Origin of the sequence: Bifidobacterium biavatii DSM 23969 (genome assembly GCF_000741165.1) — a bacterium.
GTDB classification, from domain to species: domain Bacteria; phylum Actinomycetota; class Actinomycetes; order Actinomycetales; family Bifidobacteriaceae; genus Bifidobacterium; species Bifidobacterium biavatii.
Map to the genome: position 1 here is coordinate 1 of NZ_JGYN01000008.1, position 54589 is coordinate 54589.

62 protein-coding genes, 1 tRNA gene and 1 pseudogene (1 of these 64 cut by a window edge) are annotated in these 54589 nt (G+C 61.9%); 19 read left to right on the top strand and 45 right to left on the bottom strand.

The window, feature by feature from the left end; all coding sequences use genetic code 11:
- On the top strand, positions 1 to 237 hold a 237-nt coding region (locus BBIA_RS03670), incomplete at its 5' end, for an IS30 family transposase (protein WP_035138022.1).
- A 109-nt stretch (positions 238 to 346) separates the two neighbouring features.
- Here BBIA_RS03670 and BBIA_RS03675 read toward each other — a convergent pair.
- Positions 347 to 742 (bottom strand): hypothetical protein, encoded by a 396-nt coding sequence (locus BBIA_RS03675; RefSeq protein WP_033493755.1) that lies wholly within the window; start codon positions 740 to 742, stop codon positions 347 to 349.
- Between the two features lie 62 nt (positions 743 to 804).
- Here BBIA_RS03675 and BBIA_RS03680 point away from each other — a divergent pair, with 62 nt between their 5' ends.
- Complete coding sequence (locus tag BBIA_RS03680; protein ID WP_033493754.1) at positions 805 to 1017, top strand: hypothetical protein; 213 nt, start codon at positions 805 to 807, stop codon at positions 1015 to 1017.
- On the top strand, positions 1008 to 1391 hold the full coding sequence (locus BBIA_RS03685; protein ID WP_238548426.1) for a hypothetical protein: 384 nt from the start codon (positions 1008 to 1010) through the stop codon (positions 1389 to 1391). Before BBIA_RS03680 ends, BBIA_RS03685 begins: the two co-directional genes overlap by 10 nt.
- A 60-nt stretch (positions 1392 to 1451) precedes the next feature.
- Here BBIA_RS03685 and BBIA_RS03690 read toward each other — a convergent pair.
- The 23 genes from BBIA_RS03690 to BBIA_RS14120 all read right to left on the bottom strand — a co-directional run bounded on the left by BBIA_RS03690 (position 1452) and on the right by BBIA_RS14120 (position 12965).
- Positions 1452 to 1524 (bottom strand) — tRNA-OTHER (locus tag BBIA_RS03690).
- Positions 1525 to 1619: 95 nt separating this feature from the next.
- Positions 1620 to 2372, bottom strand: coding sequence for a hypothetical protein (locus tag BBIA_RS03695; protein ID WP_033493748.1), 753 nt, complete (start codon positions 2370 to 2372; stop codon positions 1620 to 1622).
- Between the two features lie 141 nt (positions 2373 to 2513).
- Positions 2514 to 2939, bottom strand: coding sequence for a hypothetical protein (locus BBIA_RS03700; RefSeq protein ID WP_238548427.1), 426 nt, complete (start codon positions 2937 to 2939; stop codon positions 2514 to 2516).
- A gap of 53 nt (positions 2940 to 2992) precedes the next feature.
- Complete coding sequence (locus BBIA_RS03705; RefSeq protein WP_033493747.1) at positions 2993 to 3247, bottom strand: hypothetical protein; 255 nt, start codon at positions 3245 to 3247, stop codon at positions 2993 to 2995.
- A complete protein-coding gene (locus BBIA_RS03710) occupies positions 3244 to 3477 on the bottom strand; it encodes a hypothetical protein (protein WP_033493746.1) in 234 nt (77 codons plus the stop codon). Before BBIA_RS03710 ends, BBIA_RS03705 begins: the two co-directional genes overlap by 4 nt.
- The gene (locus tag BBIA_RS14500) at positions 3467 to 3643 is read right to left on the bottom strand and encodes a hypothetical protein (RefSeq protein ID WP_162835001.1); all 177 of its coding nucleotides are present in this window, start codon (positions 3641 to 3643) and stop codon (positions 3467 to 3469) included. The genes BBIA_RS03710 and BBIA_RS14500 overlap by 11 nt, the downstream gene beginning before the upstream one ends.
- A gap of 4 nt (positions 3644 to 3647) precedes the next feature.
- Positions 3648 to 6101 carry a bifunctional DNA primase/polymerase gene (locus BBIA_RS03715; RefSeq protein WP_033493744.1) on the bottom strand — a complete coding sequence of 818 codons (2454 nt, stop codon included), beginning with the start codon at positions 6099 to 6101 and terminating at the stop codon, positions 3648 to 3650.
- Between the two features lie 344 nt (positions 6102 to 6445).
- Positions 6446 to 7324, bottom strand: coding sequence for a hypothetical protein (locus tag BBIA_RS13210; RefSeq protein WP_051923743.1), 879 nt, complete (start codon positions 7322 to 7324; stop codon positions 6446 to 6448).
- A 2-nt stretch (positions 7325 to 7326) separates the two neighbouring features.
- Positions 7327 to 8277 carry a hypothetical protein gene (locus tag BBIA_RS03725; protein WP_051923744.1) on the bottom strand — a complete coding sequence of 317 codons (951 nt, stop codon included), beginning with the start codon at positions 8275 to 8277 and terminating at the stop codon, positions 7327 to 7329.
- Complete coding sequence (locus BBIA_RS03730) at positions 8274 to 8465, bottom strand: hypothetical protein (protein WP_033493742.1); 192 nt, start codon at positions 8463 to 8465, stop codon at positions 8274 to 8276. The genes BBIA_RS03725 and BBIA_RS03730 overlap by 4 nt, the downstream gene beginning before the upstream one ends.
- Positions 8462 to 8872, bottom strand: a complete 411-nt coding sequence (locus BBIA_RS03735) for a hypothetical protein (protein ID WP_033493738.1) — start codon at positions 8870 to 8872, stop codon at positions 8462 to 8464. Before BBIA_RS03735 ends, BBIA_RS03730 begins: the two co-directional genes overlap by 4 nt.
- A gap of 174 nt (positions 8873 to 9046) precedes the next feature.
- Positions 9047 to 9436, bottom strand: coding sequence for a hypothetical protein (locus tag BBIA_RS03740; protein WP_051923745.1), 390 nt, complete (start codon positions 9434 to 9436; stop codon positions 9047 to 9049).
- A 3-nt stretch (positions 9437 to 9439) separates the two neighbouring features.
- Positions 9440 to 9916 (bottom strand): RusA family crossover junction endodeoxyribonuclease, encoded by a 477-nt coding sequence (locus tag BBIA_RS03745; RefSeq protein WP_033493735.1) that lies wholly within the window; start codon positions 9914 to 9916, stop codon positions 9440 to 9442.
- Positions 9894 to 10091, bottom strand: coding sequence for a hypothetical protein (locus BBIA_RS03750; protein ID WP_033493734.1), 198 nt, complete (start codon positions 10089 to 10091; stop codon positions 9894 to 9896). Before BBIA_RS03750 ends, BBIA_RS03745 begins: the two co-directional genes overlap by 23 nt.
- The gene (locus BBIA_RS03755; protein WP_033493732.1) at positions 10088 to 10336 is read right to left on the bottom strand and encodes a hypothetical protein; all 249 of its coding nucleotides are present in this window, start codon (positions 10334 to 10336) and stop codon (positions 10088 to 10090) included. The genes BBIA_RS03750 and BBIA_RS03755 overlap by 4 nt, the downstream gene beginning before the upstream one ends.
- Positions 10320 to 10697: a hypothetical protein gene (locus BBIA_RS03760; protein ID WP_033493730.1), complete on the bottom strand. Its 378-nt coding sequence runs from the start codon at positions 10695 to 10697 to the stop codon at positions 10320 to 10322. The genes BBIA_RS03755 and BBIA_RS03760 overlap by 17 nt, the downstream gene beginning before the upstream one ends.
- A gap of 47 nt (positions 10698 to 10744) precedes the next feature.
- Complete coding sequence (locus BBIA_RS03765) at positions 10745 to 10984, bottom strand: hypothetical protein (RefSeq protein ID WP_033493724.1); 240 nt, start codon at positions 10982 to 10984, stop codon at positions 10745 to 10747.
- Complete coding sequence (locus tag BBIA_RS03770) at positions 10968 to 11177, bottom strand: DivIVA domain-containing protein (protein WP_035138025.1); 210 nt, start codon at positions 11175 to 11177, stop codon at positions 10968 to 10970. The genes BBIA_RS03765 and BBIA_RS03770 overlap by 17 nt, the downstream gene beginning before the upstream one ends.
- A complete protein-coding gene (locus tag BBIA_RS14505; RefSeq protein WP_162835000.1) occupies positions 11174 to 11344 on the bottom strand; it encodes a hypothetical protein in 171 nt (56 codons plus the stop codon). Before BBIA_RS14505 ends, BBIA_RS03770 begins: the two co-directional genes overlap by 4 nt.
- Positions 11341 to 11676, bottom strand: coding sequence for a hypothetical protein (locus tag BBIA_RS03775; RefSeq protein WP_033493718.1), 336 nt, complete (start codon positions 11674 to 11676; stop codon positions 11341 to 11343). Before BBIA_RS03775 ends, BBIA_RS14505 begins: the two co-directional genes overlap by 4 nt.
- Complete coding sequence (locus BBIA_RS03780; RefSeq protein WP_033493716.1) at positions 11673 to 12449, bottom strand: phage antirepressor KilAC domain-containing protein; 777 nt, start codon at positions 12447 to 12449, stop codon at positions 11673 to 11675. The genes BBIA_RS03775 and BBIA_RS03780 overlap by 4 nt, the downstream gene beginning before the upstream one ends.
- The gene (locus BBIA_RS03785; RefSeq protein WP_051923746.1) at positions 12449 to 12739 is read right to left on the bottom strand and encodes a hypothetical protein; all 291 of its coding nucleotides are present in this window, start codon (positions 12737 to 12739) and stop codon (positions 12449 to 12451) included. The genes BBIA_RS03780 and BBIA_RS03785 overlap by 1 nt, the downstream gene beginning before the upstream one ends.
- Before the next feature lie 70 nt (positions 12740 to 12809).
- Positions 12810 to 12965 (bottom strand): hypothetical protein, encoded by a 156-nt coding sequence (locus BBIA_RS14120; protein ID WP_156103665.1) that lies wholly within the window; start codon positions 12963 to 12965, stop codon positions 12810 to 12812.
- A gap of 111 nt (positions 12966 to 13076) precedes the next feature.
- Here BBIA_RS14120 and BBIA_RS14125 point away from each other — a divergent pair, with 111 nt between their 5' ends.
- The 3 genes from BBIA_RS14125 (at position 13077) to BBIA_RS03800 (ending at position 14848) form a co-directional block, all read left to right on the top strand.
- The gene (locus tag BBIA_RS14125; protein ID WP_152600528.1) at positions 13077 to 13478 is read left to right on the top strand and encodes a hypothetical protein; all 402 of its coding nucleotides are present in this window, start codon (positions 13077 to 13079) and stop codon (positions 13476 to 13478) included.
- A 48-nt stretch (positions 13479 to 13526) separates the two neighbouring features.
- Positions 13527 to 14216, top strand: a complete 690-nt coding sequence (locus tag BBIA_RS13220) for a hypothetical protein (RefSeq protein ID WP_051923748.1) — start codon at positions 13527 to 13529, stop codon at positions 14214 to 14216.
- 101 nt (positions 14217 to 14317) lie between these two features.
- Entirely contained in the window at positions 14318 to 14848 is a 531-nt protein-coding gene (locus BBIA_RS03800; RefSeq protein WP_051923749.1) for an ImmA/IrrE family metallo-endopeptidase, read from the top strand.
- Between the two features lie 56 nt (positions 14849 to 14904).
- On the opposite strand, the gene BBIA_RS03805 is transcribed toward BBIA_RS03800, so the two are convergent.
- A complete protein-coding gene (locus BBIA_RS03805) occupies positions 14905 to 16101 on the bottom strand; it encodes a tyrosine-type recombinase/integrase (RefSeq protein WP_033493714.1) in 1197 nt (398 codons plus the stop codon).
- A 287-nt stretch (positions 16102 to 16388) separates the two neighbouring features.
- On the opposite strand from BBIA_RS03805, the gene metE reads away from it, so the two are divergent.
- The 4 genes and pseudogenes from metE (at position 16389) to BBIA_RS03825 (ending at position 23648) form a co-directional block, all read left to right on the top strand.
- Positions 16389 to 18692: a 5-methyltetrahydropteroyltriglutamate--homocysteine S-methyltransferase gene (gene metE, locus BBIA_RS03810; RefSeq protein WP_033493712.1), complete on the top strand. Its 2304-nt coding sequence runs from the start codon at positions 16389 to 16391 to the stop codon at positions 18690 to 18692.
- 160 nt (positions 18693 to 18852) lie between these two features.
- A pseudogene (metF, locus tag BBIA_RS03815) lies at positions 18853 to 19700 on the top strand (methylenetetrahydrofolate reductase [NAD(P)H]).
- A 307-nt stretch (positions 19701 to 20007) separates the two neighbouring features.
- Positions 20008 to 21615: a type 2 periplasmic-binding domain-containing protein gene (locus BBIA_RS03820; protein WP_051923750.1), complete on the top strand. Its 1608-nt coding sequence runs from the start codon at positions 20008 to 20010 to the stop codon at positions 21613 to 21615.
- A 149-nt stretch (positions 21616 to 21764) separates the two neighbouring features.
- A complete protein-coding gene (locus tag BBIA_RS03825; protein ID WP_033493709.1) occupies positions 21765 to 23648 on the top strand; it encodes a family 43 glycosylhydrolase in 1884 nt (627 codons plus the stop codon).
- A gap of 15 nt (positions 23649 to 23663) precedes the next feature.
- Here BBIA_RS03825 and BBIA_RS03830 read toward each other — a convergent pair whose 3' ends face one another.
- Positions 23664 to 24746, bottom strand: coding sequence for a LacI family DNA-binding transcriptional regulator (locus BBIA_RS03830; protein ID WP_033493708.1), 1083 nt, complete (start codon positions 24744 to 24746; stop codon positions 23664 to 23666).
- A gap of 73 nt (positions 24747 to 24819) precedes the next feature.
- On the opposite strand from BBIA_RS03830, the gene BBIA_RS03835 reads away from it, so the two are divergent.
- The 8 genes from BBIA_RS03835 to BBIA_RS03870 all read left to right on the top strand — a co-directional run bounded on the left by BBIA_RS03835 (position 24820) and on the right by BBIA_RS03870 (position 36499).
- Positions 24820 to 27939: a bifunctional [glutamine synthetase] adenylyltransferase/[glutamine synthetase]-adenylyl-L-tyrosine phosphorylase gene (locus BBIA_RS03835; protein ID WP_033493707.1), complete on the top strand. Its 3120-nt coding sequence runs from the start codon at positions 24820 to 24822 to the stop codon at positions 27937 to 27939.
- A 186-nt stretch (positions 27940 to 28125) separates the two neighbouring features.
- A complete protein-coding gene (locus BBIA_RS03840) occupies positions 28126 to 29553 on the top strand; it encodes a UTP--glucose-1-phosphate uridylyltransferase (RefSeq protein ID WP_033493705.1) in 1428 nt (475 codons plus the stop codon).
- A gap of 210 nt (positions 29554 to 29763) precedes the next feature.
- Entirely contained in the window at positions 29764 to 31692 is a 1929-nt protein-coding gene (locus BBIA_RS03845; protein ID WP_033493703.1) for a helix-turn-helix transcriptional regulator, read from the top strand.
- Positions 31693 to 31758: 66 nt separating this feature from the next.
- Positions 31759 to 32070 carry a hypothetical protein gene (locus BBIA_RS03850; RefSeq protein WP_033493701.1) on the top strand — a complete coding sequence of 104 codons (312 nt, stop codon included), beginning with the start codon at positions 31759 to 31761 and terminating at the stop codon, positions 32068 to 32070.
- Between the two features lie 63 nt (positions 32071 to 32133).
- Positions 32134 to 34728, top strand: a complete 2595-nt coding sequence (locus BBIA_RS03855; RefSeq protein ID WP_033493699.1) for a DEAD/DEAH box helicase — start codon at positions 32134 to 32136, stop codon at positions 34726 to 34728.
- Between the two features lie 131 nt (positions 34729 to 34859).
- Complete coding sequence (locus tag BBIA_RS03860) at positions 34860 to 35207, top strand: RNA polymerase-binding protein RbpA (RefSeq protein ID WP_033493697.1); 348 nt, start codon at positions 34860 to 34862, stop codon at positions 35205 to 35207.
- A gap of 143 nt (positions 35208 to 35350) precedes the next feature.
- Positions 35351 to 36064 (top strand): HAD hydrolase-like protein, encoded by a 714-nt coding sequence (locus BBIA_RS03865; RefSeq protein ID WP_033493695.1) that lies wholly within the window; start codon positions 35351 to 35353, stop codon positions 36062 to 36064.
- A gap of 180 nt (positions 36065 to 36244) precedes the next feature.
- Positions 36245 to 36499, top strand: a complete 255-nt coding sequence (locus tag BBIA_RS03870) for a hypothetical protein (protein WP_033493693.1) — start codon at positions 36245 to 36247, stop codon at positions 36497 to 36499.
- A 103-nt stretch (positions 36500 to 36602) separates the two neighbouring features.
- On the opposite strand, the gene BBIA_RS03875 is transcribed toward BBIA_RS03870, so the two are convergent.
- From BBIA_RS03875 to BBIA_RS03940, 14 genes are all read right to left on the bottom strand, one after another.
- Entirely contained in the window at positions 36603 to 37721 is a 1119-nt protein-coding gene (locus BBIA_RS03875) for a hypothetical protein (RefSeq protein WP_033493691.1), read from the bottom strand.
- A 280-nt stretch (positions 37722 to 38001) separates the two neighbouring features.
- A complete protein-coding gene (locus BBIA_RS03880) occupies positions 38002 to 38376 on the bottom strand; it encodes a hypothetical protein (protein ID WP_033493690.1) in 375 nt (124 codons plus the stop codon).
- Positions 38377 to 38505: 129 nt separating this feature from the next.
- Entirely contained in the window at positions 38506 to 39186 is a 681-nt protein-coding gene (locus BBIA_RS03885; protein ID WP_238548428.1) for a MerR family transcriptional regulator, read from the bottom strand.
- A 76-nt stretch (positions 39187 to 39262) separates the two neighbouring features.
- Positions 39263 to 39700 (bottom strand): FHA domain-containing protein, encoded by a 438-nt coding sequence (locus BBIA_RS03890; RefSeq protein ID WP_033493688.1) that lies wholly within the window; start codon positions 39698 to 39700, stop codon positions 39263 to 39265.
- A 138-nt stretch (positions 39701 to 39838) separates the two neighbouring features.
- Entirely contained in the window at positions 39839 to 40660 is an 822-nt protein-coding gene (locus tag BBIA_RS03895) for a DUF881 domain-containing protein (RefSeq protein WP_033493685.1), read from the bottom strand.
- Positions 40661 to 40664: 4 nt separating this feature from the next.
- Positions 40665 to 40997 carry a small basic family protein gene (locus BBIA_RS03900; RefSeq protein WP_033493680.1) on the bottom strand — a complete coding sequence of 111 codons (333 nt, stop codon included), beginning with the start codon at positions 40995 to 40997 and terminating at the stop codon, positions 40665 to 40667.
- 1 nt (position 40998) lies between these two features.
- Complete coding sequence (locus tag BBIA_RS03905; RefSeq protein ID WP_033493801.1) at positions 40999 to 41961, bottom strand: DUF881 domain-containing protein; 963 nt, start codon at positions 41959 to 41961, stop codon at positions 40999 to 41001.
- Positions 41962 to 42026: 65 nt separating this feature from the next.
- Positions 42027 to 42635, bottom strand: coding sequence for a CDP-alcohol phosphatidyltransferase family protein (locus BBIA_RS03910; RefSeq protein WP_033493678.1), 609 nt, complete (start codon positions 42633 to 42635; stop codon positions 42027 to 42029).
- 13 nt (positions 42636 to 42648) lie between these two features.
- Positions 42649 to 43500, bottom strand: a complete 852-nt coding sequence (gene hisG / locus BBIA_RS03915; protein ID WP_033493675.1) for an ATP phosphoribosyltransferase — start codon at positions 43498 to 43500, stop codon at positions 42649 to 42651.
- 74 nt (positions 43501 to 43574) lie between these two features.
- Complete coding sequence (locus tag BBIA_RS03920) at positions 43575 to 43838, bottom strand: phosphoribosyl-ATP diphosphatase (protein WP_033493673.1); 264 nt, start codon at positions 43836 to 43838, stop codon at positions 43575 to 43577.
- 33 nt (positions 43839 to 43871) lie between these two features.
- Positions 43872 to 44537 (bottom strand): ribulose-phosphate 3-epimerase, encoded by a 666-nt coding sequence (rpe, locus tag BBIA_RS03925; protein WP_033493671.1) that lies wholly within the window; start codon positions 44535 to 44537, stop codon positions 43872 to 43874.
- A gap of 63 nt (positions 44538 to 44600) precedes the next feature.
- Positions 44601 to 45539 (bottom strand): prolipoprotein diacylglyceryl transferase, encoded by a 939-nt coding sequence (gene lgt / locus BBIA_RS03930; RefSeq protein WP_033493670.1) that lies wholly within the window; start codon positions 45537 to 45539, stop codon positions 44601 to 44603.
- 118 nt (positions 45540 to 45657) lie between these two features.
- Positions 45658 to 46527, bottom strand: coding sequence for a tryptophan synthase subunit alpha (trpA, locus tag BBIA_RS03935; protein WP_033493669.1), 870 nt, complete (start codon positions 46525 to 46527; stop codon positions 45658 to 45660).
- Between the two features lie 21 nt (positions 46528 to 46548).
- Positions 46549 to 48636: a bifunctional indole-3-glycerol phosphate synthase/tryptophan synthase subunit beta gene (locus BBIA_RS03940; RefSeq protein WP_033493668.1), complete on the bottom strand. Its 2088-nt coding sequence runs from the start codon at positions 48634 to 48636 to the stop codon at positions 46549 to 46551.
- A 483-nt stretch (positions 48637 to 49119) separates the two neighbouring features.
- Here BBIA_RS03940 and BBIA_RS03945 point away from each other — a divergent pair, with 483 nt between their 5' ends.
- Positions 49120 to 49875: a hypothetical protein gene (locus BBIA_RS03945; RefSeq protein WP_051923751.1), complete on the top strand. Its 756-nt coding sequence runs from the start codon at positions 49120 to 49122 to the stop codon at positions 49873 to 49875.
- A 37-nt stretch (positions 49876 to 49912) separates the two neighbouring features.
- Here the strand turns inward: BBIA_RS03945 and BBIA_RS03950 are convergent, their stop codons facing one another.
- The 5 genes from BBIA_RS03950 to BBIA_RS03970 form a co-directional block, all read right to left on the bottom strand.
- A complete protein-coding gene (locus BBIA_RS03950) occupies positions 49913 to 50530 on the bottom strand; it encodes a DUF1287 domain-containing protein (RefSeq protein WP_156103667.1) in 618 nt (205 codons plus the stop codon).
- 382 nt (positions 50531 to 50912) lie between these two features.
- A complete protein-coding gene (locus BBIA_RS03955) occupies positions 50913 to 52469 on the bottom strand; it encodes an anthranilate synthase component I (protein ID WP_033493665.1) in 1557 nt (518 codons plus the stop codon).
- On the bottom strand, positions 52466 to 52903 hold the full coding sequence (hisI, locus tag BBIA_RS03960) for a phosphoribosyl-AMP cyclohydrolase (protein ID WP_051923752.1): 438 nt from the start codon (positions 52901 to 52903) through the stop codon (positions 52466 to 52468). The genes BBIA_RS03955 and hisI overlap by 4 nt, the downstream gene beginning before the upstream one ends.
- A gap of 87 nt (positions 52904 to 52990) precedes the next feature.
- A complete protein-coding gene (gene hisF / locus BBIA_RS03965; RefSeq protein ID WP_033493663.1) occupies positions 52991 to 53761 on the bottom strand; it encodes an imidazole glycerol phosphate synthase subunit HisF in 771 nt (256 codons plus the stop codon).
- Positions 53762 to 53915: 154 nt separating this feature from the next.
- Positions 53916 to 54589, bottom strand: partial view of an HAD family hydrolase gene (locus BBIA_RS03970; protein ID WP_081891966.1) — the 3' portion only. The gene runs 232 nt beyond the window's last position; the window shows 674 of its 906 coding nt (coding positions 233-906); its start codon lies beyond the right edge, outside the window; it ends in the stop codon at positions 53916 to 53918.

Below are 54589 nucleotides of genomic sequence, written 5' to 3' on the forward strand. Positions count from 1 at the left end.
TCCACGGCCCTTGACATGCAAGTGTACTTCTGCGACCCGCACTCACCATGGCAGCGCGGCACGAACGAGAACACGAACGGACTCCTGCGCCAGTACTTCCCAAAAGGCACCGACCTGAGCGAGTACCCCGAACAGTATCTCGACACAGTAGCCGCAGAACTCAACGACCGGCCAAGAAAAACCCTCGGATTCCAAAAACCATCCGAGAAAATCCTCGAACTCATCAACGCCGCATGATACGATCACACCATTCCAAGACCGCCATCAAGAGCGGCAAACACCCCAAGTGTTGCAACCACCACTAAAATCCGCCGTTTGAATCGGTTGAAAGCATTGGTTCGACCTCTCATTGAGATCGGAAGCCGGCCGGGCGGGTGCGGGCGGTCTTCGCGTTGTGGCATGCGGCGCACAGTCCGCGACCGTATTGCGGGTCGTCGGGGTCGAGGCTCATGTCGATCAGCTCGACGCGCTCGTAAGGGTAGTGGTCGGCGACGCTCGACCGTCGGCCGCACATGCCGTGGTGTTTGCCGCAGCCGCCGCTGCCGATGTCGCCGGGGCATACGCAGAACGGGTCGCGCGCCAGCACTTGGGCGCGGAAGCGGCGATGGCCCGCCGTGTTGTACGGGCTGGCGCCTCTGGTGCGTCGCCGGTCCTCCTGGCGTCGTCGGCATTCCTCGCATTTGGATGCGGGGGACTGGACGAGATGCGGGCATGAGGAAGTCGAGCACACGCGCCAGCCCACAAATGCACCACCTTTTGTCTAGTTGACTTGACATAGCTTGTCTAGTCTGATAGACTAAACATATGACGAAGCGCAAGGACATCATCAAACGAATCAAGGCCGAAGCCAAGCGTCACGGCCTGACGTTCGACATCATCGAAGGCGGCAACCACTCCAAGATGATCGTCGACGGCATGATCATCCCCCTGCCTCGCCACAACGAGATCAGAGAGAACACAACCAAAGCCATCTACGGGGAATGCGACCCCAAGTTCGGAAAGGACTGGTGGAAGTAATGCACATCTACAAGGTCAACGTCACGCGAGACGAAGACGCGTGGATGGTGGAAGTCCCCGCCATCCACCGCGTCACCCAAGCGCTCAACCTCAAGGAAGTCGACACCATGGCCAAGGACCTCATCAACATCATGACCGAGGAACCAGTCGACACCCTGCAACTCGACGTGCACGTGCAGCTGCCCGAAACGGTCGAAGCGCACATGGCCGAATCAAAAAGACAGCGGGAGCTCGCCGACGAATCATCTAGAAAGGCCGCGGCGGAAAGCCGACTGGCGGCAAAAACGCTGCACGGCATGGGCGTCACCCTGCGCGACATCGGCACCATGCTCGGCATCTCCTACCAGCGCGCGCACCAACTCGTCAACGCGTAACACCATCAACGTGAGCGGCGCCCGCGATAGTTTTTCGCGGGCGCCGCTTTCCTGTTGTCGAGCATCAGGCCGGATTCGAACCGGCGACCTTATGACCGTGGCCATACCCTCTAGCCGCTGAGCCTACCGATGCCCGGACCAGATACGGGAAAACCCGGAGCCAGTCCGTCGGTTCCGGGTTTTTCTACACTAATCCACTTGCAATCATGCGTGACAGTTGCGATTTTGTCAAGCCGCGCCGGCCACGACAAGCCGGTACACGTCGCAATATGCCACGCCCAACGGCGAACGCGCCAATCTGCCCCGCTCCAACCATTTACGCACCGTCGCGGCCCGTACCACAATCCCCGCATCCGTAAAGGCGCGCGCAACTTCGGCCGCGCTTCCACGCCGTGAATCGTCAAAACACAAGCGCTCCAACCTGCGCAGTTTGACCGTCTGCACGCGCTGCTCGCGCTCGCAGACCGGACACGTCACCCACTGGTCAGCAGGCCCGGCCGTGAGCATGGTCGCGCAGTTTTCGCATGGGCCGATTTCGCGCCGATGCTCCGGAGGATCCAGTGTCACGTCAGTCTGCCGAGCCAAGCGCGTGAATTGATAGAGGTACATGCCGGCGTCCGGCAGCAAGGCAAGCTGTGGTGAGCTGGCGCAGCGGCGCAGTGTGGACGCGAGATCCTCGTAAGGGCGCATACGCGTGCCGGGGTGCGCATCGGTGCCACCCAATCGGCGCAGTAGTTCGTAGGCGGTCGAGTCAAGCAGGTCGATCAGGTCGAGCACGTCCAATCGCAGGGGAGTGGGCGGCGTGGCTGTTTGGATGCGCGTCGGCGCATGCCCGCCCGGATGCAGCGTCGCGTCGAGCGAATCATGCAACGGCTGCACGTCCGCGGCGAGCTGGTAGAGCACATGGAAGAATCGCAGCTCGCAGTGCATGCAGAGCGTGTAGTCGTTTTCGCAAGATTGGCGGCAGTACTGGCATGACATGGCGAGCCCGGATCCTTTCGACTATGCTGGATGATTGCGTACCTGCCCTGTCGAAAGATGGGGCTTTCTTTTATTTGGCGAGTAACCGATAATCCCGACGCCGATTGTCCCAAAACGTTGATATTCCAACGATTTCTTATTTTACAAGAGCGTCGGCGGACGCGCCCGAACTTCCGCTCGCAGCGCCGCCAGCGGCATGTGCCACAGGCGCGCGAACTCGGCTACGTCCGCCTTCGACAATTTCGCGTCGAACATGGGCTTGCCCGGCGTGCGCTCGCGGCGCGGCGGCTTGAACGCCCTGTCGGTGATGCGCGCCAGCCGGCAATCATGCTCGGCAAGGTATTGACCGTCCGCCTTGAGCCCGGCCGTTCCGCTGACCGTGTAGAGAACCGGCTGACGAAACGTGTTGTCCCAGCGGATCCGCGCCAACGCGCGGCGCAGGATGATCGCCACAATCAGGTCATCATCCTGGATGATGCCCGGATCGTAGTAATCCCACACGCCGAGCTGCTGGCGAATCACGTACCGGCCGCACCCCTCGCACATGCACACGTCCAGCTTGCCCATATTCCCGTTGGGAATGAACTCGCGCAACCATGCGGGCTTATGTTCGACCGGTTTCACTGCGACCAGCCCTTGTCGGCGCCGTCGGCATGCGCCCAATCACAGGAGATCGCGCCGCTATTTCCTGTGATGCAGGGAACCAGTCGACCGTCGGGCAGTTTGACATACGACCACGAATAATCATCGGCCTGATCACCAACGACATAAGGATCCTCATACGTGCCTTCCGCACAACCAGCCAACAACGGCGATAATACGACCGCCAGCCACAACACTGCGAGCAGCAGCTTCATTCGACGATTCATCATCATGCTTCCTCCTTCCGCTGATCGACCTCGGTCAGCACGCTGTTCATCCAGTCGAACAACGCGTTGAACACGATCTCCCTCCAACGCTTATCCGACAGGAGCCGCCGCCAACAGGTCGCCGCCACACCAGCATCGGTATCGGAGAGCGTGCCAAACTCCACCGTCACGCCATCCGACATGAGCCCGCTGACGCGCAGCTTCACAAACCTGCGCGGACTGACCTCATTCGCCATCAAGATCCTCCTTGTCGAGCTTGCTTTCCAGATAACGCACGTATTCGAGACACTTATCCCATCCGGCCTGCCAGCCGATAATGAACGCCTCGGCCGGACTGTCGTTGCCGAGGCCCACGTCGGCGAGATCGTTCAACGCGAGCTGCACATGATCTATCGCACACATGCCCTTATGCCTTTCCCTGATGTCGTTTGATTGATTTCCATATCGTCGCCAACTCCGCATCCTGCAAACCGGAAGCGTGGCCACGCTCGTACAGATCACGTTCGATCTGACGCTCATTGTCGGGATGATGCAGCAACCGGCCGTACGCCCACGAATGCAACGTGTCATTCCGTGCTCCCTCCGGCACCGGCGACATATCCGGCCGACCACCAGACCGACGACCAACCGGCACCGATGCGGGCGCTCGCATAATCTCATCCAACCCCGGCAACACACGATTACCAGTCGCAGCGCTCGCCGGCAACTGTGTCGAATCCATGTACTCGCGTTCAAGGAACTGCAACAGTTGCGGGGTTGCTTCGGGCACGTGTTCGCCGTCGTCCGGCACGTCGACCAACTGGTAACGACCGCCGTTTGCCACGGAGCCCGGACCCAACACGTACCCCTTGCCGCTCACGCGCAAGTCGATCGGCAGGCCGTCGGGATGAACCGCGTTCTTCAACCGGCCGATATCCACATTGGCGGGCAGTTGATAGTACAGGTGCATGCCGTGCGGCGAACGCACCGCCAACGTTGACGGCAGTGCTGGTGAACCGTATTCGCCGACCTGCGCCTGCAACACCTGGAAACCATGCGGTTCGCCGGACTGTTTCGCATCATCGCAGTCGATCACGAACATGCGACCCAACAGGGGCACGCAATACCGTGTCTGATCGAGCCGCACCGTATCCGCGCTGCTGCGATGCTCCATATCACGGTTTAACCGCTTCCAGCTGAGCGATACTTTCTCGTCGAATTCGCCGGCCTTCTTCTCCCTGCCCTCGCAGGGCGCGAAACCGACCTGACCGCCACACAGGCTTTCGACGAGCTGAGCATTGTCCCGGCACGTGTCACCGCCGATCTCAATCGGCTGCAACGAATCCACACCGGGCATCGCGGCGGCCTGCACGGCAAGCGACTGGGTTTCGTCCGGCTCGTCCACATCCGACGCCAACGCGTTTGCGTACACGTCGAAACGAGCTTGGTCGGCGACGCGCACGACACGCTGCTGACCACCCGGGAACACTGTAGTGGTTGAATTCTTCAATCCGAGCAGATCCAGTAGGGACGCGGGAATCGACGTGTGGAACTGGTCGCGGTACCCGTTACGGCTGGCGATTGGCTGGCCGTACTGAGACTCGTTGTCCTGAATTTCGGTGATGAGCCAGTACATTTCGTCGCTGATCTGCCGGGCCGGCGACAGGTTCACCATGTCCGGCTCCTCAGACTCCGCCCACAAGCGAGCGGACGCCACATAGAACGCGGCCGGATGCTTCTTGCAAAACAGCTCGATCGCATGATATTCGTCATACGAACGACCCGCAGCCTGATGCATCTCGATCTTCACGAAACGACGCCGATCCGAATTCTCAGTCGAGTCGGCGAACGCCATGTTGGTCAATATGACCATCGTCGCCGTCGGCGTCACCGTCCGATACTTGCCGCCCGTCACACGAGCCTGCATCTCCGAACCAGTCGACAACGCACGCAACGACGGCAACATAGGCTCGCTAACCTCGCACGCTTCGTCGTCGTAGGCGAACGCCTTCCCGTCCATCGCATCATTCATCGACTCACGGTTCAACGTGTACCCACCGGACGCGCAATACTGCGCGACCGAGAAGCCGGGGAACACGCGCTCCGAACCCAATACGCCCATGACCGCCTGTCGCATGATCAGCGTCTTGCCGTCGCCGCCATGCCCGGACAACACGAACGTGAGCTGCTTGAACGCCTCCAACCACGGAGTAGCAAACAGTCGAATCAGGTTGCGCGCGGAATGCTCGTCAACGGTCAACCATCGGGCTATCTGCCATGCCTGGTCGACGACCGCGTTACCCATGCCCCTCGGGTCGAGGGTCTGGGTGACGGCAATGTCGTTCTCATTGCGCAGTTCCACGATCTTCCCGCTCTGGCGGATCCACACGCACGGGTCGCAGCGCAACCCGCGTTCGACCTGCGGAAACCAGCGGGACCGTTTCGCCTCCCGGAAGATCGCCGCGCTCATGTTCGGATTGCGGCGCCCGTCGTTGCTGCGCGACCCGATCCCGTACTCGTCCTCGATGCTCTTGACCGGATGCCACGAGTTGAGGATGCGCCGCGGGCCCGGATGGTCCTCGTCGTCGACGTCGCGCCGCCAGAGCCTGTCTTGTGACGGGCAGTAGCGAAGGTGGTGTTCGCGTAGTTCCCAGATGGCTTTCTGGTATCCGGCGTCGACCACGGGTTGTTTTTTGCGTTTGCCGTCGTCGTCGCCGTCGCAGACGAGTTCGAGGCTGTGTCCGTCGATGGTGCGGATGATCGTGTAATCGTTCGCCGGCGCGAACGTGAGGTCGAGCAGTTTGAAGCAGCCGAAGAATTTGGCTGGGAGCGTGTCCGTTTCGATCGGCTCGTAGTCCTTGTATCGGGCGTCGAAGCTCATGCGACCACGACCTTGCAGGTCTTACTACATACACGCCATATAAACACACCTCTACTAACACCACATTTATATATATAAGAAAAACATACGTAATAGTTGTTATATATAGTAAAAAACGTTGCAATTCCAACGAAAACCCGCTTACGTTGACTGCGTAAGTGTGCGTAAGTCACGTATGAGTTCATGGCATCGGATGTGATCGGCGCGCATTGGGAGAGGCTCGAACCGACTTGTCGTACGTTCTGCATTGTCATCTCCTTGGTAATCGCGTATGGCTAGTTTGGCTGGGTGAGCCACCCCGAATCCGAAGATTCGAAGCGGCTCACCCGATGGCGTTGGAATGGCTAGAATTCAGGCTCCTCAGTGCTGCCCGTCGTCGTGCCGGGCTGCTGCTGTTGGCTGGCTTGGTCGAGGATCCGGTTGATTTCCGCGACCGGCGCGCCCGTCAGCGTCTGGATTTCCGGCAGACTCTTGCCGACGGCACGCAGTTGCAGGATCTGCTGTGCGTCGACCTGCGGTAAGGGCTGCTGCGGCATGGCCGGCTGAGCGAATGAGCCTTGCAGCTGCTGCGCCGGCGCCGACTGCTGCGGAGCCGACTGGTACGGGTCCGCCTGTCCCATGACCGCGTCGAGGCCGGCCTTGTTCGGATCCGTGGGCTTGACCTGGTACGTGTAGTTCTTCGCGTCGTTGTAGCCGCGTTTCTTGGCGGGCGTGGTGCCGGAGAACGTGGCGGTCAGCGTATCGCCGACGCGCGGATAGTTGCCGACGCCGGCCATGCGCGCGGCCTGGGCGAGCGCCGTGCTCTGATGGCCCTGCTTGACGTAGATGCGGCGCTTGCCGTCGTCGAACTGGATCATGGGATCATGCAAGGCGGTTTGCAGGGTGATGACGATCATCATGCGGGGGTTGCCGTCGTCCCAGAAGAGCGGGGCTTTGCTGTCGAAGTCGCGCTGCTGGTCGGCGTGGATGTCGAGGATTTCGCCGGTGACGCTGATGCCGATGGGATCGTTTTTGCCGAATGCGCTGGGGATGCCGCCGCTCATCATCTGATCGAGCGACGGGAGTGCAACGGACTGGGCGGGCATGGGATGCTGGGGTACCATGCCCGGCTGGGGCGCGTATCCGGCCTGCTGTGGGCCGTTCTGCTGCGCAGGGTACTGGTTGTAGCCCTGCGGGTAGTTTGCCGGCTGATAGGGCTGCTGGTAGGTGTTTTGACCGTACATGGTTATTCTCCTTGACTGTTGTTGGTGAGGTTCGGATAGGCGGATGGGATCAGGTCGATGAACGGCTTGTACCGGTCGAGCCGGCCCGGATGGTTTGCGAGCCACATGTCGCCGTCCAGGTCTTTGGTCTGGTAGGTGTCGTCGTGGCAGTCGAAGCAGTCCTCGGCGTTTTTGGGCAGGCTGGTGATCCATGCGTCGCGTGCTTCGGTGCCGTCCTGTGTTTCGATCAGGTCGAGCAGTACGCACAGGGTGGAAGCTCTCGCTAACGCCCATTGGCCGGGCTTTGGGTCGAATGGTTGGTCCCAGATGAGCGCGTCGTCCAATCCGTTGCGTGTGATCTTCGGCAGGGCGACGATCGCATTCCGGTTGACGGGTAGGCCTGTGTTTTGCAGGCCGATGCCGTAGAGGCTGGCTTGGATGACGTACTGTTGGGGCATGCCGTGGCGTCGTTTGTGGTCGAGGCTCCATTTGCCGACGAGTTTCCAGTCGATCGTCCGCCCGTGGAGCCGGTCGTACAAGTCGATGCTGCCGTTGACTCGTGTGCTGCCGGCGAGTCCGTTGATTTGGCCGACGTGGACGCGCATTTCGGCGTGCCAGCGTCGCAGGTCGGATCCGACGATCACGCTTGTATCCTGGTCGAACAGGTGTTGCAAATGTTCGTGTAGGCAGGTGCCGAGGAATGGTGTCCAACCCTTGTCGCGACCGTTGCGTTTTGGCCAGCCTGCGAGTTTTGCGGCGAGGCAGTGCACGCAGTCGACGCCTAATTCGCTTGGTCCGATTTCGCGTTGTTGTTCGCGTGGCGCCGAGTGGATATCGTGTTCGATCCGATTGCGGATTTCACGCCACCAGTCCGGCGGCTCCAACGTGTCCGTGCGTACCATGGGTGGTGCCGGCGGCACGAACACGGGGAGCGTTGACTTTGCCGGCGTCTGGTAGTGGATGGCGTCGCTCATTCGATGGGCTCCTTGTTGTGACGTTCGAGGCGGAGGCTTTGGTCGACGATTTTCCGGGCGGCTTCGTCGGCCACGTGTTCCAAGTCGCTGGCTTTGAGGATGTACAGGTCGTCGCTCAGATCCGTGGCTTGGTCGTGGCGTTGAATGGTGCTGGCGATGATGGTGGCGATGCCGGTTTGCGCGATCATGCGACCATCACTTGCGGAGTGCCAATGGTCATGTAATCTGCGAGGGCCGTGGGCGCGAACTGGCTGCGAACCTGCTTCGTGCTGAGTTTCGACTCGTAGAGCTGCGGGTACTTGTCCGCGGGGAACGCGGCCGTGAGCTTCGCCGTGTTGAGCCGGTTGGCGCCGGCTTTGACCTTGACGCACAGGGGGCCGGCCTGATAGTCGCCGATCGGGTACGCGTCGAGGATCTGCGTTTTCAGCTGGTCGATTTCCTCTTCGCAGCGTTTGACGGTTTCCTGCAGGTCTTTGATGCGCATGGCCTGCCGTTCAAGCAGCAGCTGGCGCCGCTGCTCGTCCGACACTGCGGGAGCCTGTGAGGTGTTGAGTTGGTCGAGGGCCTGCATGGTGCTCGGCATGCTGGGTGTCATGATCTGGTTCCTTTCACTGGATGATCCGAATGGACCGGAATGGGTTGGGCTTTATGGCTGGCGGCGGGCATTTGGTCGACGTGGATGTGGTTGTCGCACTCCCGCCATGCCGCCTCATACGTGGTCGGTGGGGCGAGCGGCCCGCATACGGGGCAGCGGGGCATGTACAGGCGACTACTCATCGTGGCCGCTTCCGCCACTGGTGATTTCGTGGACGACTTCGGCGATGACTTCCTCATCGTCCACAGTGCCCTGAGTCGGTTGTGCCGGCTGGTCGACGCCCAACTGGACACGCGAGGCGATCGGATTGCGTAGCAGCTTCGAAATCGCGGCACCGTATTTCACGGCTTTCTGCGCGACTTCGACCGTCTTGCCGAGAATGAGCGCATCGTTGCCGTATACCTGGTTTTTGCCGCCGAACATTTTGTCCGCGGCGCTGATGAATTTACTGGCCGCGTCGGTGATGTCGTTGGCCTTGGGGATTAGATCGGCGAAGTCGGCGCGCAGGTCTTCATCGTCGACGAGCGTCTGCACAGTGTACTCGGGAGTGATTTTCACGGTCATGGTTTATTCGCTTTCTTTTTCGATTGGATTCCATTCGGGTATTTCGGTGACGCGCACGAACAGATGCGGTTCGTATTCGTGCCCGTAATGCATGTAGGGGTCTTCTTTTCGGCGTTTCCTCCAATCTCGTTTTCCGCGTACCAACTGGTCGGGAACGTATTTTTTTGCGGTGGTGTGGATGATTTGCGAGTCGTCCATGTAGGCGACCGCGTTCAACGCGTCCAACACGGTTTTCAGGAGATTATCGACGTCGGGTTTTCCCCGGTGGCTCATCCAGAATTCCGCATATACGGACACTGGCCCGGCGAAGGGTTTCATGTTGGGGTATTTGCGGCGGAATTCGGCGAAGATGCGTTCTTCCGCGCGCACGGTTTTTCGTGGCGTGATCGCATGACCGCCATAGACGCGGGGGCGTCCTTTGGCGACGGGATCGCCGGGCAGGGTGAGCGTGAACCGGTTACCTGGCATGTCGGCCTCCATTCCGAGTGGGTGGTTTGGTGATGAGGATGATCCCGATGGCCATCAGGCTGAATGTGATGCTGAGTCCTATGGCTTTGTGCATGGTGATGATGTCGGCGAATGCGAGCAGTAGCCATGCGCAGGCTTGTTCGATGGCGAGGATCAGGCATAGGAGCGTGATGGTTTTCCGGCTCATTCGATGGTTTTCCCGTCTCGCAGCGCGTGGTCGAATCGGAGTGGACTGTGTCCGCCGAGCTGGTAGGAGCGCATGTCGGTGACCCAGAGGAACGTGATTCCGTCAGACTTGCGCAGCATTTTGCGGATGCGGAATGCGACCATCATGTTGTGTGGTCCGGTGAGGAACGCGATGTCTCCGGGCGTGAGCTCGGTCAACTGGTCGATGCGCTGCGCGCTGGCGTAGAGGTTATTCCATGTCGTCATCGTCATCATCCTCGTCATCGTCGGATTCAATGGCATCGATTAAATAGGGGATATCTTTGATTTTTCGAAGAGCATCGAAGGCGTTTCTGACAATGAATTCTTCCTCATCGTTATCAATGCTCAACGAGATAATCTGCTTGAGACCCTTGATTGAAGAGCGACAGAATCTGCGATATATTTCGAAACGAATTGAATCGTCTGATTCAATGGCTTCTTTGAATTGTGAGTCGTTGTTTTCGACGATAGACATCGCGGAATCAGGATTTTCGAGCGTTTCGTTGTATAACATTTTTGCGATGATCTTGATCATTTCCTCCTTGTGGTTTTTGCCGCACTTCGGGCAAATATCCTTGTCGTTCATGGTGATAATTCCTTTCACTTGTTGGTTATTTTTTGGGGGAATTCGGGTTATTCTTCGATGCTTTTGATCCAGCGGATCATTTCGCTTTTGCGTACGCGGCGGCGGCCGGGATCACCGCGCTTGTTCGGCGGGCGGAATGTGTCGACGTCCCCGCGGTTCACGGCGTGCAGCAGGCCCTCGTAGTCGAGGTTGAACACCTGGGCGGCCTGCGGCAGGGTGAGGGTTTCCCGCTCCCACAGGGGAACGGGATTGCTGTCGACGCGGATTTCCTCACTGGTCAACGGCATGACTGTTCTCCTTTCTTATGGCTTGCAACTGGTGTTCGAGTTGGACGATTCGGTCTTGTTGGGCTTGCATGCTGACGGCGATCCGGTCGAGGAGGTCGTCGACTTGTTGGATGTCGTAGCCTTCCCAGATCCAATGCGTGTCGATCTCAGCGGTGCGAATGTCCTTTGCTGTCATCAGGAACGTGCTGGTCATGCGTGGGCCTCCAGGAGGAACAGGAGTCGGAACGGCACGTAACCAAACGCGACAAGACTGGCGATCAGATTGCCGATCGGATGCGCGCACGCCTCATGCGACAACAACCAGACCACGGCAAGCAGCAGAATGAGCAGGGTGAACGTGTACGGGTGATGGCGTTTCATCGGAGGCCTGCCTTCCCGGCCAGTTCCGCAAGGTTTTCGTGCGTCCAGTCGACGACGGTCGCGCAATCGTCCAACCATTCCTGCAATCGGTCGCAACGATCAGCCAGTTCGCTGAGCTCGTCCGCCGTGCGGATCTCGTCGAACGAGTAGGCGGCCGGCTGCAAGCAGATCGACACGTCCCGGTCGGGGAACACGTAAACGGCGAAGCTCAGATTGAATTCAGGCATGACGGTGTCGAACACGACCAGTACGCCTTCGTTCAACGGATTCTCGTCGACACGCAGCACGAATCCGGGATCATGATGGGCTTCCAATGCGGGCAGTGTGGTCATTGTTCCGTCTCCTCTACGTTCAGTGGTGTGCAGCCCAAATACTTTGAGATCAGGTACTGTTGGCCTTTGGGCGTGACTTTGGTGGTGAAGTTCACGGTCGTGTGTCCGTCGCTGTGTTGGATCGCGGTTTCCTTGACTTCGAACAGGCCGAGGTTCATGCTTTTCTGCGTCGGCATGTTCGGACTGCCGTTGCGTTTCATCAGATACCCGTCCTCGCGCAGCGTCTTGAAGAATCGTGTTTGTCCGGTGTCGTATCCGTTCTGTTTGAGGATCTTCGCCATTTCACCGATCAGGATGCTGCGCTTCGACGTGGCGACCGCATCCGCAAACAACACCTTCGGCGCCTGAGCTTCGAGCTGCTTCTGCTGCTGGTCGATGCGGGATTGCAGCCATTGCATGGACGCCTGCAGCATTTCCTCCGGACTCATCTTGTCCTGTCCGTTCATGTATCCGCCATGGCGGCGGATGCTGGGGAGGACTTCGTGCGTCACCCAACGTTGGAACGCCTTCGCCTCCGGCTTACGACTACGCATGATCAGCTTGTACAAGCCCGGCTCGGAAACGATTGTCTTATTTGGATTCCCCGAGGTTCCGTCGGAAATAGCGACGGAACTTTTCTCGTCGTCATCAAGCTGTCGGATGGCATCGCGATTGTTGCTGATGCCAAGGATGTCGCATGCGTCCTTGGCGACGAACCACGGTTCGCCATGCTCGTCGGTCAAAGTGCGCAGTTGGTTGCCGTTGAAATCAAATTGTCGGATATCAGCGTTCATCACGCAGCCTCCTCGCTAGTGTTGTTGTTGGTGTGGTGTTGGCCGATGCCGTAGGTGACGAGCGCGTCGGCGAGGGCTGCGATGGGGTCGCCGCCGGCGAGGTCTTGGGTGGCGATGAACACGTTGAGGGGCATGTCGCCGCCGCTGTGGTCGAGGTATTTGCTGATGGTGCCGCGGTTGAGGCCGACGGCTTCGGCGATGCTGCTGCGCGGGGTTTTGGTGGTGAGCTGCAGGTCGCGCGTGTTCTTGGCGAGCGTGTTGGCGACGTCGAGGTAGTCGTAATTGGTCATGGTGCTGGTTTTTCCTTTCGGGGAGCTGGGGCAGGCGGTTTCACGTGAAGGCCGCCAACCGGGGCGGTTGTTAGATGGCGAGGACGTCCGGCGGGATGACGGGCATGTTCCAGCGAGCCGCGAGCCGGCGCCGCGCCTGCTCGCCCTGGGCGACCGTGGCCTCCCACTTGTATTCGCGCCATTCCTGCTCGCTGACCGTGGCCGGCCTGTCTGGCATCTTGCTCATCTCGAGGTTCCTTTCTGTAAGCTCTCGCTGACAACACTCTTAAGGTAAGCACACGCTTACACACTGTCAAGCGTCGGCGTGTCTCCACACACTTACATGTAGCCTGTAGCTATGGCAAGTAGAGTTGAATGGACTGCGACCGACTACGCAGCAAAAGATGAATTAGCTGAAATAATCGATGACTCCGGGCTTTCTCTGCGGGCGATTGCGGACCGCATGGGAGGCGTTGTTAGCCATGTTCGCATCGGAGATATTCGCAATGGAGTGAAGGCCCCTGTTCGCCTGTTTGAGTTTCTCGCGATCTGCGATGTTTGCCACGCCGATCCGGTTGCAACGCTCCGTCGCATTACTGTTCGCGCCAAGCAGCTCGAGCAACAGGAAGGCCTAACCGGCGAGGCCGCCCGATCCGACGCGAACCTGCAAACCGCGATCAACGACCTACAGCGCAGCGACCTCGACATCGCCGCCAACCACGACCCCAACAAGCACGCCCACGAATTCGACGGCGAATAGTTTTCCCCTAACCAAAACCAATCATTCCGAGAGGAGAGAGAAACAACCATGACCGAACAGAATGATCAGCCCACGATCATCCAGCCCGCAGCCCCCGTCCAGACGCCAATCACACCGGACGGCGACGCGGCGAAAACGCCATGGAGCAAGCAAACATTCCACGGCATCCCCAAGCTGACACTGGCGGCCGGCACGGCAATCCTCGCAGCCTGCCTTATCCTCGTCGGCGGCATCGGATACGGCGTCGGACGCAATCAAGCCGCCGACGCGTCCATCGTCGCCAAAAAGCAAAAACTGGACCAGGAATATCAGGATCTGTCCAAAAAGGTCAGCGAGAAACAGTCAACCATCAACGACCTGAATATGGAATACACCGACGCGAAAAAGGTGATCTCCGACGCGGAATACCTGAAGAACGACATCAAGGATCTGCAGACCCAGAAGAGCGATCTGGAACAGCAGGTGCAAACCGCCAAGGACCAGCTCACATCGCTGCAAGGCCAAGTGGAGACCGCGAAGAAAAGCACCGTGGGCTCCGGAGTGTGGCAGGTTGGCTCCGACATTGAAGCCGGGACCTATCGGGCGAACAACTCAGTGCCCGAAGGCTGCTATTGGGAGATTTCGTCCGGTGGCAACATCGTCGACAATGATCTTCCCGGCGGCGGCTATCCGCAGGTGACCGTCAGCGACGGCCAGCAGTTGAAGCTAAGCCGCTGCGGCACTTGGTCCAAGCAGTAAACGAAAGCGGGGGAGTCGGCATGAGCGATGAAGCTCCGAATACGAGCGATGAAGCGGCGAGTCAATCGGAATCGCCTGCCGGCTCCCCACTTGGTCTTAACATGCTGTTTGATCCTACGGTCGGTGTTGTTGCCGCCGTGAAGCCCACGTATGGGCCGGCGCCGATCCTCGACCAGTATGGGATGCTCGCCGACCACGTGCCAACCGGCTGGTCGTACGGGATGATGCGCATGAACATCTACGAAACGCCGCATCATCCCGACATTCGCAGTTTTGACTTGCCCGGCGATCTTGCCGGCTTCTACCGGCTCGACCTCGACCTGATCGTTATCGACAAGAGCATGGACTACACGCGCAAGCGCTGCACGCTCGTCCATGAGCTCGTCCACAGGCAGCATCGGGACGACACCAGTCGCGGACGCTGCGGCGGGCAGGCCGAACGGCAATGCCAAGCGCAAACCGCGCGCATGCTCATCCGGCTCGACGACTACATCATCGCCGAACACGCGTACGACGGCGACATCACGCTCATGGCTGACGCGTTGAATGTCACCACCCAAATCGTCGAACATTATCGACGATACGTCATTCCCACCATCAACCGCAGCAGTCTTATTGACCTGGACTTCTAAACACAAAAAAGAGGGGAGTGCGACCGGCCTTATCGCCGATCACACGCCCCCGTTGTTCATGCTCCCAGATCGGGGACGGCGCTCATGGTGCGCGCCAACGCCTGCGGCGACCAATGCGTATACCGTGCCGTCGTCTCGATATCCGCATGACCCATGATCAGCATCCGTTCGTCATCCGACGCGCCCGACTCGCCGATCACCGTCGACAGCCAATGCCGCGCACTGTACACGTCCACAGAAGGCAAGCCCGCAGCCTCCAAACAACGCCGCCACCGCTTCCGCTCCGTTTCACCCATCAACGGCCGCCCATACGCGTTCGCGAACATCAACTGACGGTCACCAATACCCCAACAGGCGACATGCTCCCACAGGCGACGCCACAGGTCTTCGGAAATGGGAATGAACCGGTTGCCGCGTTCGCTTTTCGGCGTCGTCAACCACCGGCAGCCGTACAGGTGCGTCGCCGTCAGCCATGCGGGGATGACGGCCTGCTCGCCTCCCGTGTACCGTTGGATCTGCTGGCACACGTTGATGCCGGGCACGCCATGCCGGCGTTCCAACTGGAACGGCATGAGCGCGTACCGTTCACCCGGGCGCATGCCGGTCGAGAACGCGAGCTCGAACATGAGCCGCCACATGTCCCGTTCCTCCACCGTGTCCGTAGCGCTCTGGTACTCGTATACGGCGGCGAGCAGGCGTTTCGGATCGTCCGACGAGAGCACGGCGCGCGTCCGCTTGCGGTTCTTCCTGCGCTTCACGTGCCGCATGGGCGTGATGTCGATCAGCCCCTCGTATTCGGCGTCGTCGAGCATGGCGGACAGGACGCTCAGATAGCAGTTGATGGTCGACTGGGAACGGCCGCGCTGCAGGCCGCGGATCATGCGCTGGATGTCGTCGGCGCGCAGCGCGGCCAGGCGGATTCCTCCGATGTGCTCGCACATGGCGCGCATCCAACTGTTCTCGTTGCCCCACGTGTTGGGTTTGACGTCCTTGCGGTGGTCTTCCATCCACCGGTTGGCGTAGTCGCGCACGTAGGGGCTGGTGGTGGAGCGGATCATGCCGGTGCGCTCGTATTCGCTGACCTTTTCGTCGAAGCGTGCGCGTGCTTCGGACTTGACCTTGCCCGTCGCTTCGATGTATCGGCGTTTGCCGGTGGCGGGATCCGGGTCGATCTCGCGTCGGAAATGCCACGTGCCGTTCTTGTCCTTGAACGCGCCGCCGGCGCCTTTGGTGCGTCTCGCGTTGGCTGCCATGATACCCTCCCTGACTGGTTGGGAGTACACTCTAAAGTCCACTCTATGCGGGAGTACAGTGGGTGGAAAACGGCGGAAAATCAACGTTTCTCAAAATCGCCAAAACAACGGGTTTTGAGACGTTCAATGTCGTATTTTCCGCAGAATTCCAACGGTTTTCAAGCCTTCCAGCCGGTCCTAGAGTTATAGATCAGCTTTATAACGACACCCAAGTTGTCCTGATGCCTTATGGCAGGCCGATCTGTGATAGGTTTGCCGGGTTGCATTCGTAAGATTCGGGAGGAACCATGTCCGCACTGACTTCCGTTTCCGGTTTTCCGCGCATCGGCCAGAACCGCGAACTGAAGAAGATCATCGAAGCCTACTGGAAGGGCGCCGCCTCGCTCGACGATGTGCGCGCGACCGCCAAGGAGCTGCGTGCCAAGCACTGGAAGCTGCAGGCCGCCGCCGGCGTCGACCTGATCCCCAGCAATGACTTCAGCTACTACGACCAGCTGCTCGACACGGCGATCCTGCTCAACGTGATCCCGCAGCGCTACCAGCGCCTCGCCTTCGACAACCCGGAGGAGACCCTGTTCGCGATGGCCCGCGGCTATCAGGGCGACAAGGGCGACGTGACCGCTCTGCCGATGAAGAAGTGGTTCACCACCAACTACCACTATCTCGTGCCGGAAATCGAACCGTCCACCGAGATCAAGCTCAACGGCACCAAGCCGTTCGACGAGTTCAATGAGGCCAAGGCGCTCGGCATCGACACCAAGCCGGTGCTCATCGGCCCGTACACGTTCCTCAAGCTCGCCCGCAACGATCAGGCCGAGGAGATCGAGTACGACAAGGGCCTCGTCAACGCGGTCGCCGCCGTGTACGCCGAAGTGCTTGTCAAGTTCGCCGAACTCGGCGCCGCGTGGGTGCAGATCGACGAGCCGTACCTCGTGCTCGACAAGGAGCCGGGCGACGTCGAACTGTTCAAGAGCCTGTACACGAAGATCCTGCCCGCCCGCGGCGGCAAGGTCAAGGTGCTGCTCAACACCTACTTCGGCCACATCGCTGACGTGTACGAGACCGTCAACCTGCTCGGCTTCGACGGCATCGGCCTCGACCTCAACGAAGGCAAGGACGAGAACCTCGCCGCCGTCCAGCAGCACGGCGTTAACTCCGCGACGACGATCTTCGCCGGCGTGGTCAACGGCCGCAACATCTGGCGCAACAACTACGCCGTCAGCCTCGGCCTGATCGACGCGCTCAAGCAGGTCACGCCGAACGTGGCCGTGTCCACCGCGTCCTCCCTGCTGCATGTGCCGTTCAGCACCGAAGGCGAGACCGCACTCGACCCGGCCGTGCTCAAGCACTTCGCGTTCGCCGTCGAAAAGGTCGGCGAACTGGTCGAGATCGCCAAGCTGACCGATGCGAGCGACGACGAGAAGAAGGCGTCCGCCGAACTCGCCGCGAACCAGGCGCTGTTTGACGGCACGCGCGTCGCCGCCGATCCGGCCGTCGCCGATCGTCTGTCCAAGCTGACGGACGCCGACTTCGTCCGCCAGCCGGCCCGCGCCGAACGCCAGAAGGAGCAGCGCGAGGCGCTTGGCTTGCCGCTGCTGCCGACCACTACGATCGGCTCCTTCCCGCAGACCAAGGAGATCCGCGCCGAGCGCGCGCGCTTCCGCAAGGGCGAGATCACCAAGGAAGCGTACGACGCGTTCATCAAGGAGCAGATCGACGCCTGCATCAAGCATCAGGAGGAGATCGGCCTTGACGTGCTCGTCCACGGCGAGTTCGAACGCAACGATATGGTCGAGTACTTCGGCCAGAACCTCAACGGCTTCCTGTTCACCAAGAACGCGTGGGTGCAGTCCTACGGCACCCGCTGCGTTAAGCCCCCGATCGTGTGGGGCGACGTCTCGCGCGCCAAGCCGATCACTGTCGAATGGTCCGCATACGCGCAGAGCCGCACGAACCACGTCATGAAGGGCATGCTCACCGGACCGGTCACCATCCTCAACTGGTCTTGGCCACGCGAGGACATCACCCACGAGCAGCAGACCCAGCAGCTCGCCCTCGCCATCCGCGACGAGGTGCTCGACCTTGAGGCCGCCGGCATCAAGGTCATTCAGATCGACGAGGCTGCGCTGCGTGAGAAGCTGCCGCTGCGCAAGACCGACTGGCACAAGAAGTACCTCGACTGGGCTATTCCGGCGTTCCGTCTCGTGCACTCCGGCGTTAAGCCGACCACGCAGATCCACACGCACATGTGCTACTCGGAGTTCAATGACATCATCCGCGACATCGACGCGATGGACGCCGACGTGATCTCCTTCGAGGCGTCCCGCGGCGATCTGGTCGTGCTCGACGCGATCCACGACGCGCACTTCGAAACCGAGGCCGGCCCGGGCGTCTACGACATCCACTCGCCGCGCATCCCGTCCGAAGCGGAGATCGAGGAGCGCATCCACGAGATCCTCAAGAAGATGGACGTCGAGAAGGTGTGGATCAACCCCGACTGCGGTCTGAAGACCCGCGGCAACGCCGAAACCTGGCCGAGCCTCGAGCATCTGGTCGCCGCGGCCAAGGCCGTGCGCGCTCAGCTTGCGTGAGCCTGACAGCCGACACAGGTTGCAAACAGTAATCGCATGACGCAATTATGGCTCCTTCGGTTCGTGCCGGGGGAGCCGTAATCATATGCAGCCATCCATAAACCGTCACAGGACAACTCGACCGCCGCAACGTGCGACGGGCGTGCAAGGAGCAGAACCCATGCACAATCCGATCTTTTCCCTTGAAGTGTTCCCGCCGAAGCGCGACGCTCCGGTCGGTACCATTTACGACGCGCTCGACGGGCTCGAAGGCATCAAGCCGGACTTCATCTCGGTGACGTACGGCCACGGCACACACGCCGACCGCACCGCCACTGCGCGCATCGCCAACACGATCCGCAAGGGGAATACCAGATTCCAGCCGTGGCGCACCTGACCGCCCTGTATTCGGACAAGGAACGCATCGATGATGCGCTCAACCTGTTCGAGGAGGCCAAGGTCAGCGGCGTGCTCGCTCTGCGCGGCGATCATCTCGACGGGCTGGAGCCGGTCGGCGTGTTCGACCATGCCAGCGATCTGATCGCCTACATCCACGAACGCAAACCGTATCTCAAGATCTTCGCCGCCTGCTATCCGGAAGGTCACATCGAATCCAAGTCGCTCGACGAGGACATCGAGCACCTGAAGACCAAGGTCGATGCGGGTGCCACGCATCTGATCTCCCAGCTGTTCTACGACAACGAGAATTTCTACGAGTTCGTCGACAAGGCGCGTGCCGCCGGCATCCACGCGCCGATCGAGGCGGGCATCATGCCGATCACCTCCGCCAAGTCGGTGTACGCGATGGCGGCCAAGAACCGCACGGAAATCCCTAAGTACGTGGTCTCCCTGCTCGACAAGTGGGGCGACGACCTGCCGTCGCTGCGCGCGGCCGGCGTCAACTACGCCTCGCAGCAGATCACTGATCTGCTGGCCAACGACGTGAACGGCATCCATCTGTACACCATGAACCGCCCGGCCAACGCCCGGCGCATCTGGCACAACGTGGAGTCGCTGTTCGGCCGCTGACGGTCGCATCCGGAACCGGGGGAAACGCCGGAATCCTTCCCAAGAAGCCGCATTCGCGACGTCGTATCGACGTACATTAACGTACCTTGACGTTCGCGGATGCGGTTTTCGTGTTTTGGCACGTGTTTCACAATGCCGACTGCGCAGCGGGCGTCCGGGCATCGGCACATTCCCGGACGCCTGCTGCCGGTGTGTCGCGACTTGCGCTTTACTACAACGCTGAAGTATAGTGATGGCAACGCTTGGAACGGTGAAGTTCATTCCAGGTGATCGTAAGGCAACGAAGCTCGAGAAAGGAAGCAGGACGATGATTCGTCGCAACGCAGCAGGAGCCGGACTCAGGTCCGGAAAGCGCATCACCGCAATCACCGCCGGCACGCTGGCGATGGCCATGGCGCTGGCCGGATGCGGCGCCGGAAACTCCGGCGAAAAGGACGCCGACGGCAAGCCGGTGGTGAAGGTGCAGGTGATCATCGGTTCGGCCACCAAGCAGATGAAGACCATGAACTGGTGGAAGAAGCTCGAGGCCGCCTGCGACTGCACGATCAAATGGCAGACCACGCTCGACTCCCAGTGGAACCAGCAGAAAAGCGCCATCCTCGCCTCCGGCGACATCGCCGACCTGAGCATCGGCGCCTATTCGGCCGACGACTTCGCCAAGAACCAGATCTTCGAGGATCTGTCCGACGATCTGGACAAGATGCCCAACGCCAAGAAGTACCTTGAATCCGACGACTTCGCGCGCAGGTACGCCACCAATCTGGAAGGGAAGCTGCTGCAGATCCCGTCGGACGTGTCCGCGCGCAACACCAACCTCGTGGGCGGCCAGACCATGATGATCAACAAGACCTGGCTCGACAAGCTCGGTCTCAAGGTGCCGACCACGTGGGACGAATTCACCAATGTGCTCAAGGCGTTCAAGACGCAGGACCCGAACGGCAACGGCAAGGCCGACGAAATCCCGTTCGACATCCGCGCGCTCGGCACCGGCGGCTTCGGCTGGTGGGGACCGTACCTGCTCATGAACTCGACCGGCATCGAATACTCCGTCACCACCAGCGGCGGCACGGGCATTTACGTCAAGGACGGCAAGGTCGGCAACTACATCGTCTCCGACCAGTTCCGTCAGGTCACCGAATACCTGCATCAGCTCATGGCCGACGGCCTGGTGCCGTCCGACGCGATCACCAAGACCGACGACAAGTACTACGCCGAGCTCAAGGGCGACGGCAAGGCGCCCACCGTCGGCGTGGCCTTCGGCTGGAACACGCTGGACTCGTTCGGCACGGACTTCAACGACCAGTACGTGACCATGGCGGCCCCGGTCGCGCCGGGTGCCGACAAGGCGACGTGGACCACCGGCCAGCCGGACGTGTACGCGGGCGCCGCGGTCAAGGCCGACAGCCCCTACAAGGAGCAGGTGTACAAGATCATCGACAAGTGGCTGGAACCGGACATGGTCGTCCAGTCGTACTACGGCGACCTTGACACGTATGTGACCAAGAACGGCGACCTGGACTACACGATCAAGCCGGAGGGCCAGGCCGACCCGACCGTGCAGGTGTCCCTGTACAACCACGGCCTCGCCTACCTGCCCGAAGGCATCAAGATCGAGGGCGTCGACGACGTCGACCGCTCCAACCGCGACTGGATGGTCTACAAGGACCAGCAGGCCGCGACGGACAGCGACGACTACCTGCCCAACTACGTCGTGCCCAGCGACGAGGACATGACCACCATCTCCAACAACAACACGCAGATCTTCGACTACGCCACGCCGATCATTGCCTCGTGGATCGCCAAGGGCGGACTCGACGACGCGTCGTGGAAGAGCTACGTCGAGGGCGTGAAGAACCTCGGCGTCGAACAGAACGTCGAACTGTGGCAGAAGTGGTACGACAAGTACACGAAGTGACGTTGCCGGCGAGTTCCGGTAAGTCACGCCGTAACGGTTGACGCAGCCGCCAGTCCGAGCGAAGACCGGCCGCCCCTCGGGACGACCGGTCTTCGCATGAGCCAATCGTCGCGGGAATCGTCCGAACGACAAGGAGAAAGAGCACCATCATGACTACGACCGGCACTGTCGCCGTCTACACCAAGTCCGGCGACGGCACGTACACGAATTCCGCGTTCGCCGGGGCGGGCGAGCTGTGCGATCTCGAATGCGCCATGCATCTCGCCGTCCGACGCGGTGACGGTCCGTTCGTGCCCATGCGCAACGATACGGCCGTATTGTTTGCGGTTGCGGACGAGCCGACCGACGAGCGTCCGCGCGGCGTCACGAAAACGCTGGCCGATCCGTGGCTGGTCGCCCGCCCCGACGGAGGATGGATGGTCATGGCCGTGCGCCGGAACCGGCACGGCGCCGACGACCGGCACGCCGGCGACGCAATGCTGTTCCGTTCCGCCAATCTGGTCGACTATGAGCCGGACGGATACCTGCGTCTGTCCGATACGCCGATCCGCAACCCGCGATGCGTGTGGAACCGGCGTTCCGGGCGATATCTGATCGAATGGCGCGACGAACGCGGCGTTCGGCAGGCCGAATCGGCTGACCTGCGTTCGATCGGCGACGTGTGGACGATCAGCGACTTCACGCTGCAGCCGATTCCGGACGATGCGCTGGGCATCGACGGCGCGATCGCCGGCAATGCGATCGCCGTCGACGAACGCACGCTGGATACCGTGGAAGGCAGGTTGGGCGTCATCCGCAACGCCGCCGTCGACCAGCCGACGGTACGACTGCGTGCCTTGCACCTGGGCGCGCACGGCGGCGACGTGGACGCAACCGGCACGACGTCATTGGCCGTGCCGCACACCGTCGTCTGCCGCTATTCAGACGGGTCGACGCACGCCAAGCAGGTCGTGTGGAACGCCGACGACCTCGCCCGCATCGACATGACCGTGCCGGGATCGTATGCGGTGCGCGGCCGCATCATCATGCGCGAACGCCCGTTCCCGTTCATACCGGACCATCTCGGCGACCCGTGCATCTGCCGGTTCCGCGGACGCTACTACCTGACCGGCTCCCAGCTCGACGGCATCGTCGTCCGCTGCGCGGACACCATCGACGGACTGGCCGCCGCCGCGCCGCAACGAATCGTCACCGTGTCCTCCGACGGCAAGGACAACGTGTGGGCACAGGAAATGCACGTCATCGACGGCACCGCATACGTGTTCACCACGCTCGGGCCGGACGGCTGGAGCAGCGTGCAGGCCGTCGTCTTCCGATGCGACGGCGACCCGATGGATCCGAATGCGTGGGAGCCCGCACGCCACGTGGTGCGGCCGGACGGTTCGCTGCTCGCGCACGGCGGCATTTCGCTCGACATGACCTATTTCGAAGTGGGATCAGTCAGCTACGTGATGTGGTCCGGCAGGCGGTTCCGAGACCGCACCTCCGGCGCGGACGGCGTGTATCCGGCCAACGTGTACATTGCCACCGTCGACCGGTCCGAACCGTGGCGGCTGACCAGCGATCCGGTGTGCGTGATGCGGCCGCTGTACGGCTGGGACCGTTGCGAGACGGAAGTGGACGAAGGCCCGTACCTGCTGCGGCACGGAGACGACCTGTTCGTCACCGTGTCCGGTTCGAGCACCGGGCTGGCCGACCTGTACTGCGTGGGCCTGCTGCACGCCAAGGCCGGCAGCGATTTGCTCGACCCGGCGTCATGGCGCGAGCTCGGATACCCGATCCTCACCAAGGAAAGCGTGCCGGGGGAGTATGGCCCCGGGCACAACAGCTTCGTCACCGACCCCGATACGGGCGACGACCTGCTCGTCTACCATGCCGTGCCGCATGACGAGCGCAACGTGGCGCAGGAACGCCACACGGGCATCCGCCGCGTCCACTGGGCGGCCAGCGGCTACCCGTATCTCGAAATGACGCCGGAACGGGACTGCGATCCGCGGCTGCGCGACGTGACACTCACCGTCATCGTCGAATAGCCGAATGGCGCAGCGTCAGCCGTGCCTGCGCGTCGTGCCGCGTTCGATCAGATCCGCATCCAGCATGTACGTGCGCGGTTCGGAATCATCCCCGTCGATGCGCGCGAGCAGACGGTCGATCGCCTTGGACACGTACCGGTCGACGTGCTGGTCGATCGTGCTCAGCGGCGGCACGACGTACTGGCTGCCGGGCAGATTGTCGAAGCCGATGATCTCGACGTCGCCGGGAATGGACAGGCCGGCCTGCGACACGGCTGAAATCACGCCGTACGCGACCGCGTCGTTGGCGCACATGATCGCGCTCGGCACGGCGATGCGCGCGTCGCGGCAGCGTTCGAGCAGACGGTGTGCGGCGCGTTCGCCCGGAGGCGTGCTGATCGTCGAGCACGGCATCACGTACCGCCAGTCGACCGTGCGTCCGCGTGCGTGCAACGCCTGGATATAGCCCTTGAGATGCAGGATGGCGGACTCGTCGGTCGCGTCCAGCACCGCCTGCTCGCGTTCCCGTTCGTCGTCGATGTCGAACAGTGGCTTCGGCGCACCGATGAACGCGACGATGTCGTTGCCGCCGTCGATCAGCCATTGCGTGCCGAGACGTGAGCCCTGCGTGTTCGGCGTCGACATGAGATCGAGCAGTCCGTGGACGGACCGGTTGCCCGACACAACGATCGGAAAGCTCTGATGGAACAGGGACGCCGTGGGCGGCAGCGGCTGGTCGTTGAAGATGATCCATCCGTCGGCGCCCAGCTGCGGCGCCTTGCGCACAAACGTGTCCAGGCCGTTGTTGAGATGCTCGTAGACGCTCACGATGAGCTCCAGACCATGCTCCTGCGCGGCCACCGCCGCCTCGTCCGTCAGATAGCCGAAAAACGGCTGGGCGAAGCCCGGAACGGCCAGGCCGATCACGCCGGTGCGGCCCAGTTTGAGCGAACGCGCCGAATGATTCGTCTGATATCCAAGCTCATTGATGGCCTTGAGCACGCGCTCCCGCGTCTGCGCGGTCATTTGGTCGTCGCGATGGTTGACCACGTTGGACACGGTTTTGAACGAGACGCCGGCCAGCGCGGCCACGTCCTTGAGAGTCACGTTACGCTTCATACCAACCATCCATAGACTGCGAATCGGGGACACATAGCCATGCCATGCTACCCCAACGTAGTAGATTAGCTGTATGGACGAAACGCGAGAATTCACCGTCGGAGCGCGGGAGCTCATCCACGCGGGATTGCAGGATCTGGACGCTGCACGCGCCCAATTCAACAGGCTCGCCGCCGACGGCGTCGACGACGCGCGCCTGCGCATGTTGTTGGGGGCGCTCGACAAGGCGTGCGATCCGGATGTGGCGCTCGGCAATCTGGTCGACATCGTGAACGCCCTGCAAAGCCAGGGACGGGACCTTGCCGAAATCCTGCCGGACGAGCAGGCGTTCGGCCGTCTTGTGGCGGTGCTCGGCGTGTCCGACGCGATGGGCAAGTTCATGCGATTCCGCATGGACCTCGTAGAGGCGGCCGCCAGTGACGGCTGCAACTCGCACCTGTTCAACCACGATCAACGGCGCGCCCACGTGCTGGAGGCAGTCGGCGCGGATCCCGACGAGCAGGACGCGCCCGAAGCCGCACTGGACCTCGCCGAGGCGACCACTGCGCTGCGCCGCACGTACCGCAAGCAGCTCGCCGCGATCATCGCGCAGGACACCACCGCGGACGATCCGATCGCACTCCAGCCTCGCATCAGCGAGGAACTGTCCGACCTTGCCGACGCGGCGCTGGAAGGTGCGCTAGCCATCGCCCGGCACGAGATCGACGGCAGCGAGCACGTGCGCTTCACCATCATCGGCATGGGCAAGCTCGGCGCGCGTGAATTGAACTATGTGTCCGACGTCGACCTGATCTACGTGGTTGAACCGGCCGACCATGACGTCGACCGTCAGACACTCACCCGCATCGGGACCAAAATGGGCACGATGCTGCAGCGCGTTTGCCAGTCCGTCATCATGGGTGTCGCTGAGCCGACCCTGTGGCAGATCGACGGCGGCCTGCGCCCCGAAGGCAAAGACGGCCCGCTCGTGCGCACGCTCGATTCGCATCGCGGCTACTACGAGCAGTGGGCCGAAAACTGGGAGTTCCAGGCGCTGCTCAAGGCCCGTCCGGTCGCGGGCGACAAGCAGCTCGGCCAAGCATACATGGACATGACCCGACCGTTCGTATGGACCGCCTCCAAGCGCGACAACTTCGTCTATGACTGCCAGAAGATGCGCAAACGCGTCGAGGATCTTATCGCCGCGCCGCTCAAGGACCGCGAAATCAAACTCGGCAAGGGCGGCCTGCGCGACGTCGAATTCACCGTGCAGATGCTGCAGCTCGTGCATGGCCGCGCTGACGAATCGCTGCGCACGTCATCCACGCTCGAATCACTGCAACGACTGTCCGACGGCGGATACGTGTCTCGCAAGCAGGCCATCAAACTCTCCTGGGACTACCGCTTCGAACGCGTGATGGAGCATCGGCAGCAGATGTGGTCGCTCAAGCGCACACATCTGTTTCCCGACCTTGGGCAGGGAAGCGTGGGCGGGCTCGACCGCAAACGCAACGTGAGCGACGAGGCGCTCAACCAGAACTCCGAACTGCGCAGGCTCGCTCGTGCGTTCGGCATGCATCCCGAAGAACTCGTCAACAAGTACGACGAGACGCGTCGCGAAGTACGCCGGTTGCACATGGACATCTACTATCGGCCGATGCTGCCCATCGCCGCCTCCGCCGACGGCGACGGCGTCGAATTGAGCGAGCAGGCAGCACATGAGCGCTTCGCGTCCATCGGCTTCGAGGATCCGCAGGCCGCCATCCGGCATGTCAGCGCACTCACCTCCGGCGTATCGCGAGCGGCGAAAATCAACCGCATCATGCTGCCCGCCGTGCTGCAATGGCTCGGTCAGGGGCAGAATCCGGACATGGGCCTGCTCAACTGGCGCAAACTCGAGGAGAATTTCGGATCGGGCAGCGAATACCTCGGGTTCCTGCGCGACTCGACGTCCGCGGCGCAACGCTTGTGCCATATCCTGTCCAACTCGCGGTTCCTCGGCGACGCGCTCAACAAGTCCGTCGTCTCCGTCACCTGGCTGGGCGACGACGAGCGTCTCAAGGCGCGCACGCGTGAAAGCCTCGACGTGCAATGCGCTTCGTCCCTGGCCCGCAACGCGGCGAACATCAACGACTTCGCCACGTCCATGCGCGCCATGCGCCGCCATGAGATCGAACGTATCGGCCTTGCCTGGATGAGCGGCGTGATGAACGACGCCGACTCGCTCAAGGGGATGACCGACGTGTACGACGCGATCATCGATGCGTCGTTGTCATGGGCCATGCGGCACCAGTGCGACGAGGAAGGACTTGCCTCGCCGCCCATCGACATGACGGTGATCGCGATGGGCCGCTACGGCGGGCGCGAGGTCAATTTCAGCTCGGACGCCGATGTCATCCTCATCTATCGGCCGGTCTCCGATCCGTCATCCTCGCAGTTCGGCGACGAACAGGCCGCCAACCTGTTCGCGCGCAAGGTCTGCGACTCGCTGCGTCAGATCCTGCAGGGTCCCACCACGCTCGAACCAAAAATCGAGCTTGATCTCGATCTGCGGCCGGAAGGCAAAAACGGCCCGCTCGTGCGCTCCTACGATTCGTGTCGCGAATACTACGCGTCGTGGGCCAGCACGTGGGAGCACCAGGCGCTGCTGCGCGCGCGCCATGCGGCCGGCGATAAGGTGCTCGCTGAGGATTTTCTGCGCGAGATTGCCGATCCGCTGCGTTATCCGGTCGCCGAGCTAAGCGAAGCGGAGATCGGCGAAATCCGTAAGCTCAAGGCGCGCATGGAGGCCGAGCGCCTACCGCGCGGTGTGCGTCGCGAACGCCATCTCAAGCTCGGCAAGGGCGGCTTGTCCGACGTGGAATGGACCGTGCAACTGCTGCAGTTGCAACACGCTGGGGATCATGCTGCGTTGCGACTGAATTCTACGATGGACGCGCTGGACGAGCTGGAACGCATGAAGTACGTGAGCGCGGCCGACGCGATCGTGCTGCGCAAGGCGTGGCGCATGTGCACGGCGGCACGCAACGGCAATTATCTGTGGAACGGACGCGTCTCGCAGGCCGATATCCTGCCCGACGACATGTACTCGCTCGGCGGCATCGCCGTGTATCTCGGCTACGACGCGCATCGCGGCCAGTATTTCGAGAACGATCTGCTGTCGGCCATGCGCAAGGCGCGCGACGTGACCGATCGACTGTTCTACGGGCGCTGACCGATGAGCCGATTCTGCTGATTGTCGTTGAGTTTACCGACTGTTCATGCCGATTATTCCCGGCACACGCCGACGAAGGGGGCATGAACAGTCGAAAGTCGGTTAGACTGGTTGTCTGCCCCGCCAACCAGCGGCTAGACAGGACCTGGAAAGACACATAGGGAAACATAAGGAAAGTTGGTTCCGATGAGTGACGTGTTCGAACTGTCCGCGAACAAAATGCACGACGCCGGCATGAGCGATGTCGCCATTGCCCAGTTCAGGCACCTGTATGACGTGTGGCGCAACGAGGAGGCCAGCAGCTGGATTCGTGAGTCGTCCGTGGAACCGCTCACCGACGTGCCTAGCTTCCACGACGTGTACAAGACCATCGACCACGACGAGGCTGTGGGCGCGTTCGCCAAGACCGCGTTCCTGAAACTCAACGGCGGTCTCGGCACGTCGATGGGCCTCGAATGCGCGAAGTCGCTGCTGCCCGTGCGCCGACACAAGGCCAAGCAGGTGCGATTCATCGACATCATCCTCGGCCAGGTCATTACCGCCCGCACGCGTCTCGGCGTGCGCCTGCCACTGACGCTCATGAACTCCTTCCGCACGTCCGAGGACACGATGAAGGTGCTCAAGCGCAATCGCAAATTCCACCAGACCGACGTGCCGATGGAAATCGTGCAGCATCAGGAGCCGAAGATCGTCGCCGCCACGGGCGAACCGGTCTCGTTCCCGGACAATCCGGAACTGGAATGGTGCCCGCCGGGGCACGGCGACCTGTACTCCACGATCTGGGAGTCCGGCCTGCTTGACACGCTGGAAAGCCAGGGATTCGAATACCTGTTCATCTCGAATTCTGATAATCTCGGCGCGCGCCCGTCGCGCACACTCGCCCAGCATTTCGAGAACACCGGCGCGCCGTTCATGATCGAGGTCGCCACCCGCACGTACGCGGACCGCAAGGGCGGCCATATCGTGCGCGACAAGGCCACCGGCCGTCTCATGCTGCGCGAAATGAGCCAGGTACACCCGGACGACAAGGCGGACGCGCAGAACATCGACAAGCATCCCTACTTCAACACGAACAGCATCTGGGTGCGCATCGACGCGCTCAAGGCCAAGCTCGCCGAATACAATGGCGTGCTGCCGCTGCCGGTGATCCGCAACCACAAGACCGTGGATCCGACCGACCCGTCGTCCACGCCGGTGATCCAGTTGGAAACGGCGATGGGAGCCGCGGTCTCGTTGTTCGAGGGTGCGATCTGCGTGCAGGTCGACCGCATGCGCTTCCTGCCGGTCAAGACCACCGATGACCTGTTCATCATGCGTTCCGACCGGTTCCATTTGACGGACTCGTACGAGATGGAGGACGGCAACTACATCTTCCCGAACGTGCAGCTCGACCCGCGCTACTATAAGAACATCAACGACTTCGACGAACGGTTCCCGTATTCAGTGCCGTCGCTGGCCGCGGCAAACTCGGTGACCATCAACGGCGACTGGACATTCGGACGCGACGTGATCATGTTCTCGGATGCGGTGCTTGAAGACAAGGGCGAACCCAGCTACGTGCCGAACGGCGAATACGTCGGACCTCAGGGCATCGAACCGGACGACTGGGTCTGACAGATGGACGGGGCCGTTCGGCGTTGCTGAAGCATCGCTTGAGGCATCGCTGAACGGCCCGAACGGTTCGCGCCAAGCGGAACGGGGAAAAAAAGAACGGCGTTTTTTCTCGAAATGAACACGCCGGCTACAAATAGCCTCTAATATAGAACGTGGCGCTTCAATACGATGCGCACATATAAACGAAACAATAACGATACGTGAGGACTAATGGCAGAGGGTACCAACGGAAGGCGGCGTTTTTCCGACAAATGGGGCAAGCACGAACTTGACGTGCTGGCCGTATTGTCATCCGCATTCCCGCAATGGCTCACCTCCCGGCAGATCGCTCAGCGCGTGAAGGCGTACGCCGACTCGTACGGTGAGCTCGCCGATCAGGCGGCCAAGGCGGCGTTCGCAAAGCAGTTCCAGCGAGACCGCGCCAAGCTCGCGGCCATGGGCATCGCTATCGAGTCCCGCCAGCCCGAGTATTCCTCGAAGTCCGAAGGACAGGATTTCGCCTCGTATCGTCTCCAGCTCGGCGACGAACCGCGCATCCGCCTGCATTTCGCGCAGGAGGACCTGCCCGTGCTGGCCGCGGCAAACTATCTCGCCCGGTCGATTTCCATGTCGTCCTCCAACCAGCAGCAGCCGGCGCAGCATGCCTCGCGCACCACGCCTCGCGTGCCGCAGACCCCCATTCCGGGACTCGGTCTTGATTCCATCGCTCCCGGTCTTGGCACGCAGACCATCCCCGAGACGCTGGTCAAAGTCATTGACTCCCGCCGATTCGCCGCCACCGTGGACGTGGACGGCGAACACATCAACGTCGCCTACACCGATTCCGACGACCTCGCAATGTTCGTGCTCGAGCATCCCGGCGCATACATCGTCAGCCCACAGGAGGCGGTCGACGCGTTCAACCGTCGTCTCGACGCCGCGGTGAACCTGTCACTGGCCGACGAATCGTCGGGCGACAACGGTGCGACAGTGGTCACCTCGGCGATCAGCAGCCACCACGACCATGACGACGAGGACGATCCTGAAACAGCTAAGGCGCATCAGAAGAAAGGCACATCGTTCCAGACTGGCAGCGAGGTAGACCGCCGCCTGCGCCTCATGCTGTTCTTGTCGGCCCATCTGGGTGAGGAATACTCGCTTGCCGAGCTGGCCGAACGTTTCATCGGCAAGGCGAAAAGCGAGGACGAGCTCAAGAAATTCGTGAACGTGATCCACAAGGACATCAACACGCTCACCACCGTGTCCGACGACGGCGAAATGGCCGGCAGTCAGTTCTTCGACATTGACTGGTCGCTGCTGGACGCGGAAGGCATCGTCTCCGCTACCAATTCGCTCGGCTTGGAGCGCCTCGCCGGCATTTCGCCGCAGTATCTGAGCTTGCTGACGGCGTCGGTGAGCTATCTGGCCCATTCACCGTTGCTGCCGCAGGGGCAGCGTGATCAGGCGCGTTCGCTGTACGAGCGCCTGCATGCGCATGTCGTGCCGGGCGAGACGCCGTGGCTGAGCCTGACCGGCTACGAGCTGGAGCCGCGCAGCTTCTCCGCGGTCAAGCGCGCCATTTCCACCGACTCCCTGCTGGACATGGAATACACGGACGGTGCGGGACGCACGCGTCGCCGCTTGGTCGCCCCCGCGAAGATCTTTGTGGACGAAGGCGTGTATTATGCAGCCGTCTGGACTGACGTCGCCGACGTCGCGCCGAAGGACAAGCAGCATCTTGTGCAGAAGGACACGCGCATCAACCGCGCCACCGGCAAGCCGCGCATCTGGCAGGTGCTGCGGTTGGCTCGCATCGAACATGCGGAGCTTGTCAAGCCGGAACATGCGATCGAGATTCCCGACGTGCCGGTCAATGAGCTGCGCAAGTGGAGCTTCGACAACGGCACCGCCGCGGTGTTCATCACCGACGAGCAGGATCTCGCCTTCACCAAGACGCTGTCGGGCGCGACTATCGAACCTTACGGCACGGGGCAGAAAGTGCATCTGACCGTATCCTCGGATTCGTGGTTCGTGGCGTTCTGCATCGCGCACGCCCGGCACATCAGCGCCGTCGCACCCGAAACGCTGCGTACGATGATCGTTGCGCGCGCCCAGCGCGAGCTGAGCGTCGGACAACACGAGGACACGGACCGCGACTGACGACTATTCGTGCGCGACCGCCGCCGGTGGGATGCGCACGAATCCGCATACAGGAAAGGGGACGCCATGCCTTGGTGGATATGGCTGCTGCTGGCGTTGTTCATGCTGGCCATGATCGTGGCAGGCATCGTCTATGCGGCCGTTCACGGCATACGTGGGCTGAAAACCGCCGGAGAAATCGGTTCCCGCATCGGTGATCGTCTTGCGGCAATGCAGGACGCGCAGCCGCAAAGCCGCGCACCGCAGGCTCCCGTGTTCACCGAACCGCTGCAAACCGCCGCCGACCGGTACGCGCAGGCTCAGTCGGAGATCATCACGCGGCAGCAGGCGACACGGGAACGCCACGCCCGCACGTGGGCCCGGTGGAATCGCTCGTAACACGACACCGCCGCACGTTGCGAATACGCAAGTGCCGCATCACGTAAAGGAAACGATCTGATCATGCCACGTCGTCACGCATCGGCCTCGCACTCCAACGCGGCTTCGTCGCCGTCGCAGCGGTACGTGGCATTCCGCAAGTCCCGCGAACACGCGAAATCGGCTGCCGCGCGATTCGCCGCCACGTTGCCTTTCGACATCGACGATTTCCAACGCACGGCGAACGACGCGCTGGAAGCCGGCCATAACGTACTTGTGGCGGCTCCCACCGGCGCGGGAAAAACCGTGGTGGCGGACTTTGCGATCTATCTGGCGCAGGAGCGCAACGTCAAGGCGTTCTACACCACGCCCATCAAGGCGTTGAGCAACCAGAAATACCATGATCTGGTCTCCGTGTACGGGCCGGACAAGGTCGGTCTGCTCACCGGCGACACGTCCATCAACTCCGAAGCCGACATCGTGGTCATGACCACGGAAGTGCTGCGCAACATGCTTTACGAGCATTCGACCACACTCACCGCGCTCAGCTACGTGATCCTCGACGAAGTCCATTATCTGGCAGACCGTTTCCGCGGACCGGTATGGGAAGAGGTCATTATCCACCTGCCGCAGTCCGTACGCATCATCGGACTGTCTGCGACCGTGTCCAACGTCGAGGACTTTTCGCAGTGGATCACTTCCGTGCGCGGCGAAACCACGCTGGTCGTCTCCGAACGCCGCCCCGTGCCGCTCGAGCAGCACGTGCTCGTACAAGCAGACGACCATACCGAACCCGAACTCATCGACCTGTACCGGCATGATGATCAGGGTCGGCAGACCACCAAGCTTAATGCGGAACTCGTCAACCGCCTCGACCAGCTCGACCGGCGCGCGGCGAGAAGGCGCGGCGAGGACCGTCCGTCGAAACGTGGAGGCAAAGGCGGTCATGGACGGTTTGGCCGTGCCGGTGGTCCGGAACGTGGAGGCAAGCCCGAACGGCACACGCCGAAGCGCTGGGCCGTCGTCGACGAGCTCAACTATCTCGACATGCTGCCCGGCATCTACTTCATATTCTCCCGCAACGGCTGCGACCAGGCCGTCGAGCAGTGCATCAACGCCGGACTCGAGCTGACCAGCGAAGACGAGGTACGCCGCATCCGCCGCATCGTCGACGAGATGGTCGACGGACAGCTCACGGCCACGGATCTCAAGGCGCTCGGGTTCGCCAAATTCCGTTTCGCGCTCGAAGAGGGCTTCGCCTCGCACCATGCCGGCATGATCGCCCTGTTCCGCCAGATCGTCGAACGGCTGTTCGAGGAAGGTCTGGTCAAAGTGGTGTTCGCCACCGAAACGCTGGCCTTGGGCATCAACATGCCAGCCCGGTGCGTGGTTGTCGAAAAGCTCGAAAAATTCAACGGCACCGGCCACGTGCAGCTCACGCCGGGCGAATTCACCCAGCTGACCGGGCGCGCCGGCCGTCGCGGTATCGACACGATCGGCCACGCCGTCGTCGTTGACCACCGCGGATTCGTGCCGGCGACCGCCGCGGCGCTGTCCAGCAAGCGCGTCTATCCGCTGCATTCGAGCTTCCGCCCCACGTTCAACATGGCCGTCAACCTACTCAACGCCAGCGACTATGAGACCGCGCGCGTCACGCTCGACCATTCGTTCGCGCAGTGGGAGGCGAACGAATCCGCCTGGCAGCTCGAGTCGCAGATCGGCACGCTCGAACAGGCCATCGCCGGATACGAAGATGCGTTCGCCTGCGATCACGGCGATTTCAAGGAGCTCATGGGCATCCGCATGAAACTCGCCGACCTTGAGAAAAACGAGCGTCGCAAGCTCAAGCAGACGCGGTTCCGCACCGATCAGGAACGTTCCCGGGCGTTCACCGATCTTGACCGACGCATCGCCGAACTGCGCAAGGAGGACCAGAACCATCCGTGCCGTCGATGCCCGGACCTTCAGCAGCACCTCAAATGGGGACATCGCTGGATGCGCGAGACGCGCGAACTTGAACGCGTGCGCGAACGGTACGATTCGCGCACCGGCTCCGTGGCCCGGCAATTCGACCATATTTGCGAGATCCTCGAACGGTTCGGCTATCTTGAACGGCACGACGGCGCGGACGGCAGGCTCGACTACCGTCTGACCGAACACGGTCAGCTGCTGCGGCGGCTGTACAGCGAGCAGGATCTGGTGCTCGCTCAGGCGATCTGCGCGGGAACGCTTGACATGCTGCCGGCCCAATGCCTAGCCTCGGTGCTGTCGTCGCTGGTGTACGAGGCACGTCGCGGCAGCGGGGGAGAGCCCCGCCGATATCCGGGCGGTATGCAGGGGCCGGTCGCGTGGGCCGCGCAGGAATTGCGTGGCATCCAGGCCGCCATACGCATGCAGTGTGAGGACGATGGCCTTGAGGCGCCCCCGCAGCTTGACTTCGGCATCGTCGACGTCATGTACGACTGGGCTGACGGCAGGGACCTCGCCGACGTGCTGCGTGGCACGGAACTGACTGGCGGCGACTTCGTGCGCAACGCGAAGCGTTTGGCCGACGTGCTGCAGCAGATCGCGACCGCCGCGCCGATGCTTGGAGAAAAGGGCGAAACATTGGCCCGCACCGCACATGAGGCGGCCGATCTGGTCAACCGTGGGGTCGTCGCATACTCCGGCGTCGACTGATCTGCGCGGGTACGGGCAGAACGGCTGAACACGGATTTGCCGAACATGCAGACGCGGAAGCCGGATACGGGAATAGAACGCACGTCCGAACTGTTCGATAACGTAGCAAGATACGAATCCAAGGAGGAACAATGGCGGAACGCAGCCTGAGAGGCATGAGCATTGGCGCGAAGTCGCTGGAGTCCGACGAAAACGTGGACTTTGCGGCACGATCGGACGTGGCATACGTCTGTCCGAAGGGCCACCGTACAATCCTGCCGTTCGCGGAGGGCGCGGAGATCCCGGACGAATGGGAGTGCCGCTGCGGTGCCGTCGCCCACCGTGAGGGAGAAAACGATCAGGAGGCTGACGAGATCGCCAAGCCGACCCGCACCCACTGGGACATGCTGCTCGAACGTCGCAGCGAAGAGGAGCTGAAGGCCCTGCTTGACAAGCGTCTGCAGATGCACCGCGACGGCTGGATCCCCGACTACGAGTGATCCCCGCCGCGCGTACGTTGCGTCTTGCATGACGCAGTCTGAACGACACATGAACTCATGCCCGGTCGAATCGATCGGGCATACTTGTATCGTTTTTGGTTCGCCATCCACGTTGTTCACGTTGGCAAGACAGGGGAGAGGACATGACCCAGCATCCTATGCGCGTCGTACTGCTTGATCTCGACGGCACGCTCACCCAATCGCATTTCGGCATCATCGCGTCCGTCATCAAAGCGTTCGAGGAACTGGGCATGCCGGTTCCCGACGACGCTGAACTGCACCGGTTCATCGGCCCGGCCATTCAGGAATCACTGGCCCGCAACGGTGTTCCCGCGGATCGGCTCGACGAGGCTGTGGCCATCTACCGCAAGTACTATGCGGATGAAAACGTGTTCGACGACCCGAACAATCCTGGACACCTTGTTCCGGGCCGTTTCTACAACCGCCTGTACGACGGCATCCCCGAGCAGCTTGCCGCGTTGCGCGAGGCCGGCTATTATCTTGCCGTCGCCACCTGCAAGCCCGAATATCAGGCCGTGCCGATCTGCGATCATTTCCACCTGACCGGCATGGTTGACGGCGTGTACGGCGCGAGCCGCGACAGTTCACGTCTCGACAAGGATCAGGTGATTCGTTACGCGTTCGATCGCATCGGATTCGACGCGAAGGCGGGGGACAGGGCTCTCATGGTCGGCGACCGTTGGACCGACGCCGACGGTGCGGCGGCGTGCGGGCTCGACTGCCTCGGCTGCGGCTGGGGCTATGCGGAGGCCGGCGAGCTTAAAGCCCATGGCGTGTATCGGATCATCGACCGGGTCGATGAATTGTCCGGCGCCGTCGAGGCATACTTCGGCTGACTGTTCGGCGATTATCGTCGCTTTTCGTTCGACACGGTTGCTTGGGCCCGTGATTCATGCGGTCAAGGATGTGCGTATGGTGTGCGCGTATGATTCGCGCATGACGCTGTTTGTCGCACATTCCGGTAAGATGGCTTTTCTTTGCATCGCAGAGCATCGAATCAGACGAAAGGAGCGACGATGATCAGCTTTATCGAAGACAACAACAATCCGTTCGATCACACCGAACGCCTGATCGGCATGCCCGAGGGCGTGGAGGCGCGCATCGTGCGCATCGCGCCGGGCCTGCCATTCATCGCCACCATCATCATGCCCATTGATCGAGTGCCGGAAGATGCGGAAGGCGAACGCGTGGGGACCAATATCGTCATGCACCACGCGTCTCCCGATCTGGCGGACGCACAGGATTGGGCCATCGCATGGGCAAGCCGATGACAGCGCCGGACAACAACCGGGGGAGACGGTGGTCATGGCGGCGAGCGGACCGCTCCGTCGTCATGACCACTGGTTGTATCTCCTAGTGCGGTGACTGCATTGATCAGTTGCCCGGCTTGACGCCGTCCCGGATGATCCGATTCAATGCGGACTCCAGCTCATGAGCCTTCGCCTTGGCTTTGACCATATTCAACGGCTTGCTGGCATCCCAGTATTCGAGATACGGGGCGATACGTCTGCGGTACACGTTCCAGTTCTGCACGTCAAGCTGATTGAAATCGCCGTCGTATTCCGCCCGCCAACGAATCCACGTACCCGGGTAGATCGGAATGAGACTGTCGGTTCTGGTTTCACGGATGCCGATCACCCATTCAAGCGCCTTCCGGGGATCCGCAGTGATCTGGTGGTGCCGGCCAGCCCAGTCGGGCACCAGAACATCGCTGGCATACGAGCGGGTCACATGCCCGTCGTCGGGATCAAACGTCGCATTCACCATGGGCGTGAAGTCGCCGGCGTCGAATGACCGGTTCATGTCATCGAACGTCCAGGCGTCGTCTAAATGGGGGAGAGACCAGTCGTCGGGCTGTTCCATGCGTTCGTCATACCGATGGACGACCGGCTGCGCGATGTCATCGCCGCCCTCGCCGAACCATTCGACGCGGAAATCCAAATGGTTGAGTTCCAACGTGCTCAACCACGACTCGATCGTCGACCGGTCGAGCACATTGCCAACCTTCAGTTCCTTCCAGTCGCCGGCGCTCATTGCAGTCTGCTCGCTGATGCGTTCGATGCTCGCGTTCAGCTCGTCCACCGACAACGGGGTGTTGTCCTGCGCAACCGGCTGAACGGATGGACGATCATCGTTCAACTCGAACGAGCCGAAACCGGCGATATGCTCAAGCGCGCAGTGCCGAATCTCATCGGGCGACGTTGCATCGCGCATGCCCGGGCATTCCTTCAGATGATCGAGTACAAGACCCAAACGCAAAATGTAATGTCGTAGACAGTACTTCGTGGAATGATCGTCCCTGCAATCCTCGTAGTCGCAATAGTCAAGCACGTAATGATCGGCGAGCTCATCGCACCAGCCGTCCTCCCACATGCACGACGTCGGACCGTCGCCGCCGTAAAAATCAGGCAGATCCGGCTCGGCCGGCTGCATGTCCGGAACGTTCTTCACATCTTCGACAATGCTCACGGCGGTATTCGTTTCAACCGGCATGATCGCCGTCCCTTCCGGAAACCCCAACAGGTTTCCCGTCGTCAATTCTATTCACCAAATACAACCGGACAATCTTGGAATGTGCATGTCGATGACAACGGTTGGAAGAACAACGCATTCGTCTTATCCGCGAAGCAAATGCCGCGTATCATATATGCCGTCGCGTATATCACATGCATCGTCAAATCCATCTGCATGCATAATAAGCCGATAATGTACGTTATGTCAGAAAAGATGAATGGGCAATACTTCATCCTGCTTGCAACAGCCCCTATCGTCTCTACTTGCGTCCGATGCCGCCGCGCAACACGCGATCCATCTGCGCACGCTCGGCGCGTTTGGCCTGCGCGAACATCAGTGACCATTCCAGCACGACCATCGCAATGCCGATGCCGGCACCGACGATCAGATACCGCTCGTAAAAATCACGCATGCCGTCACCGATATCATGCTGCATGAGCATGAACGCCATGAACGGCACCGCGCAAAGCACCACGGACGCAACCTGCGCGTAGACGACATTCCAGCTGACAGGTTCGACATCGGGATGCCGTTCGCCGGACAGGAAACGCCCTCGAATCACCGTAATCAGACAGACTCCCCCGGACCAAGCCAACGAAAACAGCCACAACAGCATGGGCACCGCATCGGTCATGGTGGTCGGCCTCCCTTTTCTCACACATACCAGCCGTTTGCGCCGACATCCTTAGCGCACCATGTCGCGACGAATCCTGTGCCACGGGCAGCAAAAAACACGTGCAAAAGGAGCACGCAAGACAGGACTTCACGCATCCATGCTCTGCGCGGCCCGCTGGGCGCGTTGCAAGGCTATTTTCTTGCGCATGCGCAACGCGGTTAATTCGTCGATGGGGCGCACCGCAGTGGTCGACACCGGAGGCATGGACTCCAGATCGACATAATCCTCGTGTTCGAGCGCGGCATCGATCTGATGCCACAGCGAACCCACGGAAATCGCGAACACCGCCTTGCCGCTTTGCAGCAGATCGAGCATCTGCTCGCTGGTCGTGCATTCATGCACGTTCTGCCCGTCGCACATGATGGTGACATTTTCCAAACGGGCCACGCTGCGCTGCGACAGAAAGCCGATCGCCGTGGTCACGTTCTGCAGGTTCACGCCGGCATCCAGCAGTTTTTTGGACACAGCGAGAATCACCACGTCCTTGAACGAATACAGGCGTCGCGATCCCGAACCGTGCGATGGGGTGATCGACGGTTCGACGATCTGCTTGCGGGCCCAATAGTCCAGTTGCCGGTACGTGATGCCTGCGACTTTCGACGCCACGGTTCCACGATATCCGCGCTTGACGTTCTGGGAATCGTCGGCCGGGAACAGTTCCCCCTGCACCGCCACGTCAACGCCGCTCGCGGCATCGTCCCCGGCCTGCGAATCGTAGCCGGAGACGACGCGCAGACGCGCATCCGTCGTCAGCATGTCAGCGGTCATCGCTCCCCCAATGTCGAACGATTCGTCCGCGCCCGCCTGTTCCCGCGACGGCGTGCGCGGAACGCAAAAACCACGGTCAGGAGATGACCGCGGACTTGGTGAAGAATACGAGACGGAACTTGCCGATCATGATCTCGTCGCCGTTGCGCAGCGTCGCGCTGTCCACGCGCTGTCGGTTCACGTACGTGCCGTTCAGGCTGCCGGCGTCGATGACCTGGAACACGTTGCCGACACGACGGAACACGGCGTGGGAACGAGACACCGTCGAATCGTCGAGCAGAATGTCCGCCCGCGGATCACGGCCCACGGTGATCTCGTCCTCGTCGAGCAGATAGCGGGAACCGGACACCGCTCCCCTGGTCGAGATCAGCAGCGCCGTGCCTTCAGACAGGCGCGCGATCGTGTCGAGATCCTCCTGCGTCAGCGGACGGTCCCCAGTGGTGGTAATCGGAATGGTAATGGCAGGCAGGCCGATGATGGTCGTTTCGCCCGCGCTTGGAATCGGATCAGTCATAGTCACACATTTTACATCACCGATGGCGGCAATGGTGGGATATCCATGAAGAGTGGCGGAATATCGCCGTTTCGGGTTTTGACGCAGCACACGCGGACGTTGCCGGGGCACCACACGACGTCGCCGGGTCGGATGCCGTCATTCCACGGTCTGCGCGTACTGGTACTGCTGTGTTTCGCGCACCTCGGTGATGCGCACCTCGTTCTCGGTGGTGACGGTGACGTTGGCTCCGAACTTGACTTTCAGACGAGACCCCACGCCGCCGGCAATGTTCACCGCATTCGCCAGCGCCTGCGGATCCCCGATCGCCTTGATGATGTACGGCGTGCTCAGCACGACGCCGTCACATACCAGGCCGCTGTCCGTGTCGCTGATGTACGTGCTGGTGATCACGCGCACCGAATTGACGGCGATCACCTCGGCGCCGGCGTTGCGCAGCTCTTCGAGCAGCGTGAACATGGTGGAGGCGTCGACGTCTGTTTTGGTGCCACGCGTGATGCGAATGACCACGCCCTGACCCTTGGCCGGAAGACGGCCCGAAAGGATGCCGTTCGTTTCCTCGTTCTGCTTGGCGATCTTTTCGGCCGCCGCCTGCTTGTCCGCGGTGGCCTGCAGCGAGTCGAGCTGGCTTGTCAGTTCGCTTTTGCGCTGTTCCAGATTCTGCACCTGCGTGCTTGTCTGGCTGATAAGGCTGACGAGCTCGTCCTCGCTCATCGTTTCGTAGTTCGATTTCGTGTTGATCTGCACCATATAGCCGAAGGCGAGCAGGGCGCACATCACCGTGATCAGCGCGCTGGTGAGCAGTCTCATGCGGGTCGCGTTCGCGTTGAGAGAACGTTTGCGGCTGCGGCGGCGCACGACGGGGAACGAACCGGTGTCGGTGGAATCGTTGGCCTTGTCCTGCACGTGCTGGATGTGCATTTTGGTGAGCACATCCTGTGGCTGTCTGCGACGGGCCATGGGCTCACCCCTTGAAGATGAAGCGGCGAATGGCCGACACGTTCGAGAAGATGCGGATGCCGAGCACGACGATCACGGCCGTCTGTAGCTGGGATCCGACGCCCAACTGGTTGCCGAGGAATACAAGCAGCGTTGCGGTGATGACGTTGGAGAAGAACGAAATCACGAACACCTTGTCGGAGAAGCTGCGTTCGAAGTAGGCTCGGGCAGCTCCCAGCAACGCGTCAAGCGCGGCGACCACCATGATCGGCAGGTACGGCTGCAGCATGACAGGAATGGCCGGCTTGACGAACAGACCGACGACCACGCCGATGATCAATCCCAAAACCGCCGCCATGCTACTCGTCCTTTCTTGCGTATGACAGGTTGCCGCTTGCCGCCGCCTCCAGTGTAATAGATTTCGATTTCGACACCTGAGGATAGATGCCTGCCGCCGCGAACGACTCGTACAATCCGGGTTGCTGTTTGGCGCTCACCACGTCGGCCAGTTTTTCCCGGTTTCCGATCGCCTCGATCGCATAGGGGCTTTGCACCGGGTTGACGCCGATCATGATCGTCTGGCCGGCGGTGCGGATCGACGTTTGCACGCCCAGCCGATATCCGTTGACCGATATCGCTTCCGCCCCTGACTGCCAGAGCAGCGAAACCAGCATCTGCAGATCGGCGTCGGTGACCACCCGGACCTGACTGCTGGTGTTGTCGCGATGATACGTGCCGTCGTCGTTGCCGTCCGCCGCAATCGGATTGGCGAGGGTCAGCGTGATGCCCTCCCCCGTGACCGGCACCGCGCCGTTCATCATTTCCTCCTGCGTCAGCGTGTCGCTGCGGGCGACGTCGCCGAGCTTGTTTGACTGGTCGGTCACCTGCGCCTGCAGGCTACCGACTTCGGCCGTCAGCTTGTCGAACTGCGCGTTGATCGACTCGAGTTCGCTGGCCCAGTTCTGACGCACCGTCTTGCGCGGATCGGTGTGCAGCTGCTGCACAAACGCGCTGCCGTACAGTCCCACGGCGATGCAGATGATGAACACGATGATGCGCGTCGTCCAACGCTCCCATGCGGATACGCGACGCTGCGCAAGACGGGAATCGGAAAACAACGGGTCCATCGGACGATTGGTCAGGTCGTCGATCAATCTCAGCGAATCATCGTTGGATTTACGTCGGCGCCGCGATGCGTGTCCGCTGGCCGCAGCAAGCGACGCATGATGGGATTCGAGACCAGCGAACGACGAGGAAAACGCAGCCCGGCGCCGCACCGTCGCCGATTCAGGCGAGACCGGGAACGACGGGGCCACTGTCATTGCGAATGCCGTGCCGTCCGTCCCGTCGCTGATGCCGGCCACGCCGTCGATGCCGCCTATGCCGCTCATCGCGCCTCGCGGATGAGTCGGATGCCCTGCCGCAAGTAGATGCCTCCGGCAAGCCAGTACAGGCCGACGCCCCAGATGCCGGCGGCCAATGCGGCCAGATGCAGCAGATCGACCAGAGGATTGTTCCAGATGTCGCAGAAGATCAATGCGGTGATGGAGATCATGAGCATGGCGGTACCCGACTTGCCGACGAAATTCACCGGCAGCGGCCCATAGTCATATTGAGCCAGAGCCAGCACCTCAAGCCCCATGAGCAGGTCGCGCAGTCCGACGATGATGAGCATCCACCACGGGATGATGCCGGCCACACCAAGGGCGAGGATGCTGCAGAAGATCAACAGCCTGTCCGCGATCGGATCGAGGATCTGCCCTACTTTGCTGACTTGGTTGAGTAGACGCGCGAGTACGCCGTCCACTCCGTCGGACACGGAGGAGACGGCGAGCACAGCAAGCGCCTCAATCATCTGGTGCCGGGACACCAGCACGGCGATGATCGGAATCGAAATGATCCTGAGCAGGCTGATCAGATTCGGGACGGTGAAATAGATGTCACGCGCCTCCGGACTGTATTTTTTCCTGAATTTCTCGTTGAGCTTGAACTTCATGCGACTGGTGACGCTACATTCTCGAAGCCTGCAGCGCGGTGACGATGATGCCACGCGCGCCGACCTCGTACAACTGGTCCATAAGCTGGTTGACCTTCGCCTTGGGCACCATGACGCGCACCGCGTTCCACTGCTTGTCGTGCAGCGGGGAAATCGTCGGGCTTTCGAAACCCGGCGTGACGGCTACTGCGGCGGCCACCTTGGACACCGGGATGTCGTAGTCCATGAGCACGTAGCGCTGCGCGGTGAGCACGCCCTGCAGGCGGCGGGAGAACTTGATGAGACGCTCGTCCTGCTCGTCGAGACGCGGAGAGCGGATCAGCACCGCCTCCGAGTGCAGGATCGGGTCGGCGAAAATGCGCAGACCGGCGTTGCGCAGCGTGGTACCGGTAGACACCACGTCGGCGATCAGATCGGCCACGCCGAGCTGCACGGACGATTCGACGGCACCATCGAGGTGGATCGTCTCCGCTTCGATGCCGTGCGCGACCAGATAGTCATGCACAAGCTTGTCGAAGGAGGTCGCGACGCGCTTGCCCTGAATGTCCTCGAGCGAGCTGATCGGGGATTCGTTGGGAGCTGCGAAGCGGAACGTGGACGCGCCAAAGCCGAGCTGCATGTGTTCCTTCGCCTCCGTGCCCGAGTTGAGCAGCAGATCGTGGCCGGTGATGCCGACGTCGATGGTGCCTCGGCCCACATACACGGCGATGTCGAGCGGACGCAGATAGAACAGCTCGATGCCGTTGTCCGGATCTTCGACGACGAGCTGGCGCGGATTGGAGCGCAGGCGATAGCCTGCCTCCGCCAGCATGTTCCATGCCGGTTCAGACAGCATGCCCTTGTTGGGCACGGCGATACGTAACATCGTTTCCTCCCTTATCGAATGCCCGGCCGCGTGACGACGTGTCGTGCGCGTCGGCGCGGCCGGGCGAACAATGATCACAGGTGCTTGTAGACGTCCTCGAGCGTGATGCCGCGGTCGATCATCATGACCTGCAGATGGTAGATGAGCTGACTCATCTCCTCGGCGGTGCGGTCGGCGCCTTCATATTCGGCGGCGATCCACGTTTCGCCGGCCTCCTCGACGATTTTCTTGCCGATGAAGTGGGTGCCCTTGGCCAGTTCGTCTACGGTCAAGGATCCGGCCGGCTTGGTGGCAGCCTTCTCGCTCAGCTCGGCGAACAGCGATTCAAAAGTCTTCATATGTGATACGTGTCGCTTTCTTGTATATGAGGGTCAGGCGCGGAACGCGGCCTCGGCCTTAGCACGGATGTCGTCGATAGCCTGGGCCGGGCTTTCAGCGCCGTACACGGCGGAGCCCGCCACGAGCACGTCGGCGCCCGCCTCGGCCACGATGTGGGCGGTCTTCGGGCTCACGCCGCCATCGACCTGGATCTTGGTCGCGAGGCCACGACGCGTGATCTCGTCGCGCAGGCGGCGGACCTTGGCCATCTGGTTGTCGAGGAACTTCTGGCCGCCGAAGCCAGGCTCGACGGTCATAACGAGAATCATGTCGAACTCGTCGAGGATGTCGAAGATCGGTTCGACCGGCTCGGCCGGGCGCACGGCGAAGCAGGCCTTGCAGCCCATGTCGCGCAGCTGGCGGGCCAGACGCACCGGCGCGTGGGTGGCGCCCATGTGGAAGGAAACGGAGGCGGCGCCGAGCTTGGCGTATTCGGGGGCCCAACGATCCGGGTCCTCGATCATGAGGTGCACGTCGACCGGCAGGTCGGTGACCTGGCAGATGCGGCCGACGATCGGCTCACCCAAGGTCAGGTTCGGCACGAAATGGTGATCCATCACATCGACGTGAACGAGATCGGCGTTGGAGATGGCCTTGAGGTCGCGCTCGAGGTTGCAGAAGTCGGCGGACAGGATGCTGGGTGCGATTTGAATAGTCATGGTTGTCATTCTATGGAGTCTGAGCGACGAGCGGCGACGCCGCGTTGCGCTCGTCGCGGTTGTTCACTGATTGTTCTTCTTGCGCGAGGCGTCGGCTTGCGCTTCGGCCATGGACTCGCGTTCCAGCTCGTCTGCGGTGACCGCGGTGAGCCGGCGGGACAGCTGTTCCGAATCCCCGCCGAAGCGCCAGAGCACGACGAACAGGATGCAGCCGAGGATGAAGCACAGGATCGCGGTCCACACGTTGATGCGTAGGCCGAGGATAATCGTGGAGTAGTTGATGCGGATCATTTCGATCCACGTGCGGCCGAGACCGTACCACATCAGATACATGGCGAACTGCTGGCCGGCCTTGAGCGTGCCCCACAGCTTGTGGCCGATCCACACGATGAGCGCCGCGCCGATCAGATTCCAGATCAGCTCGTACAGGAACGTCGGGTGGAACAGCGTGCCAGTCGGGCACGCCTGACCGTTGTAGCAGATCTCGGTTTTGCCGATTGCGTCCGCATCGTTGAGCTTCAGACCCCACGGCAGGGTCGTCGGCTTGCCGTACAGCTCCTGGTTGAACCAGTTGCCGAGACGTCCGATGGCCTGCGCGACCATGAGTCCGGGAGCCAGGGCATCGGCGAACAGCGCGAACGGGTAGCGCTTGTGCCGGCACCACAGGAACGCGGCCAGCGCGCCGACGGAAATGCCGCCGAAGATCGCCATGCCACCTTCCCACACCTTGAGGATGTTGACGAGGTTGCCGGTGGGCGGGAAGTACTGATCGGGCGTGGTGATGCAGTGGTACAGGCGCGCGCCGACGAGCCCGCACGGCACGGCGACCAGCGTGGTGTCGAGCACCTGGTCGAACGTGCCGCCGAGCCGCTTCCAGCGTTTGGTGAGAATCGTGACGGCTGCGAAAATGCCGATGAGGATGCAGATCGCGTACATGCGGATGGTCACCGGGCCGATCTGGAAATATGAGAACGTCGGTGACGGAATATAAGCCAAGTTCATCGTATGATGCTCGCCTCTCTACTCGTGTATGCCGCTGTCATCCTACCCCAGTCCGGAAGGAATCCGCATGATTGAGCGCAGGTTCCTTCCGGACACGAACACGTTCGTCCGTTGCGGGCTATCGCGCGTTGTGGATGCCTTCGGCGAGCGATTCGGCCTTCGCAGCGAGATCCTTCAGCCCTTCGGCCGGGTCCTTGGCGGTGCGGTTGTCATCGTTCAGCAGCGTGTGCACGAGTGCGGATCCGACGATCACGCCGTCCGCGTACGCGCCGACCTTCGCGCCCTGTTCCGGCGTGGACACGCCAATGCCGACGCACACGTTCTTCGCGCCCGCCTTGCGGGTGCGTTCGACCAGCGTTTCGGGGGATGCGTCGATCGTCGCACGTTCGCCGGTCACGCCCATGCGGGCCGCGGCGTACACGAATCCGCGCGCGTTCTTCGCCACGACCTCAAGACGTTCGTCGGCCGAGTCGGGGGACACGAGGAAGATACGGTCGAGACCGTGGCGGTCGGACGCTTCGATCCACTCCCCCGCCTCGTCCGGGATGAGGTCCGGGGTGATAAGTCCCGCACCTCCCGCGTTTTCGAAGTCGCGGGCGAACCGTTCGACGCCGTAGTGGTAGATGAGGTTCCAGTAGCTCATGATAAGCGGCACACCGCCCGCCTTCGCCACGGTTTCCACGGCCTTGAACACGCCGTGGATGCTTTCGCCGTTGTTCAGGGCGATCTGGCTGGCGGCCTGGATGACCGGACCGTCCATCACTGGGTCGGAGTACGGCAGGCCGATCTCAACCGCGTCGACGCCGTGCTCGACCATGGTGCGCAGCGCATCGAGCGAAACATCCGGGTTCGGGAAGCCGTACGGCAGGTAGCCGATGAACGCGGGCTTGTTCTCCGCCTTGAACGCGTCGAACATCGCCTCGGTGCGGCTGGGCTTGTGGCTGATGCCGAGCGGCTGTCCGGACGGCGTGGTTGCTGTATTCGTCATGGTATGTTCTCCCCTCGTTCCTCAGGCCACGTTGTCGCCGTGCGCGCCGGTCACGTCGAGCGCGGCCGCCTGCTCGTCGGTCAAATAGCCGAACCACTTGCCGGCGGTGGCCATGTCCTTGTCGCCGCGGCCGGAGATGTTGACGATCATCACGGCCTTGTCGTAGCCCTTCGCCTTGAGGTCGGCGGCGGCCTTGTACGCGCCGGCGACCGCGTGCGAGCTTTCGATGGCGGGGATGATGCCCTCGGTCTGGCTCAGGTCGCGGAACGCGTTCATCGCCTCGTCGTCGGTCGCCCAGCTGTAGTTCACGCGGCCGATATCCTTGAGCCACGCGTGCTCCGGGCCGACGGACGCGTAGTCGAGGCCGGCGGAGATCGAGTACGTGTCGAGCGTCTGGCCTTCGTCGGTTTCCAGCAGGTAGCTCTTCGCGCCCTGGAACATGCCGAGCTGGCCCGTGCCGGGAGCGAAGCGGATCGCGTGGCGCCCGGATTCGGGGCCGTTGCCGCCCGCCTCGTAGCCGTACAGGTTCACGCGCTCGTCGTCGAGGAACGCGTTCATGATGCCGATCGCGTTCGAACCACCGCCGACGCACGCGCAGATCGCGTCCGGATGGTCGATACCGTACCAGTCCTTGAGCTGTTCCTTGGCTTCCTCGCCGATGATCTTCTGGAAGTCGCGCACCATCGCCGGGAACGGGTGCGGGCCGGCGACTGTGCCGAGCAGATAGTGCGTGTCCTTGACGTTGGTGACCCAGTCGCGCAGCGCCTCGTTGATCGCGTCCTTCAGAATCTTGTCGCCAAGCGTGACCTCCACGACCTCGGCACCGAGCATGCGCATGCGGGCGACGTTGAGCGCCTGACGGCGGGCGTCGATCTGGCCCATGTAGATGCGGCACTTGAGGCCGAGCATCGCGCACACGGTCGCGGTGGCCACGCCATGCTGGCCAGCTCCGGTTTCGGCGATCACGCGCGTCTTGCCCATGCGCTTGACGAGCAGCGCCTGGCCGAGCGCGTTGTTGATCTTGTGCGCGCCGGTGTGGTTGAGATCCTCGCGCTTGAGGAAGATGCGCGCGTCAAGGCCGGTCTTGGCCTTGACCAGCTCGGCGAAGCGCGGCGCTTCGGTCAGCGGGCTGGGACGGCCGACGTAGCGCTGCTGCAGCGTCATGAACTCCTTGTGGAATTCCGGATCGGCCTTGGCCTCGTCGTAGACACGCTCCAGCTCGTCCAGCGCGGTGATGAGCGCCTCGGGCACGTACCGGCCGCCGAACTGACCCCAGTACGGTCCCTGATGCTCGCTTAACGGAGTGGTTTCGGATGCTTTCACTCTTGCTCCTGCCTTTACTAGTCGTTCCACTGCAAGTTCATGATCGGCGGCCGTGGCCACGCCCTCGCCCACCAGCACCGCGTCGGCGCCGGCACGGCCGTAGTCCTCGACCTCCACCGCGCCGAACACGCCGGACTCGGCGACGCGGATCACGTCGTCCGGCAGGTTCGCCGCCAGCTCGTTGTATTTGTTCACGTCGACCTTGAGATCCTTGAGGTTGCGCGCGTTGATGCCGATCACCTTCGCGCCCGCCGCGATCGCGCGTTCGATCTCCTCGCGCGTGTGCGTCTCGACGAGCACGGTCATGCCCAGCTCGTGCGCGAGGTCGAGCAGGTGCCTGAGCTTCGCGTCGTCGAGCGCGGCGACGATCAGCAGCACCAGATCGGCGCCGTGGGCGCGCGCCTCGAAGATCTGATAGTCAGTGACGATGAAATCCTTGCGCAGCACCGGAATATGCACGGCGGCGCGCACCTTGTCAAGATCGTCGAGCGAACCGAGGAACCTGCGGCCTTCGGTGAGCACGGAGATCGCGCTCGCGCCGCCGGCCTCGTATTCGCGGGCCAGCGCGGCCGGATCGGGAATGTCGCTCAGATGGCCCTTGGACGGGGACGCGCGCTTGATTTCGGCGATCACCGGGATGCCGTCGGCGCGCTTGAGCCATCGCTTCGCGTCGATCGGGGCCGGGGCCGCCAGCGCGGCCTTCCTCACATCATCAAGCGACACGGTGCGCTCGCGGGTCTGCTGGTCCTCCAGTGCGCCCGCCACCAATTCGTCCAGAACCGACATGATCCTCCCTTTGTTCGTGGTCGATCATGCGTCACTGTAAGCCACCGTGTCCGACAAGCGCCTTCGTCGTCCTACATTCTGGGCGGCCAGGCCGCACGCATCTGACGCAGACCGTCGTCGGAGAACAGACCGGCGCCGACCGTCAAATTGCAATCGTATGCACATTTTTGGCGTGTCGCGATGCAAAATGGGTAGCGGAATCTGCAAATGGCATCATTACCATTCACGGAACCCATCCTTCAATGAAGATACTTTCGTTGAAGTTTCAGTATATTTCAAGAGTTGCACCGGATATGCAACACATGTTCAAATCACTCGCCGAATGGCGCAATTCATAGCCCACGTTTGCATTCTCGTCATGACGTTTTTTTCTCCACATATCCACTTTTTTGTCGAATTCGATTGCGCGGAAGCGATATTGCCCATACAGTGTGCCACACCGCAAACGACACGGTTGGCGGTATTCGGAAAGGAAAAACGACCATGACGAGCACGATGATCGGCATCGACGACGAAGAGACAGCTCCGGCGATGCTGGACACGAAAGACGTGGCCGACACGCTCAAGGTGCACGCACCGGAATTCTACGAGGAATCACGGCGAATGTTCTACAGCGAAGTGAACCTGCACCCGTTCAAAAAGCATTCGAAGGACACGCTGCATTTCATCGAATGGATGTTCTGGGACTGGCTGGCCTTCGACAGGCGCATAGGACTGTCCGGCTCCGACGGCGAACAACTCGAAATCAACCAGTACGACGACGGCATGTCGCCGTATCTCGCCTTGGCACGGGTGCTGCACAACGACGGAAAGATATCCGACCGTCAGCTTGACGACATGAGCGAAACGGATGACACCAATTTCACATCCGTGTTCTGGATCCGCAACGCCAGCGCCGCACGCAGAACCATGCGGCTTGAGGATGCGATGAACGGCGGCGAGTACACCGTGTCGGCGCCGGGCAAGGCGGCGGAATACGACGGCGCCCGAGGCGGCATGATCGTCACGCGAATCGCCAAAGTACGCGGTTCATGGCGCCCGTGCGCGATTTCGATCTACGAGGCGCGAAGGCCTGATTCTCCGAAAACCAGACTGGCGGTCATCGACGCTTTCGGCTCCTACCGGACCGATTTTCCGGGGCTGGTCCGATTCTTCTACGGACGAGCAAAGGACACCGGACTTGATTGGGAGGACACCGAGGCACTGCTGCATGATGGAACGCGAGGCAGCCGGGCCTAAGACGAACGATGGAGACGAGTGATCCCGAGCGCGGAAACTATCGGCTTCCCTGCCAAGCCTTGAGCACGTCCTGAGGCACCTTCGAAGCATCGAACCGATAGTGGCCGGTGACGGACATGTGGCGGCGGAACGCGAGATAGTCGTTTTCGCGCTGCCGCTGGCCCATGTTGTGGATGACGTACGGCGTGCCATCGCGGTCGCGCTTGTCCGAGATCACGCCGATGTGGCGGTTGGTTTCGAACACCACGATGTCGCCGCCCTGCCATTGCGCATGATCCGCAATGTCCGTGGTGAGTGTCTGCGCGTATTTGGAAAGGAATACGTCGAGCACGCCGGTGCGGCGGAAATCGATGTTCGGATCCGGTTTGGGCGCGACCGCGGCATAGGACTCCGGATCAGAGGCGATATCGGCGTCGACCATGGCCTTGAGATCGTAGCCGGCTTGACGGAACGCGCGCCACACCGTGTCGGTGCACGCGCCGCGATCAGCCGGCGGATAGCCGCCCTCATAGTAGCCACTGTCATAGCGCGGATGGTTGTTTGCATCGGCTCGTGCACCGGCTACGATGTCGGCGTAGTCGTCGACGCCGTTGCCGTTGAAGTCGATGGAACTCGCCTTGCGCGGGTACTTGCGTTCGCTGTCAGCTTGCGGCATAACCGACGATTCACCGCCAGCTGACGACTGCAGCAGCGACTGCCACGCATGCCGGTCATATGGCGTACAGCAATCGCGCCGGCACCGACGATCGCGGCGGTCAGCAGCATGACGAGCACCAATCCGAGTCCTCGACGACGGCCACGCCGTGCACGAACGTCAATGGGACCGTTGTGGCCCTGACCGTCCTGTTCCGCAATGCGTCGCGCCATGACATCATCCTTCCGCCGCTTCCGGGTCCGCAGTCGGACCATACTGTACTCCTCATGCGAACGGGTCCGTGCCGGCCATACAGAAAAACTGTATGGCCGGCACGGACCCGTTCACGGTCTCGCCCGATTCGGCCGGCGCCGCATCGGCCCCTCGACGAATCCGAGCAGCGTCACAGCTCGCGCAGCTGCGCGGCGATCTTCACCGCCTCGACGCTCGCCTCGGCCTTGTTGCGCGTCTCCTGCCATTCGGTCGCGGGCACGGAGTCGAGCACGATGCCGGCTCCGGCCTGCACACTCGCCTCATGGTCGCGGATGAACGCGGTGCGGATCGCGATGGCCATGTCGAGGTTGCCGGAGAAGTCGAAGTAGCCGACGGTGCCGCCGTAGATGCCGCGGTCGGCCGGCTCCAACTCGTCGATGATCTCGATCGCGCGCGGCTTGGGCGCGCCGGACAGCGTGCCGGCGGGGAATGCGGACGTGAACACGTCGAACGCGGTCAGATGCGGGTCCACACGGCCAGTGACGGTCGAGCAGATGTGCATGATGTGGCTGAACCGCTTGATGTCCATGAGCGAGACGACCTCGACGGTCGTCGGATCGCACACGCGGCTCAGATCGTTGCGCGCCAGATCGACGAGCATGATGTGCTCGCTGCGTTCCTTCGGATCGGCGAGCAATTCCTTGGCGAGACGCGCATCCTCCTCCGGGGTTTTGCCGCGGGGGCGCGAACCGGCGATCGGGAACGTCATTGCGTGGCCGTTGTCGACCTTGATGAGCGTTTCGGGGCTGGAGCCGATCACGTTGAAATCGCGGCCCTGTGCGTCGGTGAGCGTCATGAAGTACATGTACGGGCTCGGGTTGAGCGTGCGCAGGACGCGGTACACGTCGAACGGATCGGCCGGCGAGTCGATGTCGAGCCGCTGCGAGATGACGACCTGGAACACGTCGCCGTCGACGATGTGCCGCTTGGCGGCCTCGACGGCCTGCTCGTAATGGCTTTTCTCCGTGCGGAAGCGCAGCGGCGGCTGCGGCACGGACTCGTCGAGGACGTTGACGCGGGCCTCGCCCACGGTGGGGGTCGCCGCGTCGCACTGCATGCGGTCGAGGCGCGCGACGGCCTCGTCGTAGGCGGCGTCGGCGCGCGTCGGCTTGTCGTCCACGTTCACCGCGTTCGCGATCAGCCACACGGAACCGGAAACATGGTCGACCACGGCGATGTCGGTCGCCAGCGCGAGCACGGTTTCCGGCTGACCGGTCTCGTTCGGGGCTTCGGCGCGCAACGTCGGCTCCCAATGGCGGATGGCGTCCCACCCGACCGTGCCGACCAGACCGCTGGTCAGGTTTGGCAAGCCGGCGACGTGCGGGGCCTTGAGCGTTTTGAGCGCAGCATGCGCAACTTCGATCACGTCGCCGCTGGTCGGCACGCCGGCCGGCACCTTGCCCAGCCAGTCTGCCTTGCCCCCGTTGGAGCGCAGCTGCGCCATCGACCGCACGCCGATGAAGCTGTAGCGGCTCCACGTGCCGCCGTATTCGGCCGATTCGAGGATGAACGTACCGGTTCGTCCGCCAGCGAGCCGCTCATAGAAGCCGACCGGGGTGAGCGAGTCGGCGAGCAGCCGGCGCACGATCGGGATCACGCGATAGCCCTCGTCGGCCAATTCGTGGAACTGTTCGCGGCTCGGCCAGGTCGCGCCCCATGTCAGATGTTCGACGCTGCATTCGCTCATGCCTGTTCCTCCTGTTCCTTGCCGGCCTTGTCAGCTGCCGATTGTTCCGCCTGGTCGGGAGTGCGATGCCCCTCGACGCACGGCAGCGGGCCGCCTTCGAGGAAACAGCTGCGCTTGCCAGTGTGGCAGGCGGCGCCCACCTGATCGACCTCGACGAGCAACGCGTCGCCGTCGCAGTCGAGTGAGACGGACTTGACGTACTGCATGTGACCGGACGTGTCGCCCTTGCGCCAGTATTCCTGCCGCGACCTTGACCAGAACGTGACCCGCCCGGTCGTGAGCGTGCGGCGCAGCGCCTCGTCGTTCATGTAGCCGACCATGAGCACCTCGTGCGTGTCGTACTGCTGGATGACCGCGGCGACCAAGCCCTTGGCGTCGCGCTTGAGGCGTTCGGCGATGCGCGGGTCGAGCGTCGTGCTGTTGTCGTATTCCATGACTGTTGTGTGTCCTTTTCGTTCAGTTATGCGATGTCTGTGGCGGCCTAGTCCAAGCTGCAGAGGCCGATCGATGACGCGCTCGTCTCAGCGCACGGTATAGCCTGCGCGTCGCAGCTCGTCCTTGACCTCGCCGATGGTGACCTTGCCGTAGTGGAAGATCGACGCGGCGAGCACCGCGTCCGCACCGGCCTCGATCGCCGGCGGGAAATCGGCGGCCTTGCCCGCGCCGCCGGAAGCGATGATCGGAATGTTCACTTCCTTGCGCACGGCACGGATCATTTCCAGATCGAAGCCCTGCTGCGTGCCGTCGGCGTCCATCGAATTGAGCAGGATCTCCCCCGCGCCCAGCTCCTCGGCACGCTTGACCCACCAGATCGCGTCGATGCCGGTCGACTTGCGACCGCCCATCGTGGTCACCTCGAAACCGGACTGCGTGTGCTGCTCGCCCCGCTCGCGGCGGGCGTCGACGGACAGCACGAGCACCTGATTGCCGAACCTGTCGGCAACGCGGCTGATCAGCGTCGGATCGTTGATCGCGGCCGTGTTGACGCCCACCTTGTCCGCGCCGCAACGCAGCAGCGAGTCGACATCTTCGGGCGTGCGCACACCACCACCGACGGTGAGCGGGATGAAAATCTGCTCGGCCGTGCGCGCGACCACGTCGACCATGGTCTGCCGGTGCGAGCTGGACGCGGTCACATCGAGGAACGTGAGTTCGTCGGCGCCCTGACGATAGTATTCGGCGGCCAGCTCCACCGGGTCGCCGGCGTCGCGCAGATTCTCGAAGTGCACGCCCTTGACCACGCGTCCCGCATCGACGTCCAAGCATGGGATGACTCGAATGGCCAGCGACATATTCACTCCTGTTCCGTGCGGTTGCCTTACCGCCATACAGGTTAGCGTGCCGCCGTTACAGCCGGTTCATGCGATTCCATTTGGCGGAATCGCATGAACTTCGCGAATCGCGAGCAGACGGACCGCCGTCGCATGCGTCATGTCCTTCGTTCGGTCAGTCGCGCGTCCCTGACAGCAGACGCTCCTCGATCCAACGGGCCACGCCGTCGTCATCGTTCGCCGGGCAGGTTTCGTCGGCGATCGCCAGCACGTCCGGGTTCGCGTTCGCCACGGCCACGCCGAGTCCGGCCTCGCGCATCATCGCGATGTCGATCACGTCGTCGCCGAACGCGACGGTCTGCGCCAACGGCACGCCGAGCCGGCCACACACGATGCGCAGCGCATGCTCCTTGTTGGCCAGCGGGCTCATGAGCATCCACATCGTGCCTTCGGAAATGTGCACGTCGAAATCGTCCGGCACCAGCGTTTCCAACGCCTTCCATTGTTCGGCGTCGGGGAAGACGATGATCTTGTCGGCGATGCCGTCGGGAACGTCGCCGTCGGCAAAGTCGGTGAGGCGCCACGTCTGCGTCTTCCAGTAGACGCTCACATCAAAGTTCGTATACCGCACGTCGTCCATCACGATGCCGACCTTGAGGCCCGGCAGTTCGCGCAGGAAGCCCCGGCACACCTCGCACGCGCGAGACGACGGGAAACCGATCTTCTCCAGATGCCCCTCCGCGGCCGGCCGCGCGCCGGTGAGCAGGTCGAAGTCGGAATGCGCCGGATCGAAGTCGATGAGCGCGCCGTTGAGATAGATCACCGCGTCGGCCGGAAGCCTGTCGGCGA

What these genes read in the sequence shown, in the direction of transcription:
- BBIA_RS03680 (WP_033493754.1), top strand. Translation starts at nt 805, where the DNA reads ATGACGAAGCGCAAGGACATCATCAAACGAATCAAGGCCGAAGCCAAG.
- BBIA_RS03695 (WP_033493748.1), bottom strand. Translation starts at nt 2,372, where the DNA reads ATGTCATGCCAGTACTGCCGCCAATCTTGCGAAAACGACTACACGCTC.
- BBIA_RS03700 (WP_238548427.1), bottom strand. Translation starts at nt 2,939, where the DNA reads ATGGGCAAGCTGGACGTGTGCATGTGCGAGGGGTGCGGCCGGTACGTG.
- BBIA_RS03705 (WP_033493747.1), bottom strand. Translation starts at nt 3,247, where the DNA reads ATGATGATGAATCGTCGAATGAAGCTGCTGCTCGCAGTGTTGTGGCTG.
- BBIA_RS03710 (WP_033493746.1), bottom strand. Translation starts at nt 3,477, where the DNA reads ATGGCGAATGAGGTCAGTCCGCGCAGGTTTGTGAAGCTGCGCGTCAGC.
- BBIA_RS14500 (WP_162835001.1), bottom strand. Translation starts at nt 3,643, where the DNA reads ATGTGTGCGATAGATCATGTGCAGCTCGCGTTGAACGATCTCGCCGAC.
- BBIA_RS03715 (WP_033493744.1), bottom strand. Translation starts at nt 6,101, where the DNA reads ATGAGCTTCGACGCCCGATACAAGGACTACGAGCCGATCGAAACGGAC.
- BBIA_RS13210 (WP_051923743.1), bottom strand. Translation starts at nt 7,324, where the DNA reads ATGTACGGTCAAAACACCTACCAGCAGCCCTATCAGCCGGCAAACTAC.
- BBIA_RS03725 (WP_051923744.1), bottom strand. Translation starts at nt 8,277, where the DNA reads ATGAGCGACGCCATCCACTACCAGACGCCGGCAAAGTCAACGCTCCCC.
- BBIA_RS03730 (WP_033493742.1), bottom strand. Translation starts at nt 8,465, where the DNA reads ATGATCGCGCAAACCGGCATCGCCACCATCATCGCCAGCACCATTCAA.
- BBIA_RS03735 (WP_033493738.1), bottom strand. Translation starts at nt 8,872, where the DNA reads ATGACACCCAGCATGCCGAGCACCATGCAGGCCCTCGACCAACTCAAC.
- BBIA_RS03740 (WP_051923745.1), bottom strand. Translation starts at nt 9,436, where the DNA reads ATGACCGTGAAAATCACTCCCGAGTACACTGTGCAGACGCTCGTCGAC.
- BBIA_RS03745 (WP_033493735.1), bottom strand. Translation starts at nt 9,916, where the DNA reads ATGGAGGCCGACATGCCAGGTAACCGGTTCACGCTCACCCTGCCCGGC.
- BBIA_RS03750 (WP_033493734.1), bottom strand. Translation starts at nt 10,091, where the DNA reads ATGAGCCGGAAAACCATCACGCTCCTATGCCTGATCCTCGCCATCGAA.
- BBIA_RS03755 (WP_033493732.1), bottom strand. Translation starts at nt 10,336, where the DNA reads ATGACGACATGGAATAACCTCTACGCCAGCGCGCAGCGCATCGACCAG.
- BBIA_RS03760 (WP_033493730.1), bottom strand. Translation starts at nt 10,697, where the DNA reads ATGAACGACAAGGATATTTGCCCGAAGTGCGGCAAAAACCACAAGGAG.
- BBIA_RS03765 (WP_033493724.1), bottom strand. Translation starts at nt 10,984, where the DNA reads ATGCCGTTGACCAGTGAGGAAATCCGCGTCGACAGCAATCCCGTTCCC.
- BBIA_RS03770 (WP_035138025.1), bottom strand. Translation starts at nt 11,177, where the DNA reads ATGACCAGCACGTTCCTGATGACAGCAAAGGACATTCGCACCGCTGAG.
- BBIA_RS14505 (WP_162835000.1), bottom strand. Translation starts at nt 11,344, where the DNA reads ATGAAACGCCATCACCCGTACACGTTCACCCTGCTCATTCTGCTGCTT.
- BBIA_RS03775 (WP_033493718.1), bottom strand. Translation starts at nt 11,676, where the DNA reads ATGACCACACTGCCCGCATTGGAAGCCCATCATGATCCCGGATTCGTG.
- BBIA_RS03780 (WP_033493716.1), bottom strand. Translation starts at nt 12,449, where the DNA reads ATGAACGCTGATATCCGACAATTTGATTTCAACGGCAACCAACTGCGC.
- BBIA_RS03785 (WP_051923746.1), bottom strand. Translation starts at nt 12,739, where the DNA reads ATGACCAATTACGACTACCTCGACGTCGCCAACACGCTCGCCAAGAAC.
- BBIA_RS14120 (WP_156103665.1), bottom strand. Translation starts at nt 12,965, where the DNA reads ATGAGCAAGATGCCAGACAGGCCGGCCACGGTCAGCGAGCAGGAATGG.
- BBIA_RS14125 (WP_152600528.1), top strand. Translation starts at nt 13,077, where the DNA reads ATGGCAAGTAGAGTTGAATGGACTGCGACCGACTACGCAGCAAAAGAT.
- BBIA_RS13220 (WP_051923748.1), top strand. Translation starts at nt 13,527, where the DNA reads ATGACCGAACAGAATGATCAGCCCACGATCATCCAGCCCGCAGCCCCC.
- BBIA_RS03800 (WP_051923749.1), top strand. Translation starts at nt 14,318, where the DNA reads ATGCTGTTTGATCCTACGGTCGGTGTTGTTGCCGCCGTGAAGCCCACG.
- BBIA_RS03805 (WP_033493714.1), bottom strand. Translation starts at nt 16,101, where the DNA reads ATGGCAGCCAACGCGAGACGCACCAAAGGCGCCGGCGGCGCGTTCAAG.
- metE (WP_033493712.1), top strand. Translation starts at nt 16,389, where the DNA reads ATGTCCGCACTGACTTCCGTTTCCGGTTTTCCGCGCATCGGCCAGAAC.
- BBIA_RS03820 (WP_051923750.1), top strand. Translation starts at nt 20,008, where the DNA reads ATGATTCGTCGCAACGCAGCAGGAGCCGGACTCAGGTCCGGAAAGCGC.
- BBIA_RS03825 (WP_033493709.1), top strand. Translation starts at nt 21,765, where the DNA reads ATGACTACGACCGGCACTGTCGCCGTCTACACCAAGTCCGGCGACGGC.
- BBIA_RS03830 (WP_033493708.1), bottom strand. Translation starts at nt 24,746, where the DNA reads ATGAAGCGTAACGTGACTCTCAAGGACGTGGCCGCGCTGGCCGGCGTC.
- BBIA_RS03835 (WP_033493707.1), top strand. Translation starts at nt 24,820, where the DNA reads ATGGACGAAACGCGAGAATTCACCGTCGGAGCGCGGGAGCTCATCCAC.
- BBIA_RS03840 (WP_033493705.1), top strand. Translation starts at nt 28,126, where the DNA reads ATGAGTGACGTGTTCGAACTGTCCGCGAACAAAATGCACGACGCCGGC.
- BBIA_RS03845 (WP_033493703.1), top strand. Translation starts at nt 29,764, where the DNA reads ATGGCAGAGGGTACCAACGGAAGGCGGCGTTTTTCCGACAAATGGGGC.
- BBIA_RS03850 (WP_033493701.1), top strand. Translation starts at nt 31,759, where the DNA reads ATGCCTTGGTGGATATGGCTGCTGCTGGCGTTGTTCATGCTGGCCATG.
- BBIA_RS03855 (WP_033493699.1), top strand. Translation starts at nt 32,134, where the DNA reads ATGCCACGTCGTCACGCATCGGCCTCGCACTCCAACGCGGCTTCGTCG.
- BBIA_RS03860 (WP_033493697.1), top strand. Translation starts at nt 34,860, where the DNA reads ATGGCGGAACGCAGCCTGAGAGGCATGAGCATTGGCGCGAAGTCGCTG.
- BBIA_RS03865 (WP_033493695.1), top strand. Translation starts at nt 35,351, where the DNA reads ATGACCCAGCATCCTATGCGCGTCGTACTGCTTGATCTCGACGGCACG.
- BBIA_RS03870 (WP_033493693.1), top strand. Translation starts at nt 36,245, where the DNA reads ATGATCAGCTTTATCGAAGACAACAACAATCCGTTCGATCACACCGAA.
- BBIA_RS03875 (WP_033493691.1), bottom strand. Translation starts at nt 37,721, where the DNA reads ATGCCGGTTGAAACGAATACCGCCGTGAGCATTGTCGAAGATGTGAAG.
- BBIA_RS03880 (WP_033493690.1), bottom strand. Translation starts at nt 38,376, where the DNA reads ATGACCGATGCGGTGCCCATGCTGTTGTGGCTGTTTTCGTTGGCTTGG.
- BBIA_RS03885 (WP_238548428.1), bottom strand. Translation starts at nt 39,186, where the DNA reads ATGACCGCTGACATGCTGACGACGGATGCGCGTCTGCGCGTCGTCTCC.
- BBIA_RS03890 (WP_033493688.1), bottom strand. Translation starts at nt 39,700, where the DNA reads ATGACTGATCCGATTCCAAGCGCGGGCGAAACGACCATCATCGGCCTG.
- BBIA_RS03895 (WP_033493685.1), bottom strand. Translation starts at nt 40,660, where the DNA reads ATGGCCCGTCGCAGACAGCCACAGGATGTGCTCACCAAAATGCACATC.
- BBIA_RS03900 (WP_033493680.1), bottom strand. Translation starts at nt 40,997, where the DNA reads ATGGCGGCGGTTTTGGGATTGATCATCGGCGTGGTCGTCGGTCTGTTC.
- BBIA_RS03905 (WP_033493801.1), bottom strand. Translation starts at nt 41,961, where the DNA reads ATGACAGTGGCCCCGTCGTTCCCGGTCTCGCCTGAATCGGCGACGGTG.
- BBIA_RS03910 (WP_033493678.1), bottom strand. Translation starts at nt 42,635, where the DNA reads ATGAAGTTCAAGCTCAACGAGAAATTCAGGAAAAAATACAGTCCGGAG.
- hisG (WP_033493675.1), bottom strand. Translation starts at nt 43,500, where the DNA reads ATGTTACGTATCGCCGTGCCCAACAAGGGCATGCTGTCTGAACCGGCA.
- BBIA_RS03920 (WP_033493673.1), bottom strand. Translation starts at nt 43,838, where the DNA reads ATGAAGACTTTTGAATCGCTGTTCGCCGAGCTGAGCGAGAAGGCTGCC.
- rpe (WP_033493671.1), bottom strand. Translation starts at nt 44,537, where the DNA reads ATGACTATTCAAATCGCACCCAGCATCCTGTCCGCCGACTTCTGCAAC.
- lgt (WP_033493670.1), bottom strand. Translation starts at nt 45,539, where the DNA reads ATGAACTTGGCTTATATTCCGTCACCGACGTTCTCATATTTCCAGATC.
- trpA (WP_033493669.1), bottom strand. Translation starts at nt 46,527, where the DNA reads ATGACGAATACAGCAACCACGCCGTCCGGACAGCCGCTCGGCATCAGC.
- BBIA_RS03940 (WP_033493668.1), bottom strand. Translation starts at nt 48,636, where the DNA reads ATGTCGGTTCTGGACGAATTGGTGGCGGGCGCACTGGAGGACCAGCAG.
- BBIA_RS03945 (WP_051923751.1), top strand. Translation starts at nt 49,120, where the DNA reads ATGACGAGCACGATGATCGGCATCGACGACGAAGAGACAGCTCCGGCG.
- BBIA_RS03950 (WP_156103667.1), bottom strand. Translation starts at nt 50,530, where the DNA reads ATGCCGCAAGCTGACAGCGAACGCAAGTACCCGCGCAAGGCGAGTTCC.
- BBIA_RS03955 (WP_033493665.1), bottom strand. Translation starts at nt 52,469, where the DNA reads ATGAGCGAATGCAGCGTCGAACATCTGACATGGGGCGCGACCTGGCCG.
- hisI (WP_051923752.1), bottom strand. Translation starts at nt 52,903, where the DNA reads ATGGAATACGACAACAGCACGACGCTCGACCCGCGCATCGCCGAACGC.
- hisF (WP_033493663.1), bottom strand. Translation starts at nt 53,761, where the DNA reads ATGTCGCTGGCCATTCGAGTCATCCCATGCTTGGACGTCGATGCGGGA.